The sequence below is a fragment of the Streptomyces sp. NPDC005791 genome (assembly GCF_042871485.1).
GTDB lineage: Bacteria > Actinomycetota > Actinomycetes > Streptomycetales > Streptomycetaceae > Streptomyces.
This window is the reverse complement of the sequence record NZ_JBIAIP010000023.1, coordinates 1-57671: the sequence shown is the minus strand read 5'-3', so window position 1 is coordinate 57671 and position 57671 is coordinate 1. Positions and strand designations below refer to the sequence as shown.

The 57671-nt window shown below is 71.8% G+C and carries 34 protein-coding genes and 4 pseudogenes (1 of these 38 running past the window's edge); 20 read left to right on the top strand and 18 right to left on the bottom strand.

What is annotated here, in order from left to right:
- From ACFYSH_RS31550 to ACFYSH_RS31510, 9 genes are all read left to right on the top strand, one after another.
- Window positions 1-3785, top strand: partial view of an amino acid adenylation domain-containing protein gene (locus tag ACFYSH_RS31550; RefSeq protein WP_388756984.1) — the final stretch only. Its footprint begins 6193 nt before the window's first position; only the last 3785 of its 9978 coding nucleotides appear in the window; the start codon falls outside the window, past its left edge; its stop codon occupies window positions 3783-3785.
- Entirely contained in the window at window positions 3782-5182 is a 1401-nt protein-coding gene (locus ACFYSH_RS31545; RefSeq protein ID WP_359471664.1) for a DHA2 family efflux MFS transporter permease subunit, read from the top strand. The genes ACFYSH_RS31550 and ACFYSH_RS31545 overlap by 4 nt, the downstream gene beginning before the upstream one ends.
- Window positions 5183-5221: 39 nt before the next feature.
- Window positions 5222-5989 (top strand): alpha/beta hydrolase, encoded by a 768-nt coding sequence (locus ACFYSH_RS31540; protein ID WP_359471690.1) that lies wholly within the window; start codon window positions 5222-5224, stop codon window positions 5987-5989.
- The gene (locus ACFYSH_RS31535) at window positions 5953-7071 is read left to right on the top strand and encodes an SDR family oxidoreductase (protein WP_359471662.1); all 1119 of its coding nucleotides are present in this window, start codon (window positions 5953-5955) and stop codon (window positions 7069-7071) included. The genes ACFYSH_RS31540 and ACFYSH_RS31535 overlap by 37 nt, the downstream gene beginning before the upstream one ends.
- A 77-nt stretch (window positions 7072-7148) precedes the next feature.
- Window positions 7149-8735, top strand: a complete 1587-nt coding sequence (locus tag ACFYSH_RS31530; protein WP_359471660.1) for a PfaD family polyunsaturated fatty acid/polyketide biosynthesis protein — start codon at window positions 7149-7151, stop codon at window positions 8733-8735.
- A gap of 43 nt (window positions 8736-8778) precedes the next feature.
- Entirely contained in the window at window positions 8779-14694 is a 5916-nt protein-coding gene (locus tag ACFYSH_RS31525) for an SDR family NAD(P)-dependent oxidoreductase (protein ID WP_359471658.1), read from the top strand.
- A gap of 44 nt (window positions 14695-14738) precedes the next feature.
- Window positions 14739-22322 carry a beta-ketoacyl synthase N-terminal-like domain-containing protein gene (locus ACFYSH_RS31520; RefSeq protein WP_388756978.1) on the top strand — a complete coding sequence of 2528 codons (7584 nt, stop codon included), beginning with the start codon at window positions 14739-14741 and terminating at the stop codon, window positions 22320-22322.
- Window positions 22319-24556, top strand: a complete 2238-nt coding sequence (locus ACFYSH_RS31515) for an MMPL family transporter (protein ID WP_359471654.1) — start codon at window positions 22319-22321, stop codon at window positions 24554-24556. The genes ACFYSH_RS31520 and ACFYSH_RS31515 overlap by 4 nt, the downstream gene beginning before the upstream one ends.
- Window positions 24557-24872: 316 nt before the next feature.
- Window positions 24873-25418: a transglycosylase SLT domain-containing protein gene (locus ACFYSH_RS31510; protein ID WP_388756994.1), complete on the top strand. Its 546-nt coding sequence runs from the start codon at window positions 24873-24875 to the stop codon at window positions 25416-25418.
- Window positions 25419-25446: 28 nt separating this feature from the next.
- On the opposite strand, the gene ACFYSH_RS31505 is transcribed toward ACFYSH_RS31510, so the two are convergent.
- The 3 genes from ACFYSH_RS31505 to malX all read right to left on the bottom strand — a co-directional run bounded on the left by ACFYSH_RS31505 (window position 25447) and on the right by malX (window position 28830).
- Window positions 25447-25893 carry an ATP-binding protein gene (locus ACFYSH_RS31505; RefSeq protein ID WP_359471652.1) on the bottom strand — a complete coding sequence of 149 codons (447 nt, stop codon included), beginning with the start codon at window positions 25891-25893 and terminating at the stop codon, window positions 25447-25449.
- A gap of 73 nt (window positions 25894-25966) precedes the next feature.
- A complete protein-coding gene (locus ACFYSH_RS31500; RefSeq protein ID WP_388756974.1) occupies window positions 25967-27226 on the bottom strand; it encodes a MalY/PatB family protein in 1260 nt (419 codons plus the stop codon).
- A 2-nt stretch (window positions 27227-27228) separates the two neighbouring features.
- A complete protein-coding gene (malX, locus tag ACFYSH_RS31495; protein WP_359471647.1) occupies window positions 27229-28830 on the bottom strand; it encodes a maltose/glucose-specific PTS transporter subunit IIBC in 1602 nt (533 codons plus the stop codon).
- Between the two features lie 370 nt (window positions 28831-29200).
- On the opposite strand from malX, the gene ACFYSH_RS31490 reads away from it, so the two are divergent.
- The gene (locus tag ACFYSH_RS31490; protein WP_388756991.1) at window positions 29201-29278 is read left to right on the top strand and encodes a 50S ribosomal protein bL37; all 78 of its coding nucleotides are present in this window, start codon (window positions 29201-29203) and stop codon (window positions 29276-29278) included.
- Window positions 29279-29355: 77 nt separating this feature from the next.
- Here the strand turns inward: ACFYSH_RS31490 and ACFYSH_RS31485 are convergent.
- The 3 genes and pseudogenes from ACFYSH_RS31485 to ACFYSH_RS31475 form a co-directional block, all read right to left on the bottom strand.
- A pseudogene (locus ACFYSH_RS31485) lies at window positions 29356-29473 on the bottom strand (DUF2470 domain-containing protein); the annotation flags it as partial.
- Window positions 29474-29613: 140 nt separating this feature from the next.
- Complete coding sequence (locus ACFYSH_RS31480) at window positions 29614-30000, bottom strand: VOC family protein (protein WP_359471645.1); 387 nt, start codon at window positions 29998-30000, stop codon at window positions 29614-29616.
- Window positions 29966-30289, bottom strand: a complete 324-nt coding sequence (locus ACFYSH_RS31475; protein ID WP_388756970.1) for an ArsR/SmtB family transcription factor — start codon at window positions 30287-30289, stop codon at window positions 29966-29968. Before ACFYSH_RS31475 ends, ACFYSH_RS31480 begins: the two co-directional genes overlap by 35 nt.
- A 198-nt stretch (window positions 30290-30487) precedes the next feature.
- On the opposite strand from ACFYSH_RS31475, the gene ACFYSH_RS31470 reads away from it, so the two are divergent.
- Entirely contained in the window at window positions 30488-31099 is a 612-nt protein-coding gene (locus tag ACFYSH_RS31470; protein WP_359471641.1) for a dihydrofolate reductase family protein, read from the top strand.
- A 184-nt stretch (window positions 31100-31283) separates the two neighbouring features.
- Here the strand turns inward: ACFYSH_RS31470 and ACFYSH_RS31465 are convergent, their stop codons facing one another.
- From ACFYSH_RS31465 to ACFYSH_RS31440, 6 genes and pseudogenes are all read right to left on the bottom strand, one after another.
- Window positions 31284-31775, bottom strand: a complete 492-nt coding sequence (locus ACFYSH_RS31465) for a GNAT family N-acetyltransferase (protein ID WP_359471639.1) — start codon at window positions 31773-31775, stop codon at window positions 31284-31286.
- Between the two features lie 136 nt (window positions 31776-31911).
- The gene (locus ACFYSH_RS31460; protein WP_359471637.1) at window positions 31912-33015 is read right to left on the bottom strand and encodes a serine hydrolase domain-containing protein; all 1104 of its coding nucleotides are present in this window, start codon (window positions 33013-33015) and stop codon (window positions 31912-31914) included.
- A 147-nt stretch (window positions 33016-33162) separates the two neighbouring features.
- Window positions 33163-34986: a SpoIIE family protein phosphatase gene (locus tag ACFYSH_RS31455; RefSeq protein ID WP_359471635.1), complete on the bottom strand. Its 1824-nt coding sequence runs from the start codon at window positions 34984-34986 to the stop codon at window positions 33163-33165.
- 348 nt (window positions 34987-35334) lie between these two features.
- Window positions 35335-35992 (bottom strand): annotated as a pseudogene (locus ACFYSH_RS31450) (hypothetical protein).
- A complete protein-coding gene (locus ACFYSH_RS31445) occupies window positions 35989-36636 on the bottom strand; it encodes a CoA transferase subunit B (protein WP_359471633.1) in 648 nt (215 codons plus the stop codon). Before ACFYSH_RS31445 ends, ACFYSH_RS31450 begins: the two are co-directional and overlap by 4 nt.
- Window positions 36636-37406 (bottom strand): CoA transferase subunit A, encoded by a 771-nt coding sequence (locus tag ACFYSH_RS31440; protein WP_359471631.1) that lies wholly within the window; start codon window positions 37404-37406, stop codon window positions 36636-36638. The genes ACFYSH_RS31445 and ACFYSH_RS31440 overlap by 1 nt, the downstream gene beginning before the upstream one ends.
- 126 nt (window positions 37407-37532) lie before the next feature.
- On the opposite strand from ACFYSH_RS31440, the gene ACFYSH_RS31435 reads away from it, so the two are divergent.
- The 3 genes from ACFYSH_RS31435 (at window position 37533) to ACFYSH_RS31425 (ending at window position 41928) form a co-directional block, all read left to right on the top strand.
- Window positions 37533-39191: an IclR family transcriptional regulator C-terminal domain-containing protein gene (locus ACFYSH_RS31435; RefSeq protein WP_359471628.1), complete on the top strand. Its 1659-nt coding sequence runs from the start codon at window positions 37533-37535 to the stop codon at window positions 39189-39191.
- A 242-nt stretch (window positions 39192-39433) separates the two neighbouring features.
- Window positions 39434-41614 carry a transketolase gene (gene tkt, locus ACFYSH_RS31430; RefSeq protein ID WP_359471626.1) on the top strand — a complete coding sequence of 727 codons (2181 nt, stop codon included), beginning with the start codon at window positions 39434-39436 and terminating at the stop codon, window positions 41612-41614.
- 113 nt (window positions 41615-41727) lie between these two features.
- Window positions 41728-41928: a type II toxin-antitoxin system VapB family antitoxin gene (locus ACFYSH_RS31425; protein ID WP_359471624.1), complete on the top strand. Its 201-nt coding sequence runs from the start codon at window positions 41728-41730 to the stop codon at window positions 41926-41928.
- 96 nt (window positions 41929-42024) lie between these two features.
- Here the strand turns inward: ACFYSH_RS31425 and ACFYSH_RS31420 are convergent, their stop codons facing one another.
- The 4 genes from ACFYSH_RS31420 to ACFYSH_RS31405 all read right to left on the bottom strand — a co-directional run bounded on the left by ACFYSH_RS31420 (window position 42025) and on the right by ACFYSH_RS31405 (window position 48274).
- The gene (locus ACFYSH_RS31420) at window positions 42025-44883 is read right to left on the bottom strand and encodes an NHLP bacteriocin export ABC transporter permease/ATPase subunit (RefSeq protein ID WP_359471622.1); all 2859 of its coding nucleotides are present in this window, start codon (window positions 44881-44883) and stop codon (window positions 42025-42027) included.
- A 1-nt stretch (window position 44884) separates the two neighbouring features.
- The gene (locus tag ACFYSH_RS31415) at window positions 44885-47158 is read right to left on the bottom strand and encodes an NHLP family bacteriocin export ABC transporter peptidase/permease/ATPase subunit (RefSeq protein ID WP_359471620.1); all 2274 of its coding nucleotides are present in this window, start codon (window positions 47156-47158) and stop codon (window positions 44885-44887) included.
- Window positions 47155-47961 carry an HlyD family efflux transporter periplasmic adaptor subunit gene (locus tag ACFYSH_RS31410; protein WP_388756962.1) on the bottom strand — a complete coding sequence of 269 codons (807 nt, stop codon included), beginning with the start codon at window positions 47959-47961 and terminating at the stop codon, window positions 47155-47157. The genes ACFYSH_RS31415 and ACFYSH_RS31410 overlap by 4 nt, the downstream gene beginning before the upstream one ends.
- Before the next feature lie 85 nt (window positions 47962-48046).
- On the bottom strand, window positions 48047-48274 hold the full coding sequence (locus ACFYSH_RS31405; protein WP_359471616.1) for a type A2 lantipeptide: 228 nt from the start codon (window positions 48272-48274) through the stop codon (window positions 48047-48049).
- Window positions 48275-48910: 636 nt separating this feature from the next.
- Here ACFYSH_RS31405 and ACFYSH_RS31400 point away from each other — a divergent pair.
- From ACFYSH_RS31400 to ACFYSH_RS31380, 5 genes and pseudogenes are all read left to right on the top strand, one after another.
- Window positions 48911-49209, top strand: a pseudogene (locus ACFYSH_RS31400) (xyloglucanase); the annotation flags it as partial.
- 203 nt (window positions 49210-49412) lie between these two features.
- The gene (locus ACFYSH_RS31395) at window positions 49413-49535 is read left to right on the top strand and encodes a hypothetical protein (protein ID WP_359471614.1); all 123 of its coding nucleotides are present in this window, start codon (window positions 49413-49415) and stop codon (window positions 49533-49535) included.
- A 343-nt stretch (window positions 49536-49878) separates the two neighbouring features.
- Window positions 49879-50658, top strand: coding sequence for a hypothetical protein (locus tag ACFYSH_RS31390; protein WP_359471612.1), 780 nt, complete (start codon window positions 49879-49881; stop codon window positions 50656-50658).
- Window positions 50659-50777: 119 nt separating this feature from the next.
- On the top strand, window positions 50778-51467 hold the full coding sequence (locus tag ACFYSH_RS31385; RefSeq protein WP_359471610.1) for a class F sortase: 690 nt from the start codon (window positions 50778-50780) through the stop codon (window positions 51465-51467).
- A 56-nt stretch (window positions 51468-51523) separates the two neighbouring features.
- Window positions 51524-56053: a HEAT repeat domain-containing protein gene (locus tag ACFYSH_RS31380; RefSeq protein ID WP_359471608.1), complete on the top strand. Its 4530-nt coding sequence runs from the start codon at window positions 51524-51526 to the stop codon at window positions 56051-56053.
- 4 nt (window positions 56054-56057) lie between these two features.
- On the opposite strand, the gene ACFYSH_RS31375 is transcribed toward ACFYSH_RS31380, so the two are convergent.
- Together ACFYSH_RS31375 and ACFYSH_RS31370 are read right to left on the bottom strand one after the other, a co-directional pair.
- Window positions 56058-56612: a DNA polymerase ligase N-terminal domain-containing protein gene (locus ACFYSH_RS31375; RefSeq protein WP_359471605.1), complete on the bottom strand. Its 555-nt coding sequence runs from the start codon at window positions 56610-56612 to the stop codon at window positions 56058-56060.
- Between the two features lie 67 nt (window positions 56613-56679).
- Window positions 56680-57210: a DUF4232 domain-containing protein gene (locus ACFYSH_RS31370; RefSeq protein WP_388756957.1), complete on the bottom strand. Its 531-nt coding sequence runs from the start codon at window positions 57208-57210 to the stop codon at window positions 56680-56682.
- Window positions 57211-57402: 192 nt separating this feature from the next.
- Between ACFYSH_RS31370 and ACFYSH_RS31365 the strand changes: the two are divergent.
- A pseudogene (locus ACFYSH_RS31365) lies at window positions 57403-57671 on the top strand (glycoside hydrolase family 16 protein); the annotation flags it as partial.

Here is a 57671-nt window from a genome sequence, read left to right as displayed (position 1 = left end):
CACTCACCGAGGACGCGCTCGCCTACGTCATCTACACCTCCGGAACCACCGGGCGGCCCAAGGGCGTCGGGGTGACCCACCGCGGCGTGCCCGACCTCATCGCGCTCCAGGAGGAGGTCGTCGGCATCACCGAGCACGACCGCTACCTGCACTTCGCGTCGACCAGCTTCGACGTCGCGTTCTGGCAGACCATGGTGCCGCTGCTCTCCGGCGGCACGTCCGTGATCGCCCCCGAGGAGGTGCGCGTCCCCGGCGACGAACTCCTCGACTACATCGCCGAGCACCGGGTGACCGGGGTGAACCTGCTCCCCTCGTTCCTGGCCGCGATGCCCGACGACCGCACCGTCGACCCCGACGTGTTCTTCGTCGTCGGCGCCGAACGTCTCGACCCGGAACTGGCCCGACGCTGGGGCCAGGGCCGAAGGGCGCTGTTCAACGCCTACGGTCCGACCGAGGTCACGATCAACTCCACGACGTGGCGGTACGACCCGGACGACGCCGGGCCGTTGCCCATCGGCCGCCCGGATCCCGACGTCCGCGCCTACGTGCTCGACGGCGGGCTCCAGCCGGTCGGCGTCGGCGTGACCGGCGAGCTGTACCTCGGCGGGCCGAGCCTGGCTCGCGGTTACCTCGGCCGTCCCGGGCTGACCGCCGCGACGTTCGTCGCCGACCCGTTCGGCCCGCCGGGGGAGCGCCTCTACCGCACGGGCGACCTCGTGCGGTGGCGGCCCGACGGACAGCTGGTGTTCCTCGGCCGCGCCGACCACCAGATCAAGATCCGTGGCTTCCGGGTCGAACTGGGCGAGATCGAATCCACCCTGACCGGCCACCCCGACGTACGCGCCAGCGCCGTGATCATGCGGGAGGGCCGGCTCGTCGGCTACGTCATCCCGACCGACGACGCCGACCTGGACACCGTACGACTGCGCGCGTACCTGGCGGAGCAACTGCCCGACCACATGGTGCCGACGGCGCTCGTCCCGCTCGACCGGCTGCCGCTGGGCCCCGGCGGCAAGCTCGACGCCTCGGCACTGCCGGCTCCCGAGACCACGGCGGAGGCGCGGCGTGAGCCCTCCACCGAGGCCGAGGCGGTGCTGCTCGGCGTGTTCCGCGATGTGCTGGGCACCGACGACATCGGCCTCGACGACGACTTCTTCGCCGTCGGCGGCGACAGCATCGTGTCGCTGCAAGTGGTGTCGCGGGCCCGGCGCCACGGGCTCGGCCTGAACGCACGCGACGTCTTCGAAGGGGAGACGGTCGCCGGGACAGCCGCCCGGGCCCGCGACCTCGACGGCGCCGAGGCACCCGCCGTCGGCGACGCGCCACTGACCCCGGTCATGCGGGACCTGCTGCGCCGCGCCGGCGCCGCCGCGGACGGGTTCTGCCAGTGGGTGGAGATCTGCGTCCCGCCGGGGGGCGACGAGACGGTCTGGCGGACCGTGCTCGACGCGCTGCTCGCCCGGCACGACGTGCTGCGGGCACACCTCGCCGGCGACGTGCTGCGCATCCCCGCCGTCGGCGCGGTGACCGGGGCCGACGTACTGACCCGCGTACCGGTGGACGGCGACCTGCGGGCCGCCGCCGACGCCGCGACCGCGGCGGCCCGGGAGGCGATGGACCCGCGCACCGGTCCGCTGCTGCGTGCGGTGTGGGTGGACGCCGGGCCGGACCGGCCGGGCCGGCTCGTCCTGGTCGCCCACCACCTGGTCGTCGACGGAGTGTCCTGGCGCGTCCTGCTCGACGACGTGGAACACGCCCACTCCGGTGGAGCGCTGGTCCGGCACGGCCAGTCGTTCCTCGGCTGGGCGCGTTCCCTGCGCGACGCCGACCGGCGTGCCGAACTGCCGCACTGGCAGCGGATGAAGGCCACCGAGGCACTCGCCCGTCCGCTCGACCCCGCCAGGGACACCGTGGCCACCGCGGCGCACCACGAGATCCGGCTCGACGCCGACGCGACACGCGCCCTGATCACGACCCTGCCCGCCGCTCACCGAACCACACCGGACGCCGTCCTGCTGACGGCACTCGCCCAGGCGGTACGGGCCTGGCGGCGGACGCCGCGGCTCCTGGTCGCACTCGAGAGCCACGGCCGCCCGCGGCAGGTCGACCTGTCCCAGACCGTCGGCTGGTTCACCGCCGTGCACCCCGTACTGATCGACGCCGACGACGACGTGCAGGCGGTCAGGGAGCGGCTCCGCGCACAGGGCGACGGCCTCGGCTACGGCGTCCTCACCGCCGCGGGTCTGCTGGATCCCGTGGAACCGGAGGTCGCCTGGAACTATCTCGGCCGCTACCCGGGCGCCCCGGTCCAGGAGACACCGTGGCAAGCACCCCCGGACGCCGATCCGCTCGGATCGGGCGGCTCCGACGCGATGCCCCTGCCCCACAGCCTCATGGTCAACGCCCTCGTACGCGACGACATGCTCGGCGTCCGGATCACCTGGTCCTCCGCACTGTTCACCGCCGCCGAGATCGAGGACCTGGCCGAGCACCTGCGGACCGCGCTCCTGCGCACGGCCGCCGCACCGGAGATCGCGCAGCTCGGCCCCGGCCGCCCGGTCGCCGAGGTGCAGCCGCTCACCCCGTTGCAGGAGGTGATGCTGCGGCACTCGCGCAGCGAGCGCCCCGACCCGTACACCGTGCAGTCGGCGTTCTCCCTCGCCGGCCCGCTCGACATCGACGCCCTGCGCGCGGCGGGCGGCGACCTGCTGGACCGCCACCCGAACCTCGGCGCCGTGTTCCCCGCCTCCCTGGCGGTGATCCCCATCTCGCCCCGGCCTGACTTCCGCGTGACCGACGGCCCGGCCGATGAGGTGCTGGCCGCCGACCTGGCCGAGTCCTTCGACCTCGGCCGGGGACCACTGGTCCGCCTGACCGTGATCCGGCTCGGCCCCGAGCGCACCGACCTGGTCCTGACCACCCATCACGTGCTCTCCGACGGCTGGTCCGCGCCGCGCATCCTCACCGAGCTGTTCGCCCTCTACACGGCCCGGGTCCACGGCGGGGCACCGGACCTGCCCGCACCCGTGCCGTTCTCCGGCTACCTGCGCTGGTGCGCCGACCACGAGCCCGACCTCTCCGCCTGGGCGGCCGAGCTGGACGGGCTGCCCGAGGGCGACTACCTGAGCAGCGGCCGGCCCGGTCCGCAACGGCCGGCACCCGAGGTCATCACGTTCGCCCCCGCGTTGGTGGCCGACCTCACCCACCTCGCCGCACGGCGCGGTCTGACCCGCAACACACTGGTGCAGGGCGCCTGGTCGGTGCTCCTCGCCCGGCGCTCGGGCCGCACGGACGTCTGCTTCGGCGCCATGGTCGCCTGCCGCCCTCCGGAGCTGGAGGGCGTCGAGGAGATCATCGGACTGCTGGCCAACACCGTCCCCGTCCGCGCGCGGCTCGAAGGCACCCTCGCCGAGACGCTCGCCGCCCTCCAGGCCCGGCAGCGGGCCCTGGTCGAGGACCAGCACGTCGCCCTGTCCGATCTGGAACGCCTGACCGGACGGCACAGGCTGTTCGACAGCATGGTGGTGTTCGAGAACTACCCCGTCGACCCGGAACGCCTGCGTGAACCCGCCCCCGGGCTCACGGTCGTCGGCACCCGCTTCCGTGAGGCCACACACCACCCGGTGACCCTGACGGTCATGCCGGACGGTGACGGCTGGACCGGGGTGCTCGCCCACCGGGCCGGCGCGGACGCAGGCGGACTCGCCGAGGAACTGCTCGACCTGCTCCGCACGCTGGACGAGCACCTCGACGACGACGTGCACGCCCTCCTGGAGGACCGATGACCGGGGCCGTCGCACCGCCCGTCGAGAGGGTGGACCGGGACCTGCTGCGGGTCGCGTTCATCCTGGTGCTCGGCACCTTCATGGCCACGCTGGACGGCACCATCGTCAGCGTCGGCATCGACGCCCTGACCGACGAGTTCGACGCGTCCGTCGCGGAGATCCAATGGGTCACCACGGCCTACCTGCTGGCCGTGGTGACCGCCGTGCCCGCGTCCGGCTGGCTGGCCGACCGGTTCGGCGGACGGCGGACCTGGCTCGCCGCCGTGGGTGTGTTCCTGCTCGGCTCCGTCCTGTGCGCGCTGGCCTGGTCCGCGACCAGCCTGATCGTCTTCCGGGTGATCCAGGGCCTCGGTGGCGGGCTGCTGCCCGCGACCGGGCAGGCGCTGCTGGCCCGCGTCGCGGGGCCCGGCCGCACCGGGCGGGTGATCAGCGTGGTCGCGGTCGTCCCGCTGCTCTCACCCGTGTTCGGCCCCCTGGTCGGCGGCTCCGTCCTCGGCGTGGCGTCGTGGCCGTGGCTGTTCCTGATCAACCTGCCCATCGGTGGGATCGCCGTGCTGCTCGCCCGCCGCTACGTGCCCTCCGTGCCGCCGTCGACGCGGCGGACACCGTTCGACCTGCGCGGGGCCCTGCTGCTCTCGCCCGGCCTCGCCGTGCTGGTGTACGGACTGACCGAGGTGGCCCAGGGCCGTACCCTCCCGGCCGTGACCGGTGTGGCGGTGGGGCTTGCGATGCTGGCCGGCTTCACCGTGCACGGGCTGCGGACCCGCCGCACCCCGCTGGTCGATCCCAGGCTGTTCGCCCGGCCGCCCTTCGGCGCCGCCGCCGTCGCGCTGCTGGTACTGGGCGCGTCGGTGTTCGGCACGACGTTCCTGCTGCCGCTCTACTTCCAGACGAGCCGGGGGCTGTCGCCGTGGGAGGCCGGGCTCCTGCTCGCCCCCCAGGGGCTGGGCGCGGCCGCCGGGTCGGTCCTGGTCAACCGCACCATCGACAAGGTCGCGCCGCGGACCCTGGTGGTGACCGGCATCGTGCTGATCCTGGCGGGTACGGTTCCGTTCACCCAGCTCGGCCACGACGTCCCGGACGCCGCGATCGCCGTGGCACTCGCGGTCCGCGGCCTCGGGATGGCGATGGTCGGCGCGCCCGTGATGAACATCGTCTACAGCCGCATCGAGCCCGAGCAGCTGCCCCGCGCGTCGGGCGCGCTCAACCTGCTCAACACGGTGGGCGGTTCGGTGGGCACGGCAGCCCTCGCCGTGGTCCTGGAGAGCCGGCTGTCCGCCCGTGGCCAGGACGTGGCCTGGGCGTTCGCCGACACCTTCTGGTGGGTGCTCGGCTTCTGCCTGCTGGCCGCTGCCGGGGCCACGAGACTGCCCCGGACCCAGGCCGGGAAGCGATGACGCGCCCCCGGACGTGAGGGGCCGCACTGCCCTTGCCTCATCCGGGCCCGCCCCGCCGACGGGGCCCGGCTCCTGCGAGCAGCGGTCTACGCCGTACCCGACGGCTCCCGCCCCCTGACCGTCGATCTACGGCTTCCTGAGAACGCCCCCGGACCCGTGCCGCTCGTCGTCATCGTCCACGGCGGGGGCTGGCGCACCGGGCCGCGCGACGACCTCGGCCCGCGCTTGCGCCACTGGCAGCCGGGCCCCTTCGCCAGGCTCGCCCAGGCCGGCTTCGCCGTCGCCTGCCCCGAGTACCGCCTCAGTGGCGAAGCCTCCCACCCCGCCCAGGCCGACGACCTGGCCACCGCACTCGGCTGGCTCACCACTCGCGCCGACGACCTCGGCGTGGACACCGGCCGGACCGTGCTCTGGGGAGAATCCGCCGGCGGACACCTCTCGGCGGGATCTGAGCCACCGTCGGCTGTACGAGAGGCCCGCGGCGGGGTGCCGCCGGGTATCCGCGCGCCGGCGCCGACACCCTCAGGCACCGCCGTCGCCGAGCCTGCCCTGCCGTCGGTGCTCGACATCAGCCTCCCCGCAGCCGGAACGTTGGGCCGAACGGGTGAAATTACGTCAACGCTTCGGCCATGCCGTTTCCCAGGACACGGACCGGGGGTTGTCCACTGCGGTAGGCCGACCGGGGCGGTTCACGGGCGACTCCACCGGTTCCGCGGTTCCCCGGCGAGGCGACCGCATCTCCGTTCTCTGCACTTGGGGGGTGCTGAAAAGTGCGAGTCGCTCTTACCGGGGCCACCGGGTTCCTAGGACTGCGTCTTGTCCGGCAACTGCTGCAACACCACGACTCGTTGACAGTCCTCGCGCACGCCGGGTCGGGCGGCGCGCTCGGGCGGATCACGCGGTTCATGGAACTGTCCGATGCGCCCGCCGGGCTTATATCGGATCTGCCCCGCCGGCTGCGCGTCGTGGAGATCGACCTGGCCCGGCCCGGACTGGGCCTGCCCCCCGACAGGTTCCGGCACCTGGCGGACGAGCTGGACGTGATCTGGCACAGCGCGGGCAACATCAACCTGGACGACGACCTCGCACATCTGCGCCGGATCAACGTCGAAGGAACCCGGAACGTACTGGAGCTGGCAGCCGCAGGCAGCCGCCGGCCGCTGGTCCACCACATCGGCACCGCCTTCGTGGGCGGGGCGCGCCGCGAAGGCGTCGTGTACGAGGACGAGCTGGACAACCGGCACGGATTCGAGAACAGCTACGAGCAGTCCAAGTACGAGGCCGAAGTCCTGGTGCACGACTGGGCGCGGAGCCACGGGCGGCCGGTCGTGATCATGCGGCCGAGCGTCCTGGTCACGGACCTGCCACCGCACCCTGAACTCCCGCCGCACCCCCTGCAGTTCCTCGCACGGATCGTGCGGGCCTCGATACGTGACAGCGGCTTGGCCCTGGGAGGGATTCCCGAGGCACACCGCCCGGTGGTACGGATGGCGGGCCACCCCCAGGGGCATCTGAACCTGCTGCCCGTGGAACACGCGGCCTCCGTCATGGTCCGGCTGGCGAGCCACCCGCCCTCGGGACGGGTCGATGTCTACCACGTCGTCCACGACCACGACGTCGCGAACACGGTCCTCACCGCGCTGCTGGAGCGGATCGCCCCGGTGAAGGTGCGGCTCGTCGCGAAGAAGCCCGACGACCCGGGTTCACTGGAGGCGACCGCGGATCTCTATCCCGGCTTCACGCCGTACCTCAGCCATCGCCGTCGCTTCGACGACACCCGCGTGCGGAACCTGCTGGGCCCACTCGCGTCCGGGATCCGGGTCGATCTCGACTACCTGACCGCCGGAATCGGTCCACGGCTGACCACGGCGCCCGCGGAAGCACCCTGACTCCCACCGTCCCCCCGCGCGGGGGCGGGCCACCCCACCACACGCTGTCCGGCCACTTCCCGAGGGGAAACCAGCCCTTGTCCGTACTGACATGTCCTGACGGCGAGGCCGTCAGCGCCCCGCCGGTCTTCGCGCCGGAGCAGATCGCCTCCTGCGTCCGGCAGATCCGGAAGCACGCGCACATCGTCACCGGCCCCACCGGCCGGGAGCTGGGCCTCGTGATGGGGCCCCGGCCCGCGGGCGACCTCGTCGGCACACTGCCACCGCTGTATCCGGAGTGGCTGGGAGGGCGGACCTTCTGCGAGGCCCACGGCGTCCGTTTCCCCTATGTGGCCGGGGAGATGGCGAACGGCATCGCCACCACGCGCATGGTCGTGGCGATGGCCCGGGCCGAGATGCTGGGATTCTTCGGCGCCGGTGGCCTCGGCTACGCCGAGGTGGAGCGAGCGGTGCGGGAGCTGGCCACCGAGCTGGCCGGCATGTCGAACTGGGGGGTGAACCTGATCCATTCGCCGAGTGAACCCGATCTCGAGTACCGGGTCGCCCAGATGCTGCTGCGCCACTCCGTCCCCTGTGTCTCGGCGTCGGCGTACATGGAACTCACACCCGCCGTCGTGCTGTGCTCGGCCTCGGGGCTGCGCCGGGGACCGGACGGGCAGATCGTGCGGCGTACCCGGGTCTTCGCCAAGGTGTCACGACCGGAGGTCGCGACACGCTTCCTCTCCCCGGCGCCGCCCGACCTGCTGCGTGACCTGGTCGAGCGCGGAGAGCTCACCGCGGAGGAAGCCGAGCTGGCCGCGCTGGTACCCGTGGCCGAAGACCTCACGGTGGAGTCCGACAGCGGTGGCCACACCGACAACCGGCCCCTCGGCGTCCTCCTGCCGCGCATCCTGGCCCTTCGGGACGAGATCGCCCGGCGCTGCGGGCACACGCGGGCCGTCAGGGTCGGCGCCGCCGGCGGGCTGGGCACTCCGGACGGGATCGCCGCCGCGTTCGCACTCGGCGCGGCCTACGTGCTCACGGGGTCGGTGAACCAGGTCGCCGTGGAAGCGGGGATCTCCGACGACGCGAAGGCGATGCTGGCCGATGCCGACATCGCCGACGTGACCATGGCCCCGGCCGCCGACATGTTCGAGCAGGGCGTCAAGCTCCAGGTCCTGCGCAGGGGGACCCTGTTCGCCCAGCGCGCGGGCCGTCTCCACGAGGCCTACCGGACCCACCCCTCCCTGGAGGACCTTCCGCCGCCGCTGCGCGCCACGCTCGAACGGGACGTGTTCAGAGCGTCTCTCGACGAGGTGTGGGAGCGGACCCGGCGTTTCTGGCAGCATCGCGACCCTGCTGAGACGGACCGCGCGGAGAAGGACCCCCGGCACCGCATGGCACTGGTCTTCCGCTGGTACCTGGGGAACTCCAGCCGGTGGGCGATCACCGGGGACACCACCCGGCGCAGCGACTACCAGATCTGGTGCGGTCCGGCGATGGGCGCGTTCAACCGGTGGACCGCAGGCAGCTTCCTGGCATCCCCGGCCGACCGCTCCGTGGTGCAGATCGCGCTCAACCTGCTCGAGGGCGCCGCCGTGTCCACCCGCGCCCACCAGCTCCGCACGTTCGGCGTGCCGTTGCCGTCCTCGGCGTCCGTCTTCACCCCGTGCCGCCTCGCCTGACCGCGCTCCCGGCACCCCACCGACCAGCAAGGAAGTGCAGAGCATGACCGCCTCTCGTCCCCGACAGGTACCGATCGCCGTGGTCGGCATCGGCGCTCTCATGCCCGGCGAACACGGTGCCGACGGATTCTGGAGAACGGTCGTGACCGGCCGTGACCTGATCACCGACGTACCCGCCGCACGCTGGCTCGTCGAGGACTACTACGACCCCGACCCCGCAGCGCAGGACAAGACCTACGCCCGGCGGGGGGCCTTCCTGTCCGATGTCGGGTTCGACCCGATGGCCTTCGGCATCCCGCCGAACACCCTCGGCGCGACGGACACCGTGCAGTTGCTCGCCCTCACCGTCGCCGAGCAGGTCATCGCCGACATCGGCGGGCTCCGGGGGACGGACCGCGACCGTGTCTCCGTGATCCTCGGGGCAGGTGCCACGGAGCTGCTGACGCACATGACCGCGCGCATCCAACGCCCGGTCTGGCTGAAGGCCCTCCGGGAGAACGGCATTCCCGAGGACGAGGCGCAGGCCGTCTGCGACAGCATCACCGACCACTACGCGCCTTGGCAGGAATCGACCTTTCCGGGGATGCTCGGCAACGTCATCGCGGGCCGGATCGCGAACAGGTTCGATCTGCACGGCACCAACCACATCACCGACGCGGCGTGCGCCAGCTCCTTCGCCGCACTGTCCACGGCGGTGAGTGAACTCTCCCTCGGGCGGGCCGACCTGGTGATCAGCGGAGGCGTCGACGCCTCCAACGACGCCGGCACGTTTCTGTGCTTCTCCAAGACGCCCGCCCTCTCACCCAGCGGTGACTGCCGCCCGTTCTCGGAGGCCGCCGACGGGACGATGCTCGGCGAGGGCATCGCCATGTACGCGTTGAAGCGACTGGCGGACGCGGAACGCGTCGGCGACCGGGTGTACGCCGTCGTCCGCGGGATCGGCACCTCGTCGGACGGCAGGAGTGGCGCGATCTACGCGCCACTGCCCGAGGGACAGGCCCGCGCGCTGCGACGTACCTACGAGGACGCCGGCTACGGCCCGGAGACCGTCGAGCTGGTGGAGGCGCACGGCACCGGGACCGGTGCGGGGGACGCCGCGGAGTTCGCCGCGCTGCGCCAGGTCTACGAGGAGTCCGGCCGCGAGGACGGGCAGTGGTGCGCCCTCGGCTCGGTCAAGTCGCAGGTCGGGCACACCAAGTGCTCCGCAGGCGCCGTCGGCCTCCTCAAAAGTGTCCTCGCCCTGAGCCACCAGGCCCTACCGCCGATGATCAAGGTGGACCGCCCCGACCCCGCGATGCGGATCGACGACAGCCCGTTCTACCTGAACACCCGAGCACGTCCATGGGTGCGTTCCCCGGACCGACCGCGTCGGGCCGCCGTGTCCAGCTTCGGCTTCGGCGGCAGCAACTTCCACGTCACCCTGGAGGAGTACACACCTTCCACCGGTTCCGGTGCGCGTGCGGCGCGGCGGACCAGGACCGCCCCCACCGAACTGGTGCTCCTCAGCGCCCCGTCGCCGGCCGTCCTCCTGGAGCGGAGGCCGGACAGCGACCGGCCGCTGTCCGAGTTCGCACGGGAGAGCCAGCGGGACTTCCGCGTGAGTGATCCCGTACGTCTCGCGATCGTCGCCGCACACGGCGACGACCTGTCCGGCAAGCTCGATCAGGCCTACGCACTGATCGGCAGGCAACCCGACGCGGACTTCTCCTCACCGACCGGTGTCCACTACGCCACCGGTGCGGCCTCCGTCGGCCGGATCGGGTTCCTCTTCCCGGGACAAGGGGCTCAGTACGTCGGCATGGGCGCGGACGTGGCCATGCTGTCCCCGGCCGCCCAGGCGGTGTGGGACCGGCTCGGGACCAGGGAGTTCGGCCGTCGCCAGCTGCACCGCGTGGTGTTCCCGCCGCCTGCCTTCGGTGACGGGGAACGGGCCGCTCAGCAAGCCCTCCTGACCGAGACGGAGTGGGCGCAGCCCGCTCTTGCGGTGCACAGCCTCGCGCTGATGGAGGTGCTGCGCGGTCTCGGTCTGGAGCCGGACTGCGTGGCAGGCCACAGCTTCGGCGAACTGGTGGCGCTGCACGCGGCGGGCGTACTGGAATCCGGGGCCTTGGTGGACCTGGCCCGCAGGCGCGGGGAGCTGATGCGCGAAGCGGCGGCCGTGCCGGGCGCCATGCTCGCCGCGGCGGCCGGGCGCGCCCGGATCGAGGACGTCATCGCCGGCTCCGGCGTCACCGACGTGTGGCTGGCCAACCACAACGCCCCGGCCCAGACCGTCATCTCCGGCGCCTGTGGGACGGTCGAGGTCATCGAGCGGACGTTGACCGCCGAGGGGATCACCACGCGGCGGCTGGAAGCCGCGACGGCCTTCCACAGCCCGGTCGTCGCCCCGGCGAGCCGACCACTTCTCGCGTACCTGCGCGGAATCGAGGTCGGTGAGCCCCGGCTCGAGGTCTACGGCAACGCCGACGCGGCGGTGTATCCGTCCACACCCGAGGAGATCCGGGGCAGGATCGCCGGTCATCTCGCCTCACCCGTGCTGTTCAGCGACCAGATCGAGGCCATGTACACCGCGGGAGTGCGGACGTTCGTCGAGGTCGGCGCCGGTGACACGCTCACGGGGCTCGTCACGCAGATCCTCGGTGACCGTGAACACCTGGCGGTCGGCCTGGACCGCAGGGGACGTCACGGAGTCACCTCCCTGCAGGACGCACTCGGCCGGCTGGCCGTGCGGGGCGTCCCACTCGACCACGACGACCTGTGGGCGCCCTACGCACCACCCGCAGCAGCAGCCGAGGAGCACAAGCCCAGGATGACCGTGCAGATCAACGGCAAGAACCAGGGGCGGGCCTACCCGCCCGCCGGCGGAGCCGGCGCCCTTCCCGCGCCGAACCCGCCGCGCAAGACCGACGTACCCCCGCCCGCCGTACAGATCCCCGCCCCGACAGCCGCCGTTCCCGCGGCCGTCGAGCCGACGCACGTCGAGCCCGCGCACATCGCCCCCGGCGTACCCCCCGCGACTCCCGCGCCCGCGGCAGCCGGCACGGACGCCGACTGGTTCGCCGTGATCGACGCCATGCAGCGCTCAACGGCACAGGCCCATGAGGCATGCCAGCGCATGCTGACCGACAGTCACATGGCCTATCTGCAGATGACGGAGACGACCTTCAGCGCGATGCTGGGCGTGCAGGGGAGCGTGGGTACGGGTGTCCCCGTCCCACCCGCCTCTCCCACCGCGCCGACGGTCCTGCCCGCTCCGCCCGGGACCGCCGTGGTGACCATGGCCGCCGCTCCACCCGTGGTCACCGTGGCCTCAGCGGCAGCGGCTCCCGTCGTGCTTCCCCAGCCACCGCCCGTCCAGGCGCCACCCGCTTCCACCGCACCCCGAAGGATGTCCGCGGACGAGTTCGAGGAGTCGCTGCTCTCCGTGGTGGCGGAGCGGACCGGATACCCGGTCGCGATGCTCAACGTGGACATGGAACTCGAGTCGGACCTCGGGGTGGACTCGATCAAGAGGGTCGAGATCCTCTCCGCCATGCGGGAGCGCGTCGGTGACCACAGGGACGGGCAGGTGGGAGAGCTCCTCAAGCTCCGTACGCTACGACAGATCGTCGAAGCCTTCACCACCGCCACGATCGCTGAGGACAGCGCGGGCCCTGCCGCGAGGCCCGAGGCGAACGAAGGGCTCCCCGCCGCCCCGCACGAGCACTCCGGAGCGGCGGAACTCACCAGGCTCGCCGTGCGCACGGTCGGCATCCCCGCACCCGGACTGACCCTGGCCGGTCTCGGGGACGAACCGATCGCCGTGACCGAGGACGGTGCGGGAATCGCGGAGACGGTGGCTGCCCGGCTGACCGACCACGGCTTCCGGGCCACCGTCGTGTCCAGCGTCCCCTCGGACGCACGAGCGGTCGTGCACCTCGGCGGCCTCGCGCCTGTCGACACCCCCGAGGCGGCCCTGGAGTTCCAGCGCGGGGCCTTCGAAGCGGCGCGGTCGGTGGCGGCGCACTTCACCACCGGCGGCGGGGTGTTCGTGGCCGTGCAGGACACCGGCGGCGACTTCGGTCTCCGCGGCAGTCAGCCGGAGCGGGCCTGGCTCGGAGGTATCGCCGCGCTGGCCAGGACCGCGGCCAAGGAATGGCCCAGGGCCACGGTGAAGGTGATCGACTGCGAGCGCGGAGGACGTGACGCGACCGCCGTCGCCGCAGCGATCGTGGAAGAACTCCTGCACGGCGGACCGACGGCGGAGGTCGGCCTGCGCGCGGACGGCACCCGCACCACCCTCGTCGCGGTTCCCGCACCGGTGGAGCCGGGACCGGCCACGAACATCGGGCCGGACTCGGTCGTCGTGGCCACCGGGGGAGCCCGTGGAGTGACAGCGGCGGCACTGCTGGACCTCGCCAGGGCGCACCGGCCCCGCATCGTGCTGCTCGGCCGCACCGAACCAGCCGAGGAACCGCCGGGGCTGGCGGCGGCGACCGACGAAGCCGCACTCACCCGGGCCCTCGCCGAACGCTCCGACGCGTCCGCTCCGGCCGCGATCGGTGCGGAGGCCCGAAGGATCCTGGCGGCCCGCGAGGTCCGGGCCACCCTTGCGGCCCTCGAGAGCGCCGGCTCCCAGGTCCGGTACGTGCCGGTGGACGTCCGGGACGGCGGAGCGGTGCAGGGCGTGCTGCGGGAGGTACGCCGCGACTGGGGGCCGGTCACCGCGATCGTGCACGGCGCCGGGGTGCTGGCGGACAAGCTGATCGCCGAGAAGACCGACGGCCAGTTCGACCAGGTCCTGGCCACCAAGGTGGGCGGCCTGCGCGCGCTGCTCGCGGCCACCGAAGACGATCCGCTCGACACGATCGTCCTGTTCTCCTCGGTCGCCGCCGTCTTCGGCAACGCCGGGCAGAGCGACTACGCCATGGCCAACGAGGTCCTCGACCAGGTGGCCTGCGCCGAAAGCGCCCGGCGGCGCGACTGCCTGGTGCGCTCCATCGCCTGGGGACCGTGGCAGGGAGGAATGGTCACCTCCGCGTTGGCCGCGCACTTCGGCCGGTCCGGTGTGCCGCTCATCCCCGTCGCGCGAGGCGCCGCTGCCTTCACCACCGAACTGGGTGCTCCGGGCGCCGGCACCAGGGTGGTCATCGCGGCAGGGGGCGGTCCGGTCACCCCGGCAGCCGGCACCGACCCGGTCGCCGCGCAGGTGCGCGTCAGCGCGCACAGCCATCCCTACCTCGCCGACCACGCGGTCGCCGACGTCCCCGTCCTGCCGGTGGCGGTGGCCCTGGACCGGTTCGCCGCGGCCGCCGCGGTCTGGCGCCCGGACGCCGGTCACCTGGTGCTCCGGGACCTCCGCGTCTTCAGCAAGGTCACCTTGCCGGACCTGGAGGGCGCGGGTCACCGGCTCACCCTGAACGGCCGCCGGGCGGCGACCGGTTCCCCCTCGGCGGTGGAGGCCGAACTCGCGGGGCAGGAGGGTACTCCGCACTTCCGGGTCCAGATGGACTTCGAGGCGAGCCCGCCGCGACCGGAGCACTGGGACACCCCCGAGGGCCTCACCGCCCCGCTGAGCACCGGCATCTACGACGGCCGGGTGCTGTTCCACGGCCCGCGCTTCCACGCCCTCCGTTCCGTCCACGGAGTCGGCGCGGACGGAGCCGAGGCGACGGTGACCGGCCTGACCGGGCTCGGCTGGGGCGACGGCCACTGGCAGCTCGACGCGGCAGCCATGGACGGTGCTCTGCAACTCGCGCTGCTGTGGGCGGACAACGCGCTCGGTGACGCCACGCTGCCGATGGCGGTCGCGGAGTGCCGGGTGCACCGGCGCGGTCCCGTCCAGGACACCGTGCGGTGCGTGGTGCGGGCCAGGAAGGTGCACGACACGGGAGCACGCTGCGACGCGGCGCTCATCGACGCGGACGGGTCCCCCAGGGTGGAGCTGCTCGGCGTGGAACTCGTACGACGCCCCTCCTGACCCGCATCGCCCGGATTCGTACGTGTTCGTGAAATGAGACCGGTATGGAATTCGACCCGATCGCCATCGTCGGCCGGGGGTGCGTCCTCCCCGACGCGCTGGACCCGGGCGCCTTCTGGGACAACATCGCCGCCCGCCGGTGCAGCCTGTCGCCCGTCCCGGACGGCAGATGGCGGCTGCCGCACCGATGGGCCATGGGCACCGTCGAGGACCATCTCGACCGCACGTGGACGGACGTCGGCGGATACGTCCGTGACTTCGGGCCGGTGTTCGACCCGACCGGGTTCCTCGTAGCACCGGACGAGATCCTCGGCCTGGACCCGCTGTTCCACTGGGTGCTGTACGGCGCCCGGCAGGCCCTGCGGGAGGCCGGGCACGAGGGGCCCTCGGCCCGCGCGGGCCTGGTCCTGGGCAACCTGTCCTACCCCACGAGCGCGGGAACGGCGTTCGCCGAGCACGTATGGCTGTCCGAGGGGGCACCCTCCCTGCTCTCGGCGGCGGCACGGACCCGGCCCGACGCGCGCAACCGCTTCTCGTCGGGGCTTCCCGCGCACTTCGCGGCCAGAGCGCTCGGGCTGGGCGCGGGTGCCTTCGCGCTCGACGCCGCCTGCGCCTCGTCCCTGTACGCGGTCAAACTGGCCTGCGACCGGCTGCACGACGGGACGGCGGACGTCATGGTGGCCGGCGCGGTCAGCCGGGCCGACAGCCTGTTCCTGCACGTGGGGTTCTGCGGCCTGTCCGCGGTGAGCCGTACCAGCCGCAGCCGTCCCTTCCACCGGGACGCCGACGGGCTGATCCCCGGCGAGGGCGCCGGGTTCGTCGCGCTGATGCGCCTGGGTGACGCCCTCGCCCAGGGTTCACCGGTCCTGGGAGTCGTCCGAGGGGTCGGGCTGTCCAACGACGGGCGCGGCGGAGGGCTGCTCACCCCCGCACAGGAGGGGCAGGAGCGGGCGATGCGCCTGGCGTACGACATGGCGGGCGTCGCGCCACGGACCGTCTCCCTCGTCGAGTGCCACGCGACGGGAACCCCCGTCGGTGACGCGGAGGAGGTCCGCGGCATGGCACGGATCTTCGCGGACAGCCCTGATGTGCCCATCGGTTCCGTGAAGTCCAACGTCGGACACCTGCTGGCGTCGGCCGGTGTGGGAGGGCTGCTCAAGGTACTCGGCGCGATGCGGGCCGGTATCCGTCCCGCCACGCTCGCCGCCGGAGAACCGCTGACCGAACTGCACGGCACCCGGCTGCGGGTGCTGAGCGAGCCGGAGCCATGGCCAGGCCTGCGCCGGGCGGCGGTCAGCGCCTTCGGATTCGGCGGCACCAACGCCCATCTGATCGTCGACGCCTGGGACGGTGCGGGCACCGCCACGGCGGCGGCGCCCCGCGCGCCGCGCCGGCCGGGTGAGCCGTTGGCGATCGTGGCGCTGGCCGCCCGGGCCGGAGCGGGAGCGGGCACCCAGGACTTCCGCCGCGCGGTGCTCGACGGCGACCGGAGCCATCAGGCGGAACGCGTCGACGTGACCCTGCCTGGCCTCCGCTTCCCGCCCCTGTCGGTCGGACAGGCCCTGCCCCAGCAGATCCTGATGCTCGAAGCGGCACGGGAAGCGGCACGCGATGTGACCCTCCCGCGCGAGCGGACCATGGTCCTCGTCGGAACAGGCGTGGACACGCAGAACTCCCGCGCCAGCGCACGCTGGCGTACCCCGTGCTGGCTGGAGGAGACAGGGAAGGGGACCGATCCCGCACTGGTCACACGCGTCCAGGACTCCTTCTCCGCGCCCATGGACGCGGAACGGGTCGTGGGCACCCTGCCCAACCTCGTGGCCAACCGGATCAACACCCAGCTCGACCTGGGCGGACCCGGCTGCACCGTGTCGGCCGAGGAGGCTTCCGGGCCTGTCGCGCTGGAGCTCGCGGCACGGGCGATCCGGGCCGGGGAGGCCGATGCCGCGCTCGTCGGCGCCGTCGACCTCTCCTGCGAACCGGTCCACCGGGCCGCCCTGCGCGAGCTCGGACGAGAGACCGGCACCGGGGACTGCGCCGTCGCGGTCGTACTCAAACGCCTCACCGACGCACGCCGGGACGGCGACCCCGTCCTCGCCCTGCTCGACGACGAGGACGCCGGCGAACCGGATGTGGTCATCGGCGACGGCGCGGACGCCGGCCTCGACCCGGCCGCGCTGTTCGGCCGGGCTCACGCCGCCCACGGCCTGCTGGCGGTCGCGGTCGCGGTGACCGCCCTGCGGCACCGCGCGCTGCCCCGGGTGGACGGCCCGGCCGACACCGCGCCGGGCCTGCGTACGGCGGACGTGGTGGTGTCACCGCTGGATGCGCCCCCGCTGCGGGTGCGCCTGCGGGCGGGGGACGCCGGGCCCTGGGCGCCCGGACCGGCTCCACGGCTGCACGTGTACTCCGGACGCGACCCTCAAGAGGTCCTGGCCGCACTGGAGACGGGCACCGAGTCGTGCGAAGGGCCCGCCAGGCTGGCCCTCGTGTCGGACGGTGACCCCCGGACGCAACGGGACGCCGTACGCCGCTGGCTCGTCGAGGGCGGGGTCAAGCCGGCCCGAGTGGCCTATCGCGCCGCTCCGGTGGGAGGTGAGACCGCCTTCGTGTTCACCAACGGGTCGGCCTCGTACCCGGGCATGGGCCGCGAGGTGCAGCTGGCCCTGCCCACGCTCGGCGACGCGGTCGCGGCAGCGTACGGGAACGCCGTCGGGCGGCCGGCGGCCGGCGCCGGCCTGACGGTGCTCGACCAGATCTGGGGGGCCGCCCGGCTGGCCGCGATCCACGTCGAGCTGACCCGGGGCCTCCTCGGGCTGCGGCCGGACGCCGCCCTCGGCTACTCCTCAGGGGAGTCGGCAGCGCTGGTGGCCCTGGGCGCATGGCGGGACGTGGCGGCCCTGCACCGGGACACCCGGGAGAGCGGCCTCTTCACCAGCGAACTGACCGGCGAACTGCGAGGCGTGCGCCGCGCCTGGAAACGGCTCGGCGTGGACGGCGACCGGTGGACCAGCTACCTGGTCACCGCGCCCCTCGACCGCATCCGCGCGGAACTGGCGGACGAACGGGCCGTCCACCTCATGGCGGTCAACGCCCCTGGCGTGTGTGTCGTCGGCGGCGAGTCACGGGCCTGTGCCGCCGTCATGGCGCGGCTGGGAACCGCGCGCGCCATTCCGGTCGCCTACGACCTGGCCGCCCACGCTCCCGAACTGTCCGAGGTACGCGACCGGTGGTGGCAGCTGCACCACCGCCCCACTCACGCCGTGCCGGGTGTGCGGTTCTACAGCGGGGCGACGACACGCGCGTACACCCCGACGGCCGGGCGCGCGGCCGACGCCGTCACAGCGCAAGGCGTGGGGACGATCGACTTCGCGGGAACGGTCGAACGAGCCTGGGCCGACGGAGTCCGGGTGTTCGTCGAGCACGGGCCGCGCGGCCTGTGCACCGGATGGGTCAAACGGGTCCTGGGCGACCGCGAACATGTCGCCGTCGCCCTGGACGCCGAGGACCGAGGACTGCCCCAACTGCACCAGGCCGTGGTGGAACTCGTCGCAGCCGGCGTACCCGTCCGCGCCGAGGCCCTCTTCGAGCAGCTGCGAACCGCCGTGGCACCGCCGGCCGAAGACACCCCCACCCTCACCGTTCCGGCCCACCGGGAGATCACCTTGCCCTCACTCGAGTACCCAGCGGTGATCATGCCCAGGGCTCCCCGGCTGGCCCCTGCCCTGCCGCACCGGGCCGCCGGGCCCGCCGTGGCCGGGCCCGCGATCCTCCCCGCAGGCACCGAAGCGCACACGACCGACATGCGCACCCTGGTCGCGCGGCAGGCCGAGCGGGTGACCGCACTGCACCAGGACGTGCTGGCCCGCCACCTCCAGGTGCACCAGAGGTTCCTGCGGACCAGGGCCCGGTTCGCCGCCGCCCTCGTGCACGCGGCGGCGGGGACGGCGGCGCCGCCCCCGGCCGTACGTCCGCCCCGCCGGCCAACCCCCCTGCCGGGCGTCGTGTTCGACCGGGCGCAGCTGGAACACCTCGCCTCGCACCCCGTCTCCACACTGTTCGGGCCCAGGTTCGCCGAGCAGGACGCGTACGAGCTGCAGACCAGGATGCCCGGACCGCCGATGCTGCTGGCCGACCGGGTCACCGGCATCGACGCCGTCCCCGCAGCCCTGGCCGAACTCGGCGCGGAACACGCCACCGGCACGATCCGGACCGAGACCGACATCCGCCTCGACAGCTGGTACCTCGACTCCACCGGCCGCATGCCGGCGGGCCTGATGATCGAGGCGGGCCAGGCGGACCTGCTGCTGATCAGCTGGCTCGGAGCCGACCTGCTCAACCGAGGTGAACGGGCCTACCGGCTGCTCGGATGCGAACTGACCTACCACGGAAGCCCGCCCAAGGCCGGCGAGACCCTGCGGTACGAGATCCACGTCGACCGCCACGCCCAGCACGACGGTGTCCGCCTGTTCTTCTTCCACTACGACTGCTACGCCGGCGAGGAACTCAGGCTGAGCGTCCGAGGCGGACAAGCGGGCTTCTTCACGAAGGACGAGCTCGACGACACCGACGGTGTGCGCTGGGAACCGGCCGCCTGCCCACCTGCCCCGGACGTCCCGCAGGACGCGCCGGCTGTGCACTGCGCACGCTCGTCCTTCACCGCCGCCCACGTGCGGGCGTTCGCGGCCGGCCGGCCCGCCGACTGCTTCGGCCCGGGCTGGGACGTCACCAGGTCACATGTGCGCTCACCCCGGCCGGACAGTGGCCGACTGCTGCTCCTGCACGAAGTCACCGCGTTCGACCCGGCCGGAGGACCGTGGGGCCGCGGCTACCTCCGAGCGGAGACACCCGTCTCCCCGGACGACTGGTTCTTCGAGGGGCATTTCAAGAACGACCCGTGCATGCCGGGAACGCTGATGCTCCAAGCCGGTCTGCAGGCGATGGCGTTCCACCTCACTGCCCTCGGTCACACCGTGGGAAGGGACGGATGGCGCTTCGAGCCGGCCACCGAGCGGCCCTTCACCGCCCGATGCCGTGGGCAGGCCACCCCCGCGAGCCGGCGGATCGTGTACGAGGTGTTCGTGCACGGCGTCTCCGCCGGCCCCGAGCCGACGCTGTACGCCGACATCCTGGGCACCGTCGACGGAGTGAAGGCCTTCCACGGCCAGGACATCGCGCTGCGGCTGGTGCCGGACTGGCCCCTGGAGCACTGGCGGCAGCTCGGCGGGCACGAGGAGCAGACCAGCGGGACCCCGGTGCCGCTCGCCGGTCTCGCCGGGCTCGTAGGCCACCGCGAACCCAAGGCGGTGGCCGAGTCCGACGGGTTCGTGTTCGACTACCCGTCGTTGCTGGCGTGCGCGTGGGGAAGGCCGAGCGCGGCCTTCGGCTCTTCGGCCCGGAGCTTCGACGGGACGCGCAGGATCTCGCGGCTGCCCGGGCCGCCCTACCACTTCATGACTCGCATCGTCGCCGTGGACGGTCCACAGCGCGGCATGAAGCAGGGCAGCCGGGTGGTCGCCGAGTACGACGTACCCGACCCCGTCTGGTACTTCGAGCAGAACGCCGACCCGGTGATGCCGTTCGCGGTGCTCATGGAGATCGCACTGCAACCGTGCGGATGGCTGGCCGCCTATGTCGGCTGCCCGCTGACCACCGACGTCGATCTGCTCTTCCGCAACCTCGACGGGCGGGGGACAGTCACCGGTGAGATCACGCTGGCCACCCGGACGGTACGCACGGAGGCCGAGCTGACCTCCGTCTCACGCACCGGTGAGATGATCATCGTGTCGTTCGCGATCCGGTGTTTCGCCGACGACCACGAAGTCTTCGCCCTGTCCACGGTGTTCGGCTTCTTCCCGCCCTCGGCCTTCGACCACCAGGTCGGGCTGCCCGTCGCGGAGGACGACCGGGCCGCGCTGGGAGAACCGTGCGAGCGCACGGTCGACCTCACCACGAGCCCCGCCCGCTACTTCACCGGCCCGGCCCGGCTGCCCGGCCCGATGCTGCTCATGCTCGACAGGATCACGGGCTACTGGCCCGCGGGGGGACGCGCGGGGCTGGGGCGGCTCAGGTCGGAGAAGGACGTCGACGCGGGGGAGTGGTTCTTCAAGGCCCACTTCTTCCAGGATCCCGTCCAGCCGGGATCGCTCGGCATCGAGGCGATGTGCCAGCTGCTCCAGTTCTACCTGATCGAGCGGGGCCTCACTGACGGAGTTCCGCGTCCCCGGTTCGAGCCGGTCATGCTCGACCACGAGGTGACCTGGAAGTACCGCGGACAGATCACCCCGGCCAACCGCCTGATCAGGATCGATCTGGAGATCGTCGACGTCGCCGAGGACGCGCGTGGTCCGTACGCGGTCGCCGACGCGCGGCTCTGGGGCGATGACATCTGCCTGTACCACGCCCGCGGACTCGGCGTCCGCGTCGTGTCCGCAGACGGCGCGACGGCGGAGCCCGCAGTTTCGGAGAGGACACTGGATCCCGCCGTCGACTCCTGGACGGGCGACCACCGTCCGACTTTCACGGTCCCGGCGCTGCCGATGATGTCGGTCGTCGATCAGCTCGCCCGGGCTGCCGCGGATCACACCGGCCGCAAGGTGGCCGCCGTACGCGATGTCCGGCTGCGGCGCTGGATCCCGCTCGCCGGCCCGGTACGGCTGCGGACGGAGGTGGTACCCACGCGGGCGGGGCTGCTGGAAGTGAGACTGCTGACGTGGCGTGAGGCGACGACACCCGCGCTGTCCCGGTTCGAGGAAGCGGCCAGTGGCACCGTGCTGGTGGGCGACCGGCCGGGCCACCGCCCCCAGCGGTTCGCCCCTCTGCCGGACGCCGTGGTGCAGCCTGATCCGTACGCTTCGGCCGAGCTGTTCCACGGACCGGCGTTCCGGTACCTGACGTCGCTGGCCGTCGGATCGGCCGGATCCTCCGCTGTGGCCGACGTCGCCCGTGGCACAGTGCCGAAGGGGTGCCTGCACCAGGGACTCATGGACGCGCTCCTCCAGGCGATTCCGTCCGCCAGTCTGTGGAGGTGGTCCGCGAAGGCCGGCGCAGGAGTCGTCGGCTACCCACTCCGGGTGGACCGGCTGCAGCTGTTCGAAGCGCCGCCGGAGGCCGGTGAGGTCGAGATCGAGGCTCGTTTCGCCGGGTTCGTCTCCGAAGAGGAGAACCACAGGCCCATGTCGGCGATCGACATCCAGATGTGCGTGGAAGGACGGGTCGCCGTCTCGCTGCGGCTGATCAACATCCTGCTGCCCGTCGGCCCCCTCGCCGGTGCCTCGCTCACCGAGCGCCGGGACTTCCTGCTCCGCCGTGGCGCCACCGCCGGGGTGGGCCTGTGCAGGCACACCGACGGCACGACGGAACTCCTCGCCGACGAGATCGACGAGGTCGACTGGCTCAGAGGCACGGTCGCACACGTCATGGGTCTGCCGCCCGGGTCGAGGGGCAGGGACCATCTGGAGGTCATCGCGGTCAAGGACCATGTCGGCCGCCTGGCAGGGGCGCACCCGTCCACGGTCGAGGTGAGCGACGACCTGCGGGCCGCCCGTACCGCGTCCGGACAGCTCCACCCCGTCCAGGTGGTCCGCGGTGAGGGCACGGTGTCCGTCCGCTCCGGTGGTGTGAGATGACCGGAACACCGGACGGCATCTCTGCCCCGAAGGCGTCGGAAGTCACGCGCGCGGAACGTCTGGTGCGTCTGTTGTCGAGGTGGCGGCACGCGTTCCTGGCGCTGACCGTGCTGCTGACGATCGGTCTCGGTACCGCCGGCCTGGGGGTGTTCGGCAAGCTCTCCGGCGGCGGATGGACACCAGCCGACTCGGAGTCCGCCCATGCGGACGCGCTGCTGCGCGAACACTTCCGGTCCGGCAGTTCCGATCTGGTCCTGCTCGTCGAAGCGCCGGGAACGGTCGACGAGCCGCAGTCCGCGGCCGCCGGCCGAGGGCTGACGAAAAGGCTGCGTGCCGATCCACGCGTACAGCACCTGGACTCGTACTGGCCGCAGGGTGACCCGGTGCTGGTCTCCCGTGACCGGCGGACCGCGCTCATCGGCGTGCGGCTGCTCGGCGGCGAACGCGGGGCCACCGAGGCCGCCGCGGACATCCGCCAGGACACAGCCACCGGCACGACACCACTGACGGTGTCCGTCGCCGGGCGAGGGGCGGCCAAACGCGAACTGGAGGAGCAGAGCCGACACGACCTCGTACGCGCGGAGCTGATCGCGGCACCCCTCGTACTGCTCATCCTCGTACGGGTCTTCGGGAACCTCCTGAGCGCCCTGCTCGCCCTGTCCGTCGGCGGCATCGCGGTCGTGGGCACGCTGGCACTGCTGCACGCTCTCACCGCGTTCACCGAGGTGTCGGTCTTCGCGGTCAACCTGACCACGGCGCTGGGCTTCGCCCTGGCCGTCGACTACGGCCTGTTCATCATCACCCGCCACAGGGAGGAGCTGGCCGCGGGGCGAGACGTCCAGCAGGCGGTCCTGGTCAGCATGCGCACGGCGGGCCGGACCGTGTTCTTCTCCGCCCTGACCGTCGCGCTGTCCATGGCGGCGCTGCTGGTCTTCCCCCTCTACTTCCTGCGCTCGCTGGCCTACGCCGGCATGAGCGTGGCGGCCCTGGCCGGACTGACCGCCGTGCTCGTGCTCCCGGTGTGCCTGCTCGTGGCCGGCAACCGGGTCGAAGGAAGGCGCCCCCGGTCCCCGGCCCGGCCGGCCGGAAACGAGGGCCTGTTCCACCGCACGGCCCAGATGGTCATGCGCCGTCCCGGTGTCACCGTGCTCCTGGTCGTCCCCGTGCTGCTGTGCCTGGCGAGCCCGTTCCATCGCGTCGAATTCGGCCTCTCCGACGACCGCTCGCTGGGTGTCTCCTCACCTGTGCACCGGTCCACCGACGTGCTGCGCGACGACTTCGACGTCCAGGCGACAGCCATGGCGAACATCGTGCTGCCCGGCCACACCAGTACGTCGCCGGGAAGCCTGGCCGACTACGCGCGCCAGGTGTCCCGGAGCCCCGACGTGCTCAGGGTGGACACGGCGACGGGTTCCTACGCCGGGGGAGACCGGCAGGCCCCGCCCACACCCGCGTCCGCCCGGTTCTCCGCTCCGAGCGGCACATGGCTCTCGGTCGTCACCGGCGCCGAGCCCTACTCCGCCCGCGGTGGTGAGCTGGTCCGCGCGCTGAGGGCGGTGCCCGCCCCGGTACCCGCGCTCGTGGGTGGGGACGCGGCCGCGCTCGTGGACACCAGAGCCGCGGTCGGGGAACGGCTCGGACTGGCCGCATCGATCATCGTGCTGGTCATCTTCACTCTGCTGTTCCTGTTCACCGGCAGCGTCCTCGTCCCGGTCAAGGCCGTCCTGCTGAACCTGCTCAGCCTCTCCGCCACGTTCGGAGCGATCGTCCACGTGTTCCAGGACGGACATCTGCGGTGGCTGGTGGGCGACTTCCTCGTGACCGGCACCACGGACACACTGCTGCCCGTGCTGATGTTCTGCATCACCTTCGGTGTCTCCATGGACTACGAGATGTTCCTGCTGTCCAGGATCATGGAGGAGCACCGCCGTACGGGGGAGACCACGTCCGCCGTGGCTTTCGGGCTGGAGCACACCGGCCGGCTGTTCACCGCCGCGGCGCTCGTCCTCGCCATCGCGATGGCGGCGATGGCGACGTCCCAGCTCACCCCGCTGAAGCTCCTGGGCGTGGGGCTCACCCTCGCGGTCGTGCTCGACGCCACGCTGGTGAGAATGCTCCTGGTCCCCGCGATCATGAAGATGGCGGGGCGGGCGAACTGGTGGTGTCCGAGGCCCCTGCGCCACGTGCACGCCCGGTTCGGGGTCTCGGAGAACGCGTCGCGGGCGGCGGCCTGACCGCTCTCACCGGCAGGGGCTGTGAGCCGGCCCATAGGTCCCAGATCACATACGAAGCGAAGTAGTAGAGCCTCGCGCCGGAGCTCGCGGCGCTCGGGCGCGCACGCCGACACCTCGCCCCCGTCCTACGAAGTCGCGTAGTAGTGCCGGCCGTTGCCATCACCCCGGCGTGCCGCTAACCATGGATCGTGTCCACGGGAGCCGACGCCCCGGAGCGGTCGAGTGCCGCACATGAGCGTGCGCCTCCGCTCCGCTGCCGGTCCCGTGGCGGTCCCTGACATCACCGCGAGGAGAGTGTTTCATCCGTACGTCCGCCCTGTCCCTGACGCCCGCCGCCCGTACCGCCAGGATCCGCACGTTCTCGGTTTCCGGACTCTGCGCAGCCGGAGCCGCAGCAGCGGCCCTGACGCTCGTACCGTCCCCCGCGCACGCCTCCGAGCCGGCCTCGCCCGGTGTGGCCACCTCGGCCGGAGTCTCGGCAGCAGGAGTCTCCGCCCAGGCGGACGCCCTCGCCGACAAGGCCGGCCAGGCAGCCACCGAGCAGGACGACCTGGACAGCTGGATCCGGGAGTCCCTCGAGGTCATGAAGGCCAAGGGGATCCCGGGCACCTACGAGGGCCTGCACCGCAACATCATGCGCGAGTCCGGGGGCGACCCCGAGGCGTCCAACGGCTGGGACGTCAACGCGCAGAACGGCACGCCCTCCAAGGGCCTGCTGCAGGTCATCCAGCCGACCTTCGACGCCTACCACGTCTCCGGCACCCCGCAGGACCTGACGGACCCGGTCGCCAACATCACCGCGGCCGCCAACTACGCAGCCGACAAGTACGGCTCCATCGACAACGTCGACTCCGCCTACTGAGCTGAGCCGTGACCGGCAGGCCGGAGCGTCACGCCGCTTCTTCGAACAGCGAGATCTGCACGTGGACGCGCTTACCCACCGGCGCGCGGCGTACCTCGAGGCTCCGGCTGACCGCGCGTACGATCTCCAGGCCATGCTGACCCGCACGCGTGGGGTCGGCCTGCGAGGCGGTGGGGAGCGCGGACCCCGAGTCCCACATGGTGATGTCCAGTCTGCTGCCGTCCACCTCGAGATCCAGCAGGCAGGGGCCCGGGGCGTACTTGCAGACGTTGGTGGCCAGCTCACTCACCACCAGCTGCGCGGTGTCCAGTGTCCGCGCAGGCACGTCCAGACCGCACAGGGACTGCGCCTCGGACAGGAAGTCCCGGACGAAGCCCCGGGCATGAGCGATCACTCCCGAAGCCATGTCGTAGGCGGCGCTGCCGACCACCCGCCCGCTCTGTCCGGTACCGCGTTTCGCCGTCAGCCGCTCCATGACACACATCCCCCGTCAGGTCAGCTGCACCACACAGCTCACATGCCACTCCGCCTACCCGCGGTGACACATTTCAGACGGGTCGCTTCCGCCCGGTCGGCGGGTGTTCAGCGGTGCCGGGGCAGCCGCCCCGAGCCCTGTCGGGCCGGCCATCCGCCGCACGCCCCGGCTGGGTGAGTCGGCGCAGTGCGCGTACCAGCGCCTCGACGCCCGCCTCCGCCTTGGACCGGGGGCACCCGACATTGAGCCGGACCCGGCCCGGTGAGCCATAGGCCGCCCCCGGCATGATGGCCACCTTCTCCACCTCCACGAGCTCGCGCTGCAGCGCGTCGTCGTCGACCCCGAGCGGCCGCAGGTCGATCCATGCGAGGTATCCCGCCTGCGGAGGCTCCCAGTCGAGCTGCGGGAACTCACCGCACAGACGGTCGGCGACCATCGTGAGGTTGCCCGCGAGATACGCGCGCAAGGCGTCCAGCCAGGGCACGCCCTCCCGGTACGCGGCGATGTGCCCGACCAGCGACAGCACTGCGGGGGAGGACAGACCGTCCGCCTCCTTGAGCTGCCGCAGATAGGCGTCCCGCGACGCGGGGTCACCGATGATTCCGTAACTTCCCGTCAGAGCGGGGATGTTGAACGACTTGGACGCCGAGGTGACCACAGCCCACCGGCCCTCGACGCCGAGCCCGGCCCAGGGGTGGTGCACGTGCGGGGCATGTGCCAGGTCGGAGTGGATCTCGTCGCTGATGACGGCCACGCCGTGCCGTGCGCACAGGCGTGCCATCCGGCGCAGCTCGTCCTCGGACCAGACCCTGCCCGTCGGGTTGTGCGGTGAGCACAGCAGCAACACGGCGGTGTCGGGCAGCGCCAGGAGCCGCTCCAGCTCCGCCCAGTCGTCGAGCGGGCACTCCCGGAGCTGCCGTCCGTGGGCAGCCACGGTCCTGGGGAACGCGTCGTACATCGGGGTGTGGGTGACGACACCGTCGCCGGGGCCCGACCAGAGCCGGAGCAGCTGCGACACCTGGTAGACGACGGAGGGCGCGTAGACGATCGACCCGGGGTCGACCGCTGTCGCGTGCCGCGTCGCGTACCAGTGGACGATCGCCGAGAGGAAGTCCTCCTGTCGCCACCGTGAGTAACCGAGCACACCGTGGTCCAGTCGGCGGCGCAGCGCGGTCATGATTTCCGGGGCAGTCTCGAAATCCATGTCGGAGATCGTGAACGGCAGCAGATCCGGCACGCCGAAACGGTCCTCGACGTAGTCCCACTGCGTGCACCAGGTGCCGTGCCGGTCCACCGGGGTGTCGAAGCCGTAGGCGGGAGGAAGCGGGGACATGGTCAGCCCACCGGAATCATCGAGGCGATGGCGTCCTTCACCGACTGGACCTGCGGTCCGATGACGACCTGTACGGTGTGGCCGTCGAGCTTGATCACACCCACGGCGCCGAGCTTCTTCAGCCGGGCCTCGTCCACCTGTCCGGCGTCCTCCACCGTCATGCGCAGACGCGTGATGCAGTTGTCCAGGGAGCGGATGTTGCCGGCGCCTCCGATCGCGTCGAGGATGGCGACGGCGTCGTACTTCCCTGCCACCAGCTCCCGCGCGGGCTCCTCGGTCCCGGCCGGAGGGACAGGCTCGCCGGCTTCATCACTCCGCTCCTCGTCGCGGCCGGGCGTCCTGAGGTCGAAGCGTGTGATCGCCCAACGGAACAGGCAGTAGTACACGGCGAACCACACAGCCGCGATCACCGGCACCAGGTACCACTTGGTCGACGATCCCTGGAGGACTCCGAAGACCAGCCAGTCGATGACATTGCCGTCGGTGTTCCCGATGAAGACGCCGAGCACGGCGGCCGTGAGGAAGCCGAGCCCGACCAGGACCGCGTGGATGGCGTACAGCCACGGTGCGACGAACAGGAACAGGAACTCCAACGGCTCCGTGATGCCGCCGACCACGCAGGCCACCACACCGGACACCAGCAGGGCCTTGATCTCCGGGCGCATCTTCTTGTTCGCGCAGTGGTACATCGCGAGGGCCGCACCCGGAAGACCGCCCAGGTAGGCGGCCATCTTGCCCTGGGAGAGGAAGTGCGTCGCGTCGGTGACGGCGGAACTCGGCGCGCCCGCGCAGTCCAGGTGCGCGTAGAACATGTTCAGGGCTCCGGAGACGTTGGCCCCGCACACGGCTCCCGAACCGCCGACGTCGGTGAACCGGAACATGGCCACGAGGATGTGGTGCAGCCCGATCGGCCGCAGAAGCACCTCGCCCATACCGAAGAAGAAGGGCCCGAAGACCCCGGTGTGCCCGATGCCGCGGCCCACGGCGGTGATCCAGCCGTTGAAGGCCGGCCACACCAGGGGAATGAGCAGACCGAGCACGCTCATGGCGAGCGCGGAGATGATCGGGACGAAGCGCAGCCCGCCGAAGAAGGCCAGCGCGTCAGGCATGCGCTGGGTACGAAAGCGCTGGTGAAGAAGGCTGACAACGATGCCAACGGCCACGGCTCCGAGGAGTCCCGTGTCGATGGACCGCACGCCGAGCACCTCGGCTATGCCGTAGTGCGCGATCGCCTTCTCGTCCTCGAAGTCGACGCCCTTCGCGGTGAGGTAGAAGTTCACCGCGAGATTCATGGCTGCGAAGCCGACGAAACCGGAGAACGCGGCCACGCCCTTGTCCTCGCGGGCGAGACCGAGCGGAATCGCCATCGCGAAGAGGACGGGCAGGAAGGTGAAGGCGACCAGCCCTGTGTTGGCCATCCACGTGAAGACGAGGTGGAAGCCCTCTGCCTTCAGGAAGGGCAGGTTGTCGGTGACTGCCTCGCTGGAGAGCGAGGACCCGATGCCCAGCATGATGCCGCAGAAGGCGAGCAGGGCCACCGGGAGCATGAACGTCTTGCCGAGTCCCTGGAGGAATTCCCAGAGTGCGGCCTTGGTCTTCTGCATGTGTAGGACTTTCGAGCCTGGAGGGACGGACCCGGGCGCTCGCCGTGGCGATGCGGGGACCCACGGGTGATCGAGCGGTTCGATCCGCCCTCACACGGCCGCACCTGGGGATCGCCCGGTGAGCAGCGCCGGACGGGGCCGTTCCGCCGCACGGATCACATCACAGCAGGTCGGCGACTGTCCATGAAACCGGTGCATCGATCAGGGGCGGGCGCGGGGAGTGTGCGGGCTGTCGCGTGCCGTGACGTACGCCACCCGCCGGTGCTCGTGCCGCGTGTTCGCCGCTGTGTGGGTGGGTAAGGGGCTGTGTGGTCGCCGGAGCCGACAATTCGGTGGATAGTACGCACAAGCTAGCGACTCAGGAGGTCCGATGTCATCGAAGCGACGTCGTAAGAAGAAGGCCCGCCGTAAGAACGCCGCGAACCACGGCAGCCGTCCGCAGACCTGAGGACGGCTCTGGCGTACCGGGGGGCGGCGCGTGCCGCCCCCCGGACACGTTCCGGCTTCACCGCGCCGCCTGCCGGGTCAGGTGAGCAGTCGGCTGTGGTGGGACGCGCGACGGGCGGCGGCCAGCAGGGCAAGTATCTGAGGCCCTGCCTGGTCGAGGCGGGACACAGGGCCTCGGGAACGGCAGGCGCACATCACACGGGAGTGGAATGGGGGCATCCGGGTTCCCCCGACGAGCGGCGGAGGGCTACGGCTACTTAGGTTGCCTAACTTAACCTATGGTCCGGTGGCCAGGTAGGCCGCCTCCCGCTCCCGGCTGTCGCCTGCCCGCACGGCCTATTCGCTGTGCACGATCTGGATCAGATTGCCGCAGGTGTCGTCCAGGACCGCCGTGGTGACCGGGCCCATGGTTAGCGGATCCTGGGTGAAGCGGACCCCGAGCCCGCGCAGCCGGTCGAACTCCGCGGTCACGTCGTCCACGGCGAAGGACGTCGCCGGGATGCCGTCGTTGACCAGTGCCGTCTTGTACGGCTTCACCGCGGGATGGCCATCGGGCTCCAGCAGGAGTTCGGTCCCGTCGGGGTCCTCCGGCGAGACCACGGTCAGCCAGCGGTCCTCGCCCAGGGGGACCTCGGTCTTCTTCGTGAAGCCCAGCACCTCCGTGTAGAAGCGCAGGGCCTTCTCCTGGTCATCGACGAAGACGCTGGACAGGTGGATCTTCATGGGTACTCTCCGGGGTGCCGGGCCTGAGCCACCGGGTCATGGCGCGCTCGAGGGGTGCGGTGTTCAGGTCGTGGAACTTGTAGCGGCCCTGGCGGCGCGAGAGGACCAGACCCGCAGATTCCAGTACGGCCAGGTGCTGGCTGATGGCCTGGCGGGACGACCCCAGGCTGTGCTTGGTCACCAGTCGTGTGCAGATCTCGAAGAGGGTCTGGCCGTCCCGTTCCACCAGCTCGTCAAGGATGCGCCGACGGGTGGGGTCGGCGAGCGCCTTGAAGACATCGTCGGCCATGACCCCACCATAGGCAAGTGCGGACTTGCCTATCAAGTAGGGTGCCCGGTACGTCGATGAGCAGCCTGGCCCGCTTCACCGTCGCCCGGCTCGATCGTCCGAGGGCGCGGCGCGGGGGGACCGATGAGTTCTCTCCCGTCACGCAGTCTGCAGGGCAGGGACGGATGTCCCCTGGTCACTAGAGGAAAGTGGTGCGCGATGAGGTTGGTACTGCAGGAGTTCCTGTCGCTGGACGGTGTCTCACAGGGGCCCGGCTCCCCTGACGAGGACACCAGCGACGGGTTCACCCAGGGCGGCTGGTTCGTGCCGCACCTGGACGAGGCATTCGACCGGGTGGCCGCCACCTGGCTCGGCCGCGCGGACGCCTTCCTGTTCGGCCGCCGCACGTACGAGAACTTCGCACGGGACTGGCCGGAGATGACCGACCACCCGAACGCCCGCATCCTGAACGGCTCGCCGAAGTACGTCGCCTCCCAGACCCTGACCAAGGCGGAGTGGGAGCCGACCACGATCCTGTCCGGAGACATCCCCGCCCAGGTCGCCGAACTGAAGCGGCAGCCCGGCCGCGAGCTCCAGATCCACGGCAGCGCCGAGCTCGGCCAGTCCCTGCTGGCCGCCGGCCTGGTCGACGAACTCCGGCTCGCGATCGCCCCGGTGGTGGTGGGCAGCGGACGACGTCTGTTCCCGCACGGCGGCACCCCGGCCCGCCTCCGTCTGTTGCACGCCGAGACGACGCCGAGCGGAATCGCGGTGCACGTCTACGAGGCGACAGGTCTTCCGGAGTACGGGACGTACGGGGCCGGCCTGTAGGTGCCGGCCCGGACAGGCCACCGGCCGCGGGACCGCCCGGGCTTTCCCTGCCCGTGAAGATGGATCACCCGGTGCCGTGGTGGCGTCACACGCCACGTCGCGCAGACACCACGGCACCAGGGTCTTTCGTCAGGACCGGGCTGGACCAGGCCCCGCGCGCCCAGCCTGATGCGAACGAGAGTCCCTAGGTCCAGGCGATCTCGAAGAACTTCACGCGGTCGTCCTCTCCGGCCGGCAGCATGCCGGCCGTCGTCATGACCCGATGGGACGCGGCGTTGTCATGATCAGCGTCGCCCTTCACACAGGTGATGCCGCGCGCACGCGCGAACAGCAGCAGTGCGCGAAGGGCTTCCGAGGCGTACCCGTTGCCTCGCGCCGAAGGGACGAGCCCGTAGCCGATCGTGACGCTGCCGTTCCCGTCCGCGGGTGCGTGGAAGCCGACGCCGCCGATCGCCTGACCGTCCTCGCGGCGGCGGATCTCGTAGTTGCCGAACGGCTGGGGATCGCCGGCCGCCGCACAGGTGTCCAACAAGCGCCTGGCGGCGGACACGTCGCCGAAGGTGGGGTACCCGGGAGCCCATCGGGCACCGCTGTCGGGAGCGCCCGCCACCACACGCTCGGCTTCGTCGGCGGTCATCGGATGGAGCACGAGCCGCGCTGTCACAAGATCGTCCATAGCAGCGAGGAGTACCACGCGGTGCGGGCGGACCGCACGTGGATTAACCGGCTCACGTGGACTGGCCCGGTCGACGCCGCGGTCCTGCACGACGCGAGGTGCCGAGCCCGGTGCACCGGCTCCCCGCCGCCTCAGCTCACCTGTGGCCCTTGCCGCACAGTGCGGCGTCCACAGCGCCCTGGAGGTGGCCCAGGCTCTCGCCCTCGGCCGCCCAGGTCGTGGTGTAGACGGTCACGGTACCCCGACCGCCCGTGGCCCGGCCGCCGCCCACCGAGTCGCCGGGCAGGTCGCCGCCGTGGCCCCAGTAGACACCGCCGCAGCTGAGCGGGATCGATGCGACCCCGTACCCGTAGCGGCTCCCCGCGGGGTAGACGTCCCGGCCGCCGACGGCGGTCGTGTCCCGGGTCATCAGGTCCAGCGCCCAGCGGGGCAGGAGACGGCCACCGAACAGTCCGTTCCAGAAGGCGTTGAGGTCCTCGGGTGTGGAGACGAGCCCGCCGGACGCGCCGAACTCGTACCCGGGAAGCTCGGTCACGTCCACGATGCCTGCTCCAGGCAACGCGGGGTGCACGCCGTAGTTGCGGGCGTGCGGTCCGCGCAGGGACATCTCACCGGGCGCGGGCCAGTAGGTGTCGTCCAGGTGCAGCGGGCGCAGAATCGTACGCTCGACGTAGGTGCGGAAGCCGACGCCCGACGCCTTGTCGATCACCATGCCGAGCACCAGGTAGTTGGTGTTGGAGTAGCCCCAGCCCTCACCGGGCTCGAAGGCGGGCTCTGCTGCGAGGGCGAGAGCCAGATGGTCCTCGGGTGTGCCCGCCTCGGACCAGTCGACCAGCGCGCTGTACTCCGGGAGCCCGCTGGTCTGCTTCAGCAGCTGCCGTACGGTGACGGGGCTACTCGTGAGCTGGGGCACGTAGAGCCCGGCCCGGTCGTGGAGGCGTATCCGTCCGTCGGCCACCAGGCGCATGACGGCTGTCGCGGTGAACGCCTTGGTGTTACTGGCCAGGCGGAACCTGCCGTCCGCGCCGGGCATGTGACGGCCTGACACCCTGTCGGCGACCCCTGCCGTACGGGTCGTCCGGCCGTCGTGGGCCAGGGCACCCGGTACACCGTCCTGGTCCACCAGCAGGTCCAACCGCCGCTGCACCGGGTCCGACGGACGGGCCGCCGCCACGGGAGCGAAGGCTCCGGCCAGCGTGGTGGCGAGCAGGACTGCTACGGCTGGGTACGTGCGATGCATGGTCTTCCCCCTGGGTCGCGGCCCGGTCTCGCGGGCCCATCGGTCGCTCACCGACGACCCTGCCAGCCTCGCGGCGCGAGATCAGTACGCCCCGGCCCCGGACCAGAGGTGCACCCACCCCCCTTGTCGAGGGGCTCGTTGTGTGCGTCAGGTCGGCTCGGAGGTGTCCCTGACCGGCGTGTCCTCGATGCGGGAGCCGGGAGCTCCACGGCCGGGGGCGGCCGGGTTGTGGGCATGCTGCGGCTGTGCCTCGTCGTCGCCGGCGCCGCACCCCGCCGGCGGGGTGCGCAGGACCAGCAGGGCGACGTCGTCGCCGCTCGGGTCGATGCGGACCAGCAGTTCGTCGAGGAAGTCCTCGATGTCGCGGCGGGCCAGGGCCGAGGCGTGCCGGCGCAGCGTGGCGAGGCCGGCTTCGATGTCACGGGAGCGGCTCTCGACGAGCCCGTCGGTGTAGAGGAGGAGCGTGGACCGGGGTGGGAGGTCCGCGTGGGCGTCGGGCCACCCCAGCCCCAGGTGCAGGGCCGAGCTGAGACCGAGGAGCGGACCGTGACCGGCTTCGAGGAAGCGGGTGTGCCCGTCGGCGGTGATCAGCAGGGGCGGGGGGTGTCCGGCGTTCACCCAGTGGAGTTGCCAGGGCCCGCCCTCCTCGCCTTCGATGCGCGCGAAGACGCAGGTGGCCATGGGGGCGTCGCTCGTGTGGGTCATGGCCTCGTCCAGACGGCGCATGATCAGGCTGGGAGGTTTCGTCCGGTCCCAGGCCAGGGCGCGCAGCATGTTGCGCACCTCGGCCATGTGGGCTGCGGCCTTGAGGTCGTGGCCGACGACGTCCCCGATGACCATCGTCAGGACGCCGTCGCCGAGGAGGAAGGAGTCGTACCAGTCCCCGCCGATCTCCGCGGCAGTCTCGGCGGGCAGATAGCGGGCCGCCAGCTCCAGGTGGTCGACCTGCGGCAGTGGAGTGAGGAGCTGGCGCTGCATGGTCTCGGCGACGTGACGCTGCTGTTCGAACAGTTCTGCGGCTTCCATCACGAGGCCGGCGCGGCGCGCGATGTCGGAGAGCACGAAGACCTCGGCGTCGGTGTAGGAGGAGCCCGGCGCGACGCGGGCCACGGTCAGCGCGCCGAAGACCGTCCGCCGGGTGTGCAGGGGCACCACGACGGCGCAGGCGCCTCCCAACCGGTCGAACAGCTCCCGGTGGGCGATCGCGAGCGGGCTGTCCGGCGGCGCCGCCAGGGCGTCCGCGTCCAGCACGACGGGCTCGGCGTTCCGCAGCGCCTGTACGACCGGCGAGCGCGCGGATTCGGGCACGGGTGGCAGCGGACCCGTCAGCGCTTCGGCCGTCCCGTCATCGCCAGGAGCACGGACGGTGACGCGCTGCACCTCGTCCGTCCGCCCCGCCGTACGTACGTCGATCGCCGCCCAGTCACCCATGTCCGGTACGAGCAGCCCGGCCAGCCTGTGCAGCATCTCCGGTGTCTCCAGGGTGGAGATGAGGACCGTCGACACTTCCGCCACCATCGTCAGCCGCGCGGTGAGGCCTTCCAGCGCGGAGAGGTAGGCCGCGGTCTGCTCGGCGGCGTCACGGTGCAGGCTGAAATCGTGGAAGACGACCACCGTTCCTTCCAGGTGCCCCTCGTGCCGCAACGGAGTGGCAGCCCAGATGATCGGCACCAGGCTGCCGTCCCCACGGAGGAAGTGTTCCTCGCTGCCCTCGGCCGGCCGGCCGCTCTCGAGGACGGTCAGCATGTCGCACTCGCTCCGCGGGACCGTGCCGCCGTCCGCTCCGCGGTGCAGCAGATCATGGATGTCGTGCCCGAGCATCTGCTCCTGCGGACGGTCGAGGAGCCGTGCCGCGCGTGGATTGCACGCGTCGATCCGACCGGTGGCGTCGGTGACGAACACCCCTGCCCCCAGGCTGTCGAACACGGTGCGCATGAAGTTGATCTCCAGCAGCCCTCCGGCGGACCTCATCGAACGGCCCTCGTCCCTGGGCGGACCTCTTCGCCCGTGCTCGACCGGATCACGTCTGCCGTGCCGCCCGGCGGCGGAAGCCGCACGGGCGACTTCTCCGCCGTCGGCGTCGCGGTCTGGGAGGTCATGGGCCCATGCCTTCCGCTTCGTGGTCGGGGCCGTGCCCGGTCCGCGCGGTGAAGAGGCCGGACGGATGCGCGGCACCACAGCATCTGTTCATCATTCATCCGGGACGCCTGTTCCGCCGCTCGGGAGAGCCCACCGCGATCGCGAGCGAGGCCCGGTCGGCTGTGCCGGGGGAGGCCGACCTTGACGGAAGCCCCGCGCAGGGCGCGCGCGTCCGGTGGGCTACCTCTCCAGCACCAGCGCGGAGCCCTGGCCCACGCCGATGCACAGCGTCGCCACACCGACCCCGGATCCGGCGGCCCTGAGCTGGTGGGCGATCGAGCCCGCGAGACGGGCTCCCGAGGCGCCGAGGGGGTGGCCGATCGCGATCGCTCCGCCGCGCGGGTTGAGCACGGACGGGTCGAGATCGGGCCACTCGGCGACGCAGCCCAGTACCTGGGCGGCGAAGGCCTCGTTGAGCTCGAGGGCGGTGAGGTCGGTGAAGCTCCTGCCTGCCCGGTCCAATGCCCTGTTCACGGCTTCCCGCCGGCCACGACGAGCGAGTGGTCCCCCAGCGCCACGGCGCGTGCCGCGTGCACCACGGCTTCGAGGCCGGAGGCGCAGAGCCGGTTGACGGTCACGCCGGGAACGGAGACCGGCAGGCCCGCGAGGAGCGCGGCCATCCGGCCGACTTGCGGTTCTCCTCGCCCGCGCCGTTGGCGTTGCCGAGCACCACGTCACCGATGCGCGACGGGTCGAGCTCCGGGGTGCGGCCGAGCAGCGAGCGGATGGCGTGGGCGGCGAGGTCGTCGGGCCGTACCTGCGCGAGCGCCCCGTTGTACTTGCCGATCGGGGTGCGGACGGCGTCGACGATGTACACGTCGCGGGGGCGGAAGCTCATGAGGCGTTCCTTTCGGGCGTACGGACCGGAGCGGCCGTCCGCTCCAGGACCTCGGCGACACTCACCCCAGGGGCGGTCTCCACCAGGACCAGGCCGTCGTCCGTCACGTCCAGCACGGCGAGATCCGTGACGATGCGGTGGACGCACGCCTTGCCGGTCAGCGGCAGGGTGCACTCCTCGACGATCTTCGGGGTGCCGTCCTTGGCGGTGTGCGTCATGGTCACGATGACGCGGCGGGCCCCGTGCACGAGGTCCATGGCTCCGCCGATGCCGGTCACCATCTTGCCCGGCACCGCCCAGTTGGCGAGGTCGCCCCGGGCCGAGACCTCCATCGCGCCGAGCACGGCGGCGTCGATGTGACCGCCCCGGATCATGCCGAAGGAGAGCGCCGAGTCGAAGAACGCGGCGCCCGGCCTGACGGTCACCGTCTCCTTGCCCGCGTTGATCAGATCGGGGTCGACATCCTCGTCGTACGGGAAGGCGCCCGTGCCCAGGATGCCGTTCTCGGACTCCAGGACGACGTGCACGCCCTCCGGCAGGTGGTTCGGGATCAGCGTCGGCAGTCCGATGCCGAGGTTGACGTACTCGCCGTCGCGCAGCTCCGCGGCCGCCCTCGCGGCCATCTCGTTCCGGTTCCAGGCCATCAGCCCCGCGCCTCCCGCTCCGTGACCGTCCGCTTCTCGACCTTCTTGTCCACGACCTGTTCGGGGGTCAGCGCGACCACCCGCTGCACGAAGATGCCCGGCAGGTGCACATGGTCCGGGTCGATCTCGCCCGGCTCGACCAGTTCCTCGACCTCCGCGACGGTGATGCGGCCGGCCATGGCGGCGAGCGGGTTGAAGTTGCGTGCGGACTTGTTGAAGACGAGGTTGCCGTGCCGGTCGCCCCTCGCCGCCCTGACGAGGGCGAAGTCCGTACGGATGCTGTGCTCCAGGACGTACTCGGTGCCGTCGAACGCGCGAACTTCCTTGGCCGGGGAGGCCAGCGCCACCCCGCCTTCGCCGTCGTAGCGCCAGGGGAGTCCGCCGTCGGCGACCTGCGTTCCCACCCCCGCGGGGGTGTAGAAGGCCGGAATCCCCGCCCCGCCGGCCCGGAGCCGCTCGGCCAGGGTGCCCTGCGGGATCAGTTCGAGCTCCAGTTCGCCCCCGAGGTACTGCCGGGCGAATTCCTTGTTCCCGCCGATGTACGAGCCGGTCACCCGGCTGATCCGGCCCGCCGAGAGCAGCACCGCGAGACCGGAGTCCATCGCTCCGCAGTTGTTGGACACGACGTCGAGCCCGTTGACGCCGGTCTCGTACAGGGCGTCGATCAACACCTTCGGCACACCGCTGAGGCCGAAGCCTCCCACTGCCACCGAGGCGCCGTCCGGCACGTCGGCGACGGCCGACGCCGCTGACGCGACCACCTTGTCCATGGAACCGCCCATCCGCTAATGTTCGCATGGTGAAGTTTCCTTCACTAAGATGCCTAAGTTTGCCGCCCGGATCAGAGCCCTGTCAATGGTGATGACACCTGTCGGCCCCGTCCGACCGGAGGACAGATGCCACCGACCAGCACCACCGGGCCCGGCGCGGAGGCGCCTGCCGAGGCCGTCGCACCGCTCATGCGCGGGATCGCCGTGCTGCGCCGGCTGACCGACGCGGACGGCTCCCTCAGCCTCAGTGACCTGGAACGCGCCACCCGACTCGCCCGCTCCACCGTCGACCGGGTCACACGCACCCTCGCCAGGACGGGCTACGTCCGCCTCGACGGCCGGACCGTCACCCTCGCACCGCGCCTGATGGAACTGGGCAACGCCTATCTGGCCTCGATCCGCCTCCCCGGGCTCCTCGGTGAGCTGGTGGAGGCCCTCGCGGACGAACTCGACGAGTCCGTGTCGCTCGCGGTGCCCGACAACGGGGACATCCGCTTCGTGCACCAGGCCACCCGGCGCCGTGCGATGTCCCTGAGCTTCCGCATCGGCGACCTGCTGCCCGCCGAACGCACCGCCCCGGGCGCGGTCTTCGCCACCGTCTGGGGGCCTGCGGAGTGGCAGGCCTGGCGGGAGAGGCGGGTCTCCGACCCGGCGGGAGCCGGCTACCCGTCCCTGCCGCCGCGTCCGGCGGACGACACCTTCGAGGAACGGGTGGGCGCGGCCCGGGCCGACGGCTGGGCGCTGGACGACCAGTTGATCGAACCAGGCCTCCTCGCCCTCGCCGTACCCGTACGGGACCCCGCCGGAAGCATCGCGTGCGTCCTCAGCGTGGTCAGCCACACCAGCCGGCACAGCGCGCAAGGGCTCCACGCCAGTCTGCTGCCACGGTTGCGCGACGCTGCCGCGGCCATGGAAGGCCGGCTGCGGGACGCGCCCCCCGGCGGCTGCGCACCCGCCCCGGGCCGCCTTGCCTCGTGGACGGCCGCCTCGAAACAGGAACTGGGCCGGGAGTTCGTCGAGTCCCTCGCCAGGGGCCTGACCGTCATCACCGCCTTCGGTGACGGCGGCGCCGTTCTGACGCTCAGCGAAGTCGCCCGCGCCACCGGCCTGTCCCGGGCCTCCGCGCGCCGCGCGCTGATCACCCTCGAACACCTCGGCTACGTGGCGGCCGACGGGCGGGACCACCGGCTGACCCCGCGTGTCCTGGCACTCGGATATCCGCCCCTGTCCCGCATCACCCTGCCGCGGATCGCCGAACCGCACCTCGCCGCACTGGCGGGGCGGATCCACGACTCGACCTCCCTCGCGGTGCTCGTGGACGACTCCGTGCAGTACGTGGCGCGTGCGGCCACCCACCGCATCATGAACGTCAACATCACCGTCGGCACACGGCTCCCCGCCTTCGCCACCTCGCTGGGCCGCGTCCTGATGGCCGATCTGCCCGCCGCGGAACTCGGACCCCTCCTCGACCACGCGGAGCTGCGGCCCCTGGCCCCCCACACCCTCACCCGCCGTGCCGAACTCGAAGCCGTGCTGGAGCGCGTGGGAACCGACGGATACGCCCTGGTCGACGAGGAGCTGGAAGCGGGCCTGCGCTCGATCGCCGTACCCGTGCGGGACCGGGAGGGCACCGCGGTCGCGGCCGTCAACGTCGCCATGCACAGCAGCAGCCGGACGATCGACGCGTGCCTGGACCAGGTGCTGCCGGAACTCCGTCTCACCGTCGGCCGCATCGAGTCCGAACTGCACACCGCGGACCGCTTCACCCACGTGGCGGCGGTGTGAACCGGGCGTGGTACGGATGCGGTCCGGCCGTCCGGTCCCCGTACGGGCGGAGCGACGCGGGACCGGTTCGGCCGGCTGGCAGGGCCGGTTGCGGGTAGGCGAACGGACGGCGGGACCTCCACCGCACCGCCGGGCGCCCTCCGGGTGCGGAGGGCACGGGGAAAACGGAGGATGCGAAAGGTGGCCGGAGGGCCGCACCGGCCGACCCGGCGTACCGAGAAGCGACATCCGAGGGAGACACCATGGCGCCCGAACGATCCTCTTCCGGCAGCACCGCGTCACGCGACCCGGGCCTCGCCCGGCCGGTGGCCCAACGGGCGGGGTGGAACGACGTGGACCTGCGTGCCGTCGACACCGTACGGGTGCTCGCCGCCGACGCCGTGCAGAAGACCGGCAACGGCCACCCTGGGACGGCGATGAGCCTGGCACCGCTCGCCTACCTGTTGTTCCAGCAGGTCATGCGCCACGACCCCGCCGACGACCAGTGGCTGGGCAGGGACCGCTTCGTCCTCTCCTGCGGCCACACCAGCCTCACGCTGTACATCCAGCTCTACCTGGCCGGCTACGGCCTGGAGATGGACGACCTGAAGGCGTTGCGGACCTGGGGATCGGCGACCCCCGGCCACCCGGAGTACCGGCACACCCGCGGTGTCGAGATCACCACGGGACCGCTGGGCCAGGGCATGGGCGCGTCCGTCGGGATGGCGATGGCCGCACGCAGGGAGAGGGGCCTGCTCGACCCGGACGCCGCACCGGGCACCAGCCCGTTCGACCACCACGTGTACGTGCTGGCGTCCGACGGCGACATGATGGAAGGCGTCGCATCCGAGGCCGCGTCCCTGGCAGGGCATCAGCGGCTGGGAAACCTCATCACTTTCTACGACTCCAACCACATCTCCATCGAGGACGACACCGACATCTCGTTCAGCGAGGACGTCCCGGCCCGCTTCGCCGCGTACGGCTGGCATGTGCAGACCGTGGACTGGACCCGTACGGGTGACTACGTCGAGGACGTCGACGCACTGCTCGACGCGATCGAGGCGGCGAAGGCGGAGCGGACCCGGCCGTCGCTGATCACGCTGCGCACGGTCATCGGGTGGCCGGCCCCGACGAAACAGAACACCGGCAAGGCACACGGAGCGGCTCTGGGGGACGACGAGGTCGCCGCGACCAAGCGGCTCCTCGGCTTCGATCCCGAGGCGTACTTCCCGATGGAGGACGAGGTCCTCGCCCACACCCGGGCCGTGGGGGAGCGGGGCGCGGACGCCCGGAAACGCTGGCAGCGGACCTACGAGGACTGGCGTACCGCCGCTCCGGAGCGGGCAGCCCTGCTGGACCGTCTCCGCCAGCAGGAACTCCCCGAGGGCTGGACCGACGCCCTCCCGTTCTTCCCGGCCGACGCGAAAGGCATGGCCACCCGTAAGGCGTCCGGCAAGGTGCTCACCGCGCTGGCACCGGTCCTGCCCGAACTGTGGGGCGGCTCCGCGGACCTCGCGGGCAGCAACAACACCACCATGGACGGCGAGCCCTCCTTCATCCCCGCCGACCGGCAGACGGCCGAGTTCGCGGGAGGCCCCCACGGGCGGACCCTGCACTTCGGTATCCGTGAGCACGCGATGGGCGCCGTACTCAACGGCATCGCGCTGCAGAGCCTGACGCGCCCCTACGGCGGCACGTTCCTCACGTTCAGCGACTACATGCGCCCCGCGGTCCGCCTCGGCGCCCTGATGAAGCTTCCCGCCACCTATGTGTGGACCCACGACTCGATCGGCCTGGGCGAGGACGGCCCCACCCACCAGCCCGTCGAACACCTGGCCGCGCTGCGCGCGATCCCCGGACTCGACGTCGTCCGTCCCGGTGACGCCAACGAGACCACCACCTGCTGGCGGACGATCCTGGAGCACACCGACCGCCCCGCCGGCCTCGTCCTGACCCGGCAGAACCTTCCGGTGCTCGACCGTGCCGACGGTGTCCACGCCTCCGCCGAGGGCGCGGCCCGCGGCGCCTACATCCTGGTGGAGGCATCCGGGACCGCCCTCGACGTCGTCCTGGTGGCCACGGGCTCGGAAGTCCAGATCGCTCTCGAAGCCCGCAAACTGCTGGTCGACGAAGGGCTGGCCGTACGCGTCGTCTCGATGCCCTGCCGCGAGTGGTTCGCCGAGCAGCCGCTGTCCTACCAGGACGAGGTACTGCCGCCCGAGGTGCGCGCCCGCGTCAGTGTCGAGGCCGCCGTGGGCCAGGGCTGGCGCGAGGTGGTCGGCGACGCCGGCCGGATCGTCAGCCTGGAGCACTACGGTGCGTCGGCCGCCTACGAGCGGCTGTACGAGGAGTTCGGCATCACCGCCGAAGCCGTCGCCGCGGCCGCACGTGCCAGCATCCGCGACGCGGTGGAGCCTCCGCGGCCGGGCGGGCGACGGCCTTGACCGGTGCCGCGTCGAGCGACGTCGGCCCTGTCGTCGTCCTGTGCGACGAACCGCGGGGAAACGAGCCGCTGCTGTGCGACTGTAGGGTCCGGACCGACGAAGGGGGGCCGCGCATGGCCAAGGTCAACATCAGTCTCGATGCCGAACTCGTGGTGGAGGTGATGGTCCTGGCCGGGGTCGGTTCCCCCCAGGACGCCGTCGAAGTGGTCGTACGTGACTACATCGCCCGGGGGCACCGCACCGAAGCACGTGCCGAGCTCAAGGAGCAGAAGCTGCGTGAGGTCGAGGTCAAACCGCAGGAGACCCAGGGCTGACCACTGTCATCGCGTGATGTCGCACCGGCTCCGTCGGCACGCGTCCGAGGTTCGCCACCAGGGCACGCGAACCTGGCACGATCCGAACGAAAGGCTTCAGTTCAACTGGCGCCGTACCAGTTCATGGAGCTGCCCGGTCGTGTCCGCCAGGAGTTCGGCGGGCGGTCCCTCCTGGACCACACGGCCGTCCGCCATGACGATCACGCGATCGGCGTCCATCACGGTGGTCAGCCGGTGCGCGATCACCACGCGGGTGGCCCGCAGGGACCGGGTGCTCTCGATCACCGTGCGCTGGGTCTCGTTGTCCAGCGCACTGGTGGCCTCGTCGAAGAACAGGATGCGGGGACGCCTTACGAGCGCCTGCGCGATCATCAGCCGCTGGCGCTGTCCTCCGGAGATCGAACCACCGCCGGAGATCATCGTGTGCAGCCCCATCGGCATGCGCTTGATGTCCTCGGCCAGGCCCGCCATCGCGGCGGCTTCCCACGCCTCCTCCTGCGTGAAGACCTCGGCGCCGCAGATGCAGTCAAGGATCGATCCGGACAGTGGCTGGGCGTTCTGCAGCACCACGCCGCACTGACGGCGCACAGCCGCCTGGTCGAGCGCCGTCAGATCCTGGCCGTCGTACAGGACGCTGCCCGTGACCGGCTTGTCGAAGCCGATGAGCAGCCTCAGCAGCGTCGACTTGCCGCAACCGCTCGGGCCCACGATCGCGACGAACTCACCGGGCCGCACGGTCAGCGACACCTCGTCGAGGACCGTCGGGCCGTCGTCGGAGTAGCGGAAGGAGACACCTCTGGCCTCGATCTCCCCGGTCAGCACGCCCGGCTGGGTGCTGGCGCCGCGCACCTCGGGCGCCTCGTCGAGCACGGGCTTGATCTGCTCGAACATCGGCAGCACCGCCGCGGCCGACACGAACGCGCCGGTGAGCTGGGTGACGGCCGTCAGCAGCATCGTCACGGACGTGTTGAAGGTCAGGAACTCGGCGGCCGTCAGAGAACCACGCGCCGGGCCCGCCAGCAGGACGAAGACGACCAGCGAACACAGCGGCAGGTACACCGCGTTGAGGACCGTCGTCAGATTCTTGATCCGGCCCGCCCGCTTCTGCAGCTCACGGCTGCGGGCGAACTCCCCGGCCCACGCCCCGTACGCGAAGCTCTCCGCCGCCGCGACCCGCAGCTTGGGCAGCCCTCGCAACGTCTGGAACGCCTGGTTGTTCAGCTTGTTCCCCAGTTCGACCAGCCGGCGCTGCCAGCGCAGCTCCCACATGCCCATGGTCAGGAACACCCCGGCGATGACCACCAGCATCGCGACGGCGGCGAGCGCCAGCGGGACACTGAACCAGAGCAGCAGGCCCAGGTTCACCACCCCCAGGGTGCCCGCCTGCACCACGACGGGGCCCGTACCGGACAGCACCCGGCGGATGGCGCTGACTCCCATGGCCGCGCTCGCCAGTTCACCCGTGGACCGCTCGGTGAAGAACTTCGTCGGCAGCCGCAGCAGACGGTCCCAGACCGCGGGTTGCAGCGTGCTCTCGATCCGCCCCTCCATCCGCAGGATCGTGAGGTTCTGCAGCAGCATGAAGACCGCCGAGACGACCCCGGAGATGATCACGGCCAGCGACACCTGCACGATGAGTCCGGTCCGGGCGTTCGGTACGTACACGCCGAGCACCTTGCCCGTCGCGATCGGCACCAGCGAACCCAGCGCGACGGTCACCAGGCCCGCCAGCACCAGCCTCCGCAGGTCGCCCCGGGTGCCGAACAGTCCGAAGCGCAGCAGCTGCCACTTCCCCAGCGGCTGCTCGGGCAGCGGTCGGTAGAACATCACCGCCCGCTGCTCGAACTCCTCGGCCGAGGTGCGGTCGACCCGGCTGCGCCGCCCGGTCAGCGGGTTGACCGCCTCGTAGCGGCCACGGCGCCAGAGCAGGGCGACCGGCGCCCCGGACGCGGCACGGTGGCCGACCAGCGGCCCGGAGTTCTCCCGCCACCAGCGCCCGCTGAGCCGCACCGCACGGGTGCGGATGCGTGAGGCGACCGCGACACGCTCGACCGGGTCGATCCGGTCGCTCACCGCGCCGCCCGTCGCGGCCTCCGCGAGGACGATCCCGGACTCCCGGGCCACCAGGCGACAGGCCGCGTACACCGCGTCGTCCGAGGCCCCTGCCGCGGGCGAAGAGCCCCTCCGGGACCGGCCGATGGAGGTCAGCAGCGCCTGGTCGGCCTCCTTGCGGACCGCCTCGCCCGCCTTCATCCCGGCCGCGGTCCGGTCCTCGTGCGCGCGCTCCAGCTGTTCGATCCAACGGTCCAGCGCCGACAGCAGGCGGAACTGCTGGTTGACCATCCCCTGCCACATCGCCGGATCGACGAGCAGATCACCCGCGGCCTCGGCGCTGAACGCGGCGCCGTACTGCACACTGCCGGGTGACACCGGCAGCCAGAGGATGTCGTCGTCGCCCACCGTTTCGTCGAGGGTCGTCCGCCCGTCCAGCGGCGCCTCGAACAGCACACGCTGGCTGCGGCCCACACCGAGCGAGAAGGCGTGCTCCAGCAGACTGAGCGTGGCGTCCCCGGTGTCGTAATGGCTGCGGTACTGCCCCTCGTACGCGCCCTGGCCGGTGTACTCCGGCCGGTACAGCTCACGCAGCGGGATCCGGCGCAGCACGCACTCCTGGAGGGGCCGGCCGACCAGGGTGTGCTGAGGGCCCTCGACCGGGCCCAGCACCAGCGTTCCCGGTTCGAGGCGCCCCAGGAAGTGCCAGTGTCCTTGTTCCGCCGCGTCCACGGCGAACAGGTCGAGGGCGCCGCCCACGACGAGCCACAGCACCTGCGGGCCTTCCAGGGACAGGCTTCGCAGCCCGGTGCAGTCGACCGGCTCGCCGAGCGCTCCCAGCGCGCCGATGACCGGGTCCGGCCCGGGCGCCTCCGTGCCCGCGAGAGGATGTACGGACACCATGTCAGTGCTCCCTGACCAGATCGGCGTACGGGCCTCCGGCGGCCACCAGGTGCTCGTGCCGGCCGCGCTCCACCACGGTCCCGTGGTCCAGGACCACGATCTCGTCGCTGTCGCGCACGGTGCTCAGCCGGTGCGCGATCACGACACAGGCACAGCCGCGCCGCCGCAGGTTGTCGATGATGATCCGCTCCGTCTCGGCGTCCAGCGCGCTGGTGACCTCGTCCAGGACCAGGATGCTGGGGCGGCGCACGAGCGCCCGGGCGATCTCCAGGCGCTGACGCTGCCCGCCGGAGAAGTTACGGCCGTCCTGCTCCACCCGGCTGTGGATGCCCCGGGGGCGGCGGGCGACGACGTCGTACAGGGCGGCGTCCCGCAGGGCGTCGGTCACGGCCTCGTCCGGTACCGAGGGATCCCACAGCGCCACATTGTCCCGGACCGTCCCCTCGAAGAGGAAGACGTCCTGGTCGACGAAGGACACGGACGCGGCCAGTGCCCCCCGGGGTATGTCCTCCAGACGCTGCCCGTCGATGCGGATCGTGCCTTCCCACGGGCCGTAGAGCCCCGAGATGAGCCGCGAGACCGTCGACTTGCCGCTGCCGGAGCCACCGACGAGCGCCACCTGCTGCCCCGGTCCCACGGACAGGGAGAAACCGGTGAGGAGCGGCTTGTCGAGCGGGCTGTAGCCGAAGGTGATGTTCTCCAGCGTCACGTGTCCCTTGAGACGGCGGGTGCTAGTGGCCGGCTCCCGGCGGGAGTACAACGGGTCGACCGGGAAGTTCTCGACGTCCTTGAGGCGGGCCACATCGGCCGCGAAGTCCTGCACGCGGCCCGCCACCCCGTTGAGCCGGGTGAGCGGCGCGGTGAAGCGGGTCACCAGCGCCTGGAAGGCGACGAGCAGACCGATCGAGATGTGCCCCTCGACGGCACGCAACCCGCCGATCCACAGGATCAGCGCGCTGTTGAGCGTCGCGAGGGCGGGAGCGACGATCCCCAGCCAGGCGCTCGGCACCCCGAGGCGCTGCTGTTCCTCCAGCGTCGCCGCGTGCTGCCCGGCCCAGCGGCGGAAGTATCCGTTCTCGCCGCCCGTGGCCTTCATGGTCTCGATCAGCTGGAGACCGGTGTACGAGGTGTTCGTCAGCCGTGCGCTGTCGGCCCGCAACTTCTGCGTGCCTACGGCCCGCATCCGTACCACGATGCGCATCGCGACCACGTTGAGCAGCGCGATACCCACCCCGATGACGGTCAGCTGAGGATCGTAGGTCCACAGCAGGAACGCGTAGAGGAGGACGACGATGCCGTCCACGCCGGCCGCGGTGAGATCCCGGGCGAGCGTCTCGGCCACGGCGTCGTTGGACTGAAGGCGCTGGACCAGGTCGGCAGGGCTGCGCTGCGAGAAGAAGGTGACCGGCAGCCGGAGCAGGTGCCGGAAGAAGCGCGCGCTGCCGAGCGTGGACGAGATGATGCGCCCGCGCAGCAGGTTCGCCTGCTGCAGCCAGGTCAGGACGACGGTGAGGGCGACCATGCTGCCCATCGCGGCGAAGAGCACGCCCAGCAGGGAGGTCTGCTCGCCAATCATGAACATGTCGATATAGGTACGGCTCAGGGCCGGGAGCGTCGCCCCGACCGCCACCAGCAGCAGGCTCGCGAGCAGGGCGACCAGCATGGTGCCCGTCGTGCCCCGCAGCCGGGCCGGCAGCGCGGCCATGACCCCGGGCTTCCGTCCGCCGCGCCGGAAGTCGTCGCCGGGCTCCAGGACGAGGACGACACCGGTGAAGCTGGTGTCGAAGTCCTCCGTGGGCACGAACCGGCGCCCCTTGTCGGGGTCGTTGATGTGCACACCCCGTCGTCCGAGGCGCCGCCCCACACCGTCGTACACGACGTAGTGGTTGAACTCCCAGAAGAGGATCGCGGGCGCCCGGACCTCCGCGAGTGCCGAGGGCTCCATCTGCATGCCCTTGGCCTGGAGACCGTAACTACGGGCGGCCTTGAGCACGTTGCTGGCCCGTGAGCCGTCACGCGAGACACCGCAGGCGATCCGCAGTTCCTCCAGCGGAACATGGCGGCCGTGGTGTGCGAGCACCATCGCCAGCGAGGCCGCACCGCACTCCAGAGCCTCCATCTGGAGCACGGTGGGGGTGCGCACGGTTCTGGCACGTCCCCCCGTCGGCGCGGAGCGCGGCCGGCGTCTGCTGCCCGGGGTCCCTTCCGGACGGTGCCTGCCGCGGCCGGGAGGCGGCAACTGCTGGGCGGCGGGGGAGGGGGGCGGTGCGGTCACGGGAGCAGCCAATCGATCGGGCGCTGGTCGGAGAGACGGACGGAACCGGTGGCCAGGGTCATGGAACCGATGGGGTAAGGGGGGCCGTCGGCGGAGGACCACCGGTAGCCGGACTTCGTGGAGTCCGAGCGCTCGATCTTGACCAGGACCGCCAACGGCCTGCCGTGCCTGGAGAACTGTTCGCCCAGTTGGGCGTCGCCGAGGAAGCGGGTGATCTGCTGCTGTGTCTGCGCCGTCCTGCCGACCGCCGCCACCTCGCCGCGCAGCACCCCGTACTGCTGGGCGGGCACGGACTGGACGGTGAGGTCGACGGAGGCGCCCACCGGGACCGAAGCGGCGCTGCTGCCGGACACGTACAGCAGGACGACCAGTGGATCGTCGGCGCCGTCGATCCGCTCGACGCTCGCCACGTCGGCGCCGGTGGTGACCACCGCGCCGATCGTGGCGGTCACCGAGGTGAGGCGCCCCGCGTCGATCGTGCGGACGACGCGTTCACCCTGTTCCGTGCGGACCTTGAGCAGAGGGGAGTTCCGGGGCAGGGTCTCGCCCTCGTCGGCGAGCACCTCGGTGATCTGCCCGGCGACCGGGCTCTGCAGGATGTAACTGCCGCGGGAGTGCGTGAGGATGCCGGGCGCGTCGAGCGTGCCGGCGACGGAGCCTGTCACGGCCCAGAAGCCGGCGGCGGCCATCACGGCGACGGTCACGCAGAGGACGAGCAGGCCCTGCGGGCGGGCGAAGCGCACCGGGAGATCGAGCTGCTCGGGCGACTGCAGCTTGGAAAGGGCCTGCTGGCGGAACTGCACTGAACTCTTCCCTCACCTGTCAGCGATCGGCACCGAGCCCCGGAACCGATCGGTTCCGGGGCTCGGCGGGGTACTGCCGTGTCTCTCAGAGACCGGCGGTCAGACCGGAGGCCAGGCCGGTGACCGCGCCCGTGTTCACGCCGGTGGCGGACTCGACGAGACCGGTGACCGAGCCGACGACACCGGCGACCGGGACGATGCCCTCGACGGTGCCCGTGACATTGCCGAGCACGCCGCCGACGAGGCCGCCCGAGACGTTGTCGAGCTCGGCGTCGGAGATCTCGGCGGTCTCGACCTGGGGGGTGTAGTTCATGATGAGCGCTGCCCTTCGTGTGGAAATTGCTTATGTGCGGAAGCCCGGTGGCGCGGCCTCCGCATGGCCCAGGATCAAAGCACGCCTTCGCCTCGCACAGCCAATCGAACTGCGGTGGATCCGTGATTGTCGACCCCTTCGGATCGACTCGCGTGCAGACGCGTTCATTTCATCGCGGCAGATTCTTCACGAGCTTCACCGCATGAATTCTGCGTCGTTGCAACCGTTCACCCAGCAAGTGGGGCACTCCCTCCCCAATCGCCCTGCGGGTCGCCCTCGACCTGCCCTTTCGTACCGGATTCGGTGATCGGTGTGCGCACGCCGTGTGCAGGTTTCCGAGGTCGGGCCGTCCCTGTGCTTTTAGGTGTGGGTGATGTGGGTCGCCGGGCGGAGTTCGAAGTGGATCGATATTCACGTCGCGGTGAAAGGTGAGAGCGTTTCTCTTCTGTTTGTGTGTCATCTGCGCAGGGGTGACGTGTTCATGAATTGCCTATCGGTTTGCCGTGTCCATCGCGCCACGTAGCCTCCGGACATGTGGGGGAGGTGTGCCGATTTCTGTATTGGCTGTGGACGGTGTGCCCTCTGTGCAGAGGTCGAAGGGAGCTGCCCTGATTCATCCGATCAAACCGCCGCGCCGACCCGTTCGACTCGAACCGGATGATGTACGGCACGGGTGCGGCGGTCTACGGCACCGAGAATCTCACTGCCTGGGACGCCGGCGGCCAGTTCAAGATCGCGCCCATGGTCAAGGGGCTGGAGGAGACCGCCGTCAACGACCTGGCGAGCCCGCCCTCCGGTGCGCCGCTGCTGAGCGCGCTCGGTGACATCGGGGGATTCCGGCACACCGACCTCGACGCGGCACCCGCGATGGCACGGTCGTGCGGGTCGGCAACGCTGACGCCGCTCCGCACATCGGCTCCTTCTCGTCGGGCGGGGAGGCCTGCACCGTCGGGTGACGTCAGGCGGGCCGAAAGGGGGCACACCCACACCTCCCAGGGCGTGCTGCGTTCGAGTGCACGCACCTCGCCCTGGGAGGTATCCGTGCTGGAAGTGGTGGCGCGGACGCCCATGGACGCGCGCAGCAGCGCCCGCCCTGGGCATCCCCGCCGCGCACGACGGCTTCGGCACGTTCCGCCGCGTGCACGGGGCGAGCGACGGCGAAGCGGTCCTCGTACGGCCCGACGGCTGTCCGGGGCTGGGCGCCACCGAGGCGGCCGTCCCGGAAGCGGCCGCGTACCCGCACGACCTCTTCGGGGCGTGACGCTGTTCCGCGCGGACGGGTGGAGCGATGCAGGACGGGCCGTCAGACCTCCTGGGGTTCGGGAGCAGTGCCGGCCGGATGTTCCTCGCGCCGCTCCCACGAGTGCCGCGCAGGCCCTACACCGCTGATCGTCTCCGCCCAAACCTCCTCCCGGCGTGGCGTGCCGTCCAACGGGTGACATCTGGCTCCCTGTCACACGATGAGCCCACCGTGTAGCTCGAATGCGGCCTTCCCGAGTGGTGCCCCTCCGCATTTCCGCTGACGGTGGATCACGTCGCACCCGTGATCCGATGAGCCGGCAACCAGCCGGCCAGCGCGGGAGTGGCGAAAGGACTGTGTACCCATGCGCTCTGCCCGCACCCTGTTCGCATCGGCCGCCGTCACGGCGGTCCTCGCGGTCTCCGCCCCCGCCGCATACGCCGTGACCTCGTCGGACGACTGGGACAAGGACAGCGGCTCCTCCGCGAGCAGCAATGACGACCGTGAGAAGCCGGACTCGTGGAAGCACGACAAGCCTGAGGGCGGTGTGCACGCCGGTGGCGGCGCGCTGGCCGGTGTGTCGGCCGACGACTGGGAGAAGGACAAGGACGAGGACAAGGACGAGGACAAGGACAAGGGCAAGGAGTCCGGCTCCGGGAACAACGACGACCGTGAGAAGCCGGACTCGTGGAAGCACGACAAGCCTGAGGGCGGTGTGCACGCCGGTGGCGGCGCGCTGGCCGGTGTGTCGGCCGACGACTGGGAGAAGGACAAGGACGAGGACAAGGACGAGGACAAGGACAAGGGCAAGGAGTCCGGCTCCGGGAACAACGACGACCGTGAGAAGCCGGACTCGTGGAAGCACGACAAGCCTGAGGGCGGTGTGCACGCCGGTGGCGGCGCGCTGGCCGGTGTGACGGCCGACGACTGGGAGAAGGACAAGGAGTCCGGCTCCGGCAGCGTCTGGGACAGCGAGCAGACCTGGAAGCACGAGAAGCCCGAGGGCGGCGTCCACACCGGCGGTGGAGCGCTGGCGCTCTCCGGCAGCGGCCTCGCCGCAGGCTCGGTGCTGATGCTCGGCGGCCTGGGCGCCGTCGCGTACAAGCTGCGCCGCCGCAACGCCTCGGGCGCTGCGGCCGCCTGACGGGGTCCCGCACCGCTGCATGGCTCCTGCCGTGGCCGCCGCCCCTTCCCGGGGGGCGGCGGCCACGCCGATTTCCTCGTACAAGCCGCCCCCTGTCGTCCGTGAAAGGCAGCATGCGCATGGCCGCCCCGCAGTCGTCCGACACAGAACCCGCCCCCCCTGCCGCCGGCCGTTCCCTGCTGTGGCCCCTCGCAGCGGTGGGGCTGGGCTTCCTCCTCGTGTACAACTCCTTCGACGCATCGGCGGGAGTCCCGCCGGCGCCCGCTGTGGTGTCTCTTCCCTCACCCTCGAAGCCGGCCTCGCCCGCCCCGTCGGCATCCGCGTCCGCCCCTTCGCCGGGGCTGCCCCGGTCCGAGCCCGTGCGGATCCGGATCAGGTCGATCGCGGTCGACGCCCCCTTCACGCCGCTGTCGATCGGCTCCTCCGGGCAGCTGAACGCCCCGCCGGCGGACGACGCGAATCTGGTCGGTTGGTTCAAGGACGGTGCCACTCCAGGCGAGCGCGGCACCTCGGTGGTGGCCGGGCACGTCGACACCAAGACGGGCCCTGCCGTGTTCCTGCTGCTCAGCACACTCAAGTCGGGCAACACCGTGGACATCGCCCGGCGGGACGGCACCATCGTCAGCTTCGAGGTCGACGAGGTCGAGACCTTCAGCAAGGCGGACTTCCCGGACGAGCGGGTGTACGCCGACACCGGCAAGGCCCAACTGCGACTGATCACCTGCGGCGGGGAGTACAACAAGAAGAAGAAGGACTACGAGGACAACGTGGTGGTGTTCGCGCACCTGGCGTCCGCCAGGAAATACTGAGGCGGCCCCAGGAAAGAGCCCGGCATGATCGGCACGAGAGGCCCTAATATCCCGGGGTGACCACGAGCCCCGCGGACGCGCGGACACAGCAGCGACACCTGGGCCCGGCGGGGTGCGACGTGCCGGTGGACATCTGCCCGGCCCACGAACTTGGGCCGCTCATCGGGGATGTGGACCGCCGGGTGCGGTATCGAGGGCTCAGCCTTCTCGCCGAGCGGGCGGCCGCACCCCGGCTGTCGGCCGGCGAAGCGGCCGAACTGGCGGCACTGCTGCCGGGGGAACTGCCGGAGTCACCGGACGAGTCGCTACTCCTGGCCGGGCTCCACGGGCGGCTCGGCATCCACCTTCCGGGTCGGCGGCTGCCGGCGTGGCGTGCGGCCCGCGGGCTGCCGGAACGGGTGAGGATCGCCTGGCTGCGCGCCGAACTCCTCACCAACCCCTCGGCGCTCCGGGACGAACGGCCCGGCGAACCGCTCTACCAGGCGGTGCGGAGCATCGACGCCGGGCAAGCCCACCGCCCGGACCGGCTCGTGGCCGAAATCCTGGCCACCCGTGACCCCGTCCTGCGTGCGGAGGCGGTCCGGCTGATCCGGCAGGCCCTGCGTGCCGGGCTGCTGGCTCCCGGCCTCGCCCGGGCTCACCTGGCCGGGCTGCTCGGCGCGGATCCGGACGACATGGTCACCGCGGCTGCCGCCCTGGCGGAACTGGCCGAGCCCTGGGCGGCGGCGGACGCCCTGCCCGCAGCCCGATTCGTTCCGTATCTCAACCCCGCACAGGCGGTCCCTGTCGCGGTTCCCGCGCTCACCGCCGCGGCTCGGCACGGGCACGCATCTCTGCTGTGGCGGACGGCGGCGGACCTCGCCGTGTCCCCGGAGGTACGGCGCCTGGCCCTGGAACTCCTCGGCGACCTGGCGGAACGCGGTGACATCGGCGCCCTCCTCGACATCGCAGCCCAGGACCCGCTGCTGCTCGGCGGACCCGCGGTGATCTGCCTGCGAGGTCTCCACAGGCGCGGGCACTTCCCGGACGTGTCCCAGGCGCCGGCTCTCGTCGGCCTGGCGCTGGCCGACCACTCGCTCGATCCTCGTACGCTCGCCACGATCCTCTACACCTGCCGCCGCACGACGCTGGACCTGCTCGTCGACGCCCCGGCGGACGACCCGAGCTGGCCGCGCCGGCTCACTCTGCTCGTAGCCCTGGCCGGGCAGGGCACGGGGGACCTCCCGGTCGGGGCGGCGGTCACCCGTCTCCTGCCCTCCGCGCGTGTACCCGCGCCGTTCCTCGACGCGATCCGTGAACTCCGTCACGAGGGCGCCGAGGAGACCGTTCTCGCGCTGCTGCCCCGAGCCCCGGAGGCGGCCCTCGACACCCTCGAGGCCATCGGTACGCACCGTACGGTCGAGGTTCTGACCGAAGCGCTCGGTCCGGACACCGACGGCCGTCGGATCGCGTCCTTCCTCCGCCCGGTACGCCACCGGGCACTGGAACTCCTGTGGCAGCTGAACACCGACCCGGACCTGCGGCGCCACCTCCTCGCCCGCGTCGATCCCACAGCACCGCCCCCGGCCGTCGCGGCGGACCTCGGCGCCCCGGACGAGCGGGAACTGGCCCTGCTGGCCGCGGGTCCGGAGCCCGCAGACCCGGTCGTCGCGCTGTGCGCGCTCGCGGCGCACGGCAGCGCGTCCACCCTGCCCGCCGTCACCGGCCTGCTGCTGCGGGTCGTGAGCGAACTGGCGGCGTCCTGGGAGACCGTGGAGACCGGCCGGCGTCCGGCACCCGCCCGCGCAGAGGAACCCGTCGTCCCCCAGGAGATCGTGGACGCCGTACGTGGTCTGGGCAGTCGGCTGCACGAGCGGCGCAGGATCAGACCCGTCTGCCTACTCGGCACCCGGGACGCCCGCGAGGCGGGCGACGCGCTGCTGGCCGGGATCGTGCTGGACCTGCTGGACCGGCCTGGACTGCCGGCCCGTCAGCAGTCCGTCCTGCTGGAGGTGCTGCGCCGCGCGCCCACGGCCCGGGCCCGGCCCCGTGTCCACCGGCTGCTGCGCCACCGCGATCCGCACGTGCGCAAGCAGGTGATCGCCCTCCTGGCCACGGGCGCCGAGGACGAGGACGCGCAGGCACTGTCGGCCACGCTGATCGCGCTGACCCGGGCCGAGGACGTCCAGACCGTACGGCAGTCACTGCTCGCTCTCGGCCGGGCGGAGGCACACTGGGCCTGCCCGGCGGTCGCCGCCCTCCTCGGCCACCCCACCATGAACATCAGGAAGACCGCCGCATCGGTCCTGGTGCGCACAGGAACACCGGCCGCTGTGCCCGGCCTCCTGCGCGCACTCGGCCGCGACGACAACCCGGGCCTGCGCGCGGGGCTCGTCGCCGCACTGCGGGCCGTGCTGGGTGACGCCTGTACGGCCACGCTCCTCGCCGCCGCCGGGCGCTCCCAGGACGCCCGTGAGCGCACCCTGCTGCTCCAGGGTCTCGACGGCGCCCTCGCCTCCCGCACCGTTCTCGTCCTCGCCGATCAGGGCTCCCCGGTCCTGCCCGACCTGCTCGCTCTGGTCGGGGACGGCCGGATCCGCCTCGGTGAGGGGAGCGCCGCCGATCTCGTGGAGCTGTCGGCCGTGCACGGGATCACCACGTCGGCCCACCCGCCGTCCGCGGAGGCGGACTCCTGGACCGCCACGCTCATCGACCACGGCTGGAACGCCCTGGCGGCCCTGCGCCTCGCGGACAGTCCGGACGCCCTGGGGGCGAAGCGGCTGGGGGAGCTTCGGCCGATGCTGGCGAACTGGCTGTGCCTGGCCCGGTCCCTCCCGGAAGCCGCCCGGGACCGGGTCCTGGGGCTCGTCCTGCGGCTGTGCCCCCCGAAGTGGCCGGCCGACGAGCTGGAGCACTTCGCGGGCGCCGCCCAGGTGCTGGTGGAGGGGCTGGCAGGTGAGCGGGAGCACCGGCCCGGACTCCTCTCCGTACTCCAGGCCGTGGCGCCCCGGCTCGGCGATGAGCAGCGCTTGGCGATCGCCGATGCGGTACGCGGCCTGTCACCGCCGGAACATGTGCGAGCGCTGCGGCTGCTCCGCGCCTGCGATTCCGTACTGAGCAGGGACGATCTGGACCGGGCCCTCGCCGCCGCCCGCCTCGACGCCGAAGCCCGGGAGGCCGGGACCGCCGTACTGCGGGAAGCCTTTCGTTCGCCGGTCCCGCTCCCGCCGGACCGCGATGTGCAGGCCTGGCGGTCCGCGCTGCACGCGGCCCTCCGCACGCGCCCCGCGCTGGAGGAGTTCAGGCGCCGCGACCGGTGCCCGCCAGGCTCCCGCCACCGCCTGTCGGCCCTGATGGCCGCCTACTCCGACGCAGACGACGACGGCGCACGCACCGCGCTCGTCGACTGGATGACGGATCTCCAGCCCCTCGGAACACCGCCGTGGACGCTGGCCGAGACAGCCGCCCCGGCTTCGGGAACCGTACGCGCCGACGACCCCGGCCGGCCGCGTTCCGCCGCACAGCGCAGCCGGCTGCTGGACCTGCTGCACGCGCCCGACGCGGGCCGTAGGTCCCAAGCCGCCCAGCAGCTCCTGGACTGGCCGGAGCCGGAGACGGCCCGCGCGGTCCTCGACGCGTACCTCCGGGGACGTGTTCCTGCGGGGCCGAGCGGCAGCCTGGCCCGCACGCTGGCCACCGTCGACCCGGCGGAACTGAGCGGTGAGGAGATCAGGCCCGCCGAGGTGGCCGCACTCGCCGGGCATCTCCGGCCCTGGGACGTCGTGCCACTGATCCCCCTGCTGCTCGGCTGGTGGGAGCACGGCCCCGCCGACCTGCGGACGGAAGCCGGCCGCGCCCTGCGCACGGCACCCGCCGATGTGCTCGCGGAGCACCTCCGCCCCCGCATCGAGGCCGGGGCCTGGGGTTTCCTGGACCTGCTGGCGGGTCTGCGACTGCTTGGCTCCCCGGACATGACGCGGATCCGGAAGCGGCTGCGCGCGGAGGGGCGCGACGACCTTGCCGCGAGTCTCCTCCTGGACGAAGGGCCGAGCCCCGCCGCCCCTCGTACGACGGCTCACGTTGCAGCCGTCCACCGCCCAGGGCGCCCGGAACTGCTGCGCCTCGCCCGCACCGGCGGCCCGGAGCAGATCCGCAGAGCCCTCACCCGTCTCGTGGAGGAGCACGGCGGCCGGACGGCGGACCGGGACCCCGTGCTCAAGGAGGTCCTCGGGGAACTGCTGACCCATCCCAGACCCAAGGTCAGGCTGCTCGCCCACCGGACTTCGCGCTCTCTGCTGGACCGGTCCGCCCATCTGCACCACACCGAGGCCCTGCTGGACGACCCGCAGCCGGACATCAGGCGCATGGCGATCCGCACGCTCTGCCGTGCCGGCTGGGAACCCGCCGTTCCCGCGATGGTCGCCCTGCTGGACCATACGCATCCGGCCGTCCGAAGAGAGGCTGCCAAGGGGCTGTTGCTGATGGGCTCATCCGTGGTTCCCGCTCTGCGGCGCGCCGTCGGACATGCCCGCCCCGACCGGCGTGCCCGCTACACGGGCGTCCTGGAACGGCTCACCGGAGCGGAGGAGGGGCCACCTCCGCCGTGAGGTGTCAGCGGGCGCTCTCCTGCTCCGCCACGGCGACCTGGTGCAGTGTGCGGCCGGTGCGTGCGGAGCGTGCGTGGTACGGATCGGGGGTGCCCGGCCGGTCGTGGACGGCCTGCCGGTCGTCGGCCTTGATCAGCAGCCACGCCTCCGGCCCCCGTGTCCCGTTCTCGTCGTCGATACGGAAGCGGGTGAGCGCGAATTCGCCGTGCAGTTTGGTCCCGTCGAGCCGGAACGTGGCGTGCCCGCGTTCCAGTGACTCGGCGAACGGGACGGGCGCGCCCGTGAGATCGTGACTGGTCGGGCGATAGGTGCCCTGGTCCCAGACGATCACGGTGCCGCTGCCCTGCTCTTCCCGTGGGATGACACCCTCGAACTCGCGATACTCCAACGGGTGGTCATCCGTCGGCACGGCCAGCCGTTTGTCGCTCGGATTGTCCGACGGGCCGCGCGGCACGGCCCATGACTTCAGGACGCCGTCGACCTCGAGACGGAAGTCGAAATGCATACGCCGGGCGTCGTGGATCTGCACCACGAAGCGCCGTGTGCTTTCGCTGTCCATGCCTCCACTGTGCCGCCATCGGCAGGACCCCGCACGGCGGCGGCCGACGCGGCGCCCGCAGGGCCGGTCAGCCGGTGTGGAGCTCGAGAGCCGCGTCGGCCGCCGCGCCCGAGGGGTGCCACCAGGTGGTCACCGGTTCCCATACCCGGATCCCGTCCGGTGCCCCCAGCGTGGCGGCGTCGAACGTCCGCCCGCGGTGTGAGGGGTCCCCGGCCACCGTCAGCCGGTCCACGACCCGCAGCTCCGTGGCCGCCGGGTCAAGGGTGCGCACCGCGGCGTAGGCGGAACCGCCCGCCGGCAGGCGGTACGGACCGCTCTCGCCCTCGGGCACCGGCAGAGCGGGCCCGTCCAGATCGCCGAAGACGACCGTGGGGACGCGGTCGACGACGCACATCTGCCGGCCCTGGTTGGTGATGCTGATCCGCACCGTTGCGGGCCGGTCCGAGGCTGCCGCGGCGACCGTCAAGGATGCATCCCCGCACCGGGGGAGAGAGGGCGCTGCGGTGGGGGTGGCGGCCGGCGCGGCGCTTGCCGGAGCCGGCAGGGCGAAGGCCAGGGCGAATGCGGCGGGAAGGAGGACTTCGGTACGGATGCGCATGAGTTGTCCGTTCCCCTCCGCGATGACTTCTACCCGTATCCGCCCGCTCCGGACCAGATCCTTGACGGGCCGCGGGCCGCTGCCTTGAATCACCTGTTGAAAGCAGAGCATGATGTGGGCACGCCAAGTGTTCACCTCTCGGCGTCAAACTGTCATGTGCATGCTTCCCCTCCCCCCACCCTGAAAGATGTGATGACTGTGCCTTCCCCCCACCACGCGGCGCGGCGCATCCCCAAGAGGCGGCGCACGATGCTGCGCACCGCTCTCACGCTGCTCTGCTGCTCCGTGGCCATGACCGCGCTTCCCGCCGGAGCCTCGGCCGCACCCGACCCCCACACGGTTGCGCCCTTCACGGCTTCCCGGGCGGCGGCCGCCGTCACGTTCGCCGACGAGTTCGACGGGCCCGCCGGCTCCGCCGTCGACGGCGGCAAGTGGCAGACCGAGACCGGCGACAACGTCAA

Coding starts and splice junctions, on each gene's coding strand:
- ACFYSH_RS31545 (WP_359471664.1), top strand. CDS start 3,782: ATGACCGGGGCCGTCGCACCGCCCGTCGAGAGGGTGGACCGGGACCTG.
- ACFYSH_RS31525 (WP_359471658.1), top strand. CDS start 8,779: ATGACCGCCTCTCGTCCCCGACAGGTACCGATCGCCGTGGTCGGCATC.
- ACFYSH_RS31520 (WP_388756978.1), top strand. CDS start 14,739: ATGGAATTCGACCCGATCGCCATCGTCGGCCGGGGGTGCGTCCTCCCC.
- ACFYSH_RS31515 (WP_359471654.1), top strand. CDS start 22,319: ATGACCGGAACACCGGACGGCATCTCTGCCCCGAAGGCGTCGGAAGTC.
- ACFYSH_RS31505 (WP_359471652.1), bottom strand. CDS start 25,893: ATGGAGCGGCTGACGGCGAAACGCGGTACCGGACAGAGCGGGCGGGTG.
- ACFYSH_RS31500 (WP_388756974.1), bottom strand. CDS start 27,226: ATGTCCCCGCTTCCTCCCGCCTACGGCTTCGACACCCCGGTGGACCGG.
- malX (WP_359471647.1), bottom strand. CDS start 28,830: ATGCAGAAGACCAAGGCCGCACTCTGGGAATTCCTCCAGGGACTCGGC.
- ACFYSH_RS31490 (WP_388756991.1), top strand. CDS start 29,201: ATGTCATCGAAGCGACGTCGTAAGAAGAAGGCCCGCCGTAAGAACGCC.
- ACFYSH_RS31480 (WP_359471645.1), bottom strand. CDS start 30,000: ATGAAGATCCACCTGTCCAGCGTCTTCGTCGATGACCAGGAGAAGGCC.
- ACFYSH_RS31475 (WP_388756970.1), bottom strand. CDS start 30,289: ATGGCCGACGATGTCTTCAAGGCGCTCGCCGACCCCACCCGTCGGCGC.
- ACFYSH_RS31470 (WP_359471641.1), top strand. CDS start 30,488: ATGAGGTTGGTACTGCAGGAGTTCCTGTCGCTGGACGGTGTCTCACAG.
- ACFYSH_RS31465 (WP_359471639.1), bottom strand. CDS start 31,775: ATGGACGATCTTGTGACAGCGCGGCTCGTGCTCCATCCGATGACCGCC.
- ACFYSH_RS31460 (WP_359471637.1), bottom strand. CDS start 33,015: ATGCATCGCACGTACCCAGCCGTAGCAGTCCTGCTCGCCACCACGCTG.
- ACFYSH_RS31455 (WP_359471635.1), bottom strand. CDS start 34,986: ATGAGGTCCGCCGGAGGGCTGCTGGAGATCAACTTCATGCGCACCGTG.
- ACFYSH_RS31445 (WP_359471633.1), bottom strand. CDS start 36,636: ATGGCCTGGAACCGGAACGAGATGGCCGCGAGGGCGGCCGCGGAGCTG.
- ACFYSH_RS31440 (WP_359471631.1), bottom strand. CDS start 37,406: ATGGACAAGGTGGTCGCGTCAGCGGCGTCGGCCGTCGCCGACGTGCCG.
- ACFYSH_RS31435 (WP_359471628.1), top strand. CDS start 37,533: ATGCCACCGACCAGCACCACCGGGCCCGGCGCGGAGGCGCCTGCCGAG.
- tkt (WP_359471626.1), top strand. CDS start 39,434: ATGGCGCCCGAACGATCCTCTTCCGGCAGCACCGCGTCACGCGACCCG.
- ACFYSH_RS31425 (WP_359471624.1), top strand. CDS start 41,728: ATGGCCAAGGTCAACATCAGTCTCGATGCCGAACTCGTGGTGGAGGTG.
- ACFYSH_RS31420 (WP_359471622.1), bottom strand. CDS start 44,883: ATGGTGTCCGTACATCCTCTCGCGGGCACGGAGGCGCCCGGGCCGGAC.
- ACFYSH_RS31405 (WP_359471616.1), bottom strand. CDS start 48,274: ATGAACTACACCCCCCAGGTCGAGACCGCCGAGATCTCCGACGCCGAG.
- ACFYSH_RS31390 (WP_359471612.1), top strand. CDS start 49,879: ATGCGCTCTGCCCGCACCCTGTTCGCATCGGCCGCCGTCACGGCGGTC.
- ACFYSH_RS31385 (WP_359471610.1), top strand. CDS start 50,778: ATGGCCGCCCCGCAGTCGTCCGACACAGAACCCGCCCCCCCTGCCGCC.
- ACFYSH_RS31375 (WP_359471605.1), bottom strand. CDS start 56,612: ATGGACAGCGAAAGCACACGGCGCTTCGTGGTGCAGATCCACGACGCC.
- ACFYSH_RS31370 (WP_388756957.1), bottom strand. CDS start 57,210: ATGCGCATCCGTACCGAAGTCCTCCTTCCCGCCGCATTCGCCCTGGCC.